54 protein-coding genes and 3 pseudogenes (1 of these 57 running past the window's edge) are annotated in these 57,671 nt (G+C 54.5%); 29 read left to right on the forward strand and 28 right to left on the reverse strand.

Translation table 11 applies throughout. From position 1 onward, the window contains the following. Positions 1-229 (forward strand): hypothetical protein (locus Q1B46_RS15810; protein ID WP_299949415.1); only part of this gene is annotated, 229 nt, incomplete at its 5' end. Between the two features lie 77 nt (positions 230-306). Here Q1B46_RS15810 and Q1B46_RS15815 read toward each other — a convergent pair. Next, the gene (locus tag Q1B46_RS15815) at positions 307-1,224 is read right to left on the reverse strand and encodes an XRE family transcriptional regulator (RefSeq protein ID WP_299949417.1); all 918 of its coding nucleotides are present in this window, start codon (positions 1,222-1,224) and stop codon (positions 307-309) included. A 390-nt stretch (positions 1,225-1,614) separates the two neighbouring features. On the opposite strand from Q1B46_RS15815, the gene Q1B46_RS15820 reads away from it, so the two are divergent. The 3 genes from Q1B46_RS15820 to Q1B46_RS15830 are packed head-to-tail and all read left to right on the forward strand — an operon-like array spanning position 1,615 to position 4,318. Continuing rightward, on the forward strand, positions 1,615-2,646 hold the full coding sequence (locus Q1B46_RS15820) for a CBASS cGAMP-activated phospholipase (protein WP_299949419.1): 1,032 nt from the start codon (positions 1,615-1,617) through the stop codon (positions 2,644-2,646). After that, positions 2,643-3,848 (forward strand): nucleotidyltransferase, encoded by a 1,206-nt coding sequence (locus Q1B46_RS15825; RefSeq protein ID WP_299949420.1) that lies wholly within the window; start codon positions 2,643-2,645, stop codon positions 3,846-3,848. The genes Q1B46_RS15820 and Q1B46_RS15825 overlap by 4 nt, the downstream gene beginning before the upstream one ends. Further along, on the forward strand, positions 3,848-4,318 hold the full coding sequence (locus Q1B46_RS15830; protein ID WP_299949422.1) for a hypothetical protein: 471 nt from the start codon (positions 3,848-3,850) through the stop codon (positions 4,316-4,318). Before Q1B46_RS15825 ends, Q1B46_RS15830 begins: the two co-directional genes overlap by 1 nt. A gap of 152 nt (positions 4,319-4,470) precedes the next feature. Here Q1B46_RS15830 and Q1B46_RS15835 read toward each other — a convergent pair. After that, positions 4,471-4,632 (reverse strand): annotated as a pseudogene (locus Q1B46_RS15835) (antirestriction protein); the annotation flags it as partial. 374 nt (positions 4,633-5,006) lie between these two features. Here Q1B46_RS15835 and Q1B46_RS15840 point away from each other — a divergent pair. Continuing rightward, positions 5,007-6,209 (forward strand): Fic family protein, encoded by a 1,203-nt coding sequence (locus Q1B46_RS15840; RefSeq protein ID WP_299949423.1) that lies wholly within the window; start codon positions 5,007-5,009, stop codon positions 6,207-6,209. A 286-nt stretch (positions 6,210-6,495) separates the two neighbouring features. Here the strand turns inward: Q1B46_RS15840 and repC are convergent, their stop codons facing one another. From repC to Q1B46_RS15860, 4 genes are all read right to left on the reverse strand, one after another. Next, positions 6,496-7,560, reverse strand: coding sequence for a plasmid replication protein RepC (repC, locus tag Q1B46_RS15845; protein WP_299949425.1), 1,065 nt, complete (start codon positions 7,558-7,560; stop codon positions 6,496-6,498). A gap of 218 nt (positions 7,561-7,778) precedes the next feature. After that, positions 7,779-8,747, reverse strand: a complete 969-nt coding sequence (gene repB / locus Q1B46_RS15850; RefSeq protein ID WP_299949427.1) for a plasmid partitioning protein RepB — start codon at positions 8,745-8,747, stop codon at positions 7,779-7,781. Next, positions 8,747-9,946, reverse strand: coding sequence for a plasmid partitioning protein RepA (gene repA / locus Q1B46_RS15855; protein WP_299949429.1), 1,200 nt, complete (start codon positions 9,944-9,946; stop codon positions 8,747-8,749). The genes repB and repA overlap by 1 nt, the downstream gene beginning before the upstream one ends. A 453-nt stretch (positions 9,947-10,399) precedes the next feature. Beyond that, complete coding sequence (locus Q1B46_RS15860) at positions 10,400-10,606, reverse strand: hypothetical protein (RefSeq protein WP_299949431.1); 207 nt, start codon at positions 10,604-10,606, stop codon at positions 10,400-10,402. A 238-nt stretch (positions 10,607-10,844) separates the two neighbouring features. Here Q1B46_RS15860 and Q1B46_RS15865 point away from each other — a divergent pair. Beyond that, a pseudogene (locus tag Q1B46_RS15865) lies at positions 10,845-11,171 on the forward strand (IS110 family transposase); the annotation flags it as partial. 45 nt (positions 11,172-11,216) lie between these two features. Here the strand turns inward: Q1B46_RS15865 and Q1B46_RS15870 are convergent. From Q1B46_RS15870 to Q1B46_RS15880, 3 genes are all read right to left on the reverse strand, one after another. Beyond that, positions 11,217-11,459, reverse strand: a complete 243-nt coding sequence (locus tag Q1B46_RS15870; protein WP_282121184.1) for a hypothetical protein — start codon at positions 11,457-11,459, stop codon at positions 11,217-11,219. A gap of 14 nt (positions 11,460-11,473) precedes the next feature. After that, positions 11,474-11,914 carry a hypothetical protein gene (locus Q1B46_RS15875; protein ID WP_299949432.1) on the reverse strand — a complete coding sequence of 147 codons (441 nt, stop codon included), beginning with the start codon at positions 11,912-11,914 and terminating at the stop codon, positions 11,474-11,476. Positions 11,915-12,827: 913 nt separating this feature from the next. After that, positions 12,828-13,193, reverse strand: coding sequence for a DsrE family protein (locus Q1B46_RS15880; RefSeq protein WP_299949434.1), 366 nt, complete (start codon positions 13,191-13,193; stop codon positions 12,828-12,830). A 127-nt stretch (positions 13,194-13,320) separates the two neighbouring features. Between Q1B46_RS15880 and Q1B46_RS15885 the strand changes: the two genes are divergently transcribed. After that, a complete protein-coding gene (locus Q1B46_RS15885) occupies positions 13,321-13,575 on the forward strand; it encodes a hypothetical protein (RefSeq protein WP_299669719.1) in 255 nt (84 codons plus the stop codon). Positions 13,576-13,636: 61 nt separating this feature from the next. Beyond that, positions 13,637-14,059 carry a hypothetical protein gene (locus Q1B46_RS15890; RefSeq protein ID WP_299669721.1) on the forward strand — a complete coding sequence of 141 codons (423 nt, stop codon included), beginning with the start codon at positions 13,637-13,639 and terminating at the stop codon, positions 14,057-14,059. Between the two features lie 114 nt (positions 14,060-14,173). Here the strand turns inward: Q1B46_RS15890 and Q1B46_RS15895 are convergent, their stop codons facing one another. After that, positions 14,174-14,992: a hypothetical protein gene (locus Q1B46_RS15895; protein WP_299664844.1), complete on the reverse strand. Its 819-nt coding sequence runs from the start codon at positions 14,990-14,992 to the stop codon at positions 14,174-14,176. A 221-nt stretch (positions 14,993-15,213) separates the two neighbouring features. Here Q1B46_RS15895 and Q1B46_RS15900 point away from each other — a divergent pair, with 221 nt between their 5' ends. Genes Q1B46_RS15900 through Q1B46_RS15910 form a run of 3 tightly spaced genes read left to right on the forward strand, consistent with a single transcriptional unit; the run spans position 15,214 to position 19,797 of the window. After that, entirely contained in the window at positions 15,214-18,015 is a 2,802-nt protein-coding gene (locus tag Q1B46_RS15900) for a molybdopterin cofactor-binding domain-containing protein (RefSeq protein WP_299664841.1), read from the forward strand. A gap of 1 nt (position 18,016) precedes the next feature. Further along, on the forward strand, positions 18,017-18,535 hold the full coding sequence (locus Q1B46_RS15905; protein ID WP_299664838.1) for a 2Fe-2S iron-sulfur cluster-binding protein: 519 nt from the start codon (positions 18,017-18,019) through the stop codon (positions 18,533-18,535). A gap of 5 nt (positions 18,536-18,540) precedes the next feature. Continuing rightward, positions 18,541-19,797 carry a cytochrome c gene (locus Q1B46_RS15910; RefSeq protein WP_299664836.1) on the forward strand — a complete coding sequence of 419 codons (1,257 nt, stop codon included), beginning with the start codon at positions 18,541-18,543 and terminating at the stop codon, positions 19,795-19,797. Between the two features lie 301 nt (positions 19,798-20,098). Here Q1B46_RS15910 and Q1B46_RS15915 read toward each other — a convergent pair whose 3' ends face one another. Both Q1B46_RS15915 and Q1B46_RS15920 read right to left on the reverse strand, forming a co-directional pair. After that, entirely contained in the window at positions 20,099-21,082 is a 984-nt protein-coding gene (locus tag Q1B46_RS15915) for a DUF2608 domain-containing protein (protein WP_299664833.1), read from the reverse strand. Positions 21,083-21,229: 147 nt separating this feature from the next. Beyond that, positions 21,230-22,356, reverse strand: a protein-coding gene (locus Q1B46_RS15920) for an IS3 family transposase (protein WP_299949438.1) whose coding sequence is annotated in 2 segments (ribosomal slippage) — positions 21,230-22,095 and positions 22,095-22,356 — 1,128 coding nt in all. Because the reading frame shifts where the segments join, the coding sequence is not laid out codon by codon here. Positions 22,357-22,434: 78 nt separating this feature from the next. On the opposite strand from Q1B46_RS15920, the gene Q1B46_RS15925 reads away from it, so the two are divergent. The 3 genes from Q1B46_RS15925 (at position 22,435) to Q1B46_RS15935 (ending at position 25,099) form a co-directional block, all read left to right on the forward strand. Next, on the forward strand, positions 22,435-23,313 hold the full coding sequence (locus Q1B46_RS15925; protein ID WP_299664827.1) for a heparinase II/III family protein: 879 nt from the start codon (positions 22,435-22,437) through the stop codon (positions 23,311-23,313). Between the two features lie 259 nt (positions 23,314-23,572). Further along, positions 23,573-24,469: a TRAP transporter substrate-binding protein DctP gene (gene dctP / locus Q1B46_RS15930; RefSeq protein ID WP_299664989.1), complete on the forward strand. Its 897-nt coding sequence runs from the start codon at positions 23,573-23,575 to the stop codon at positions 24,467-24,469. 162 nt (positions 24,470-24,631) lie between these two features. After that, on the forward strand, positions 24,632-25,099 hold the full coding sequence (locus tag Q1B46_RS15935) for a hypothetical protein (protein ID WP_299949441.1): 468 nt from the start codon (positions 24,632-24,634) through the stop codon (positions 25,097-25,099). A gap of 8 nt (positions 25,100-25,107) precedes the next feature. Here the strand turns inward: Q1B46_RS15935 and Q1B46_RS22220 are convergent, their stop codons facing one another. Together Q1B46_RS22220 and Q1B46_RS15940 are read right to left on the reverse strand one after the other, a co-directional pair. Continuing rightward, positions 25,108-25,395, reverse strand: a complete 288-nt coding sequence (locus tag Q1B46_RS22220) for a LysR substrate-binding domain-containing protein (protein ID WP_366871592.1) — start codon at positions 25,393-25,395, stop codon at positions 25,108-25,110. 187 nt (positions 25,396-25,582) lie between these two features. Further along, positions 25,583-25,723 (reverse strand): hypothetical protein, encoded by a 141-nt coding sequence (locus tag Q1B46_RS15940; RefSeq protein WP_299664821.1) that lies wholly within the window; start codon positions 25,721-25,723, stop codon positions 25,583-25,585. Positions 25,724-26,031: 308 nt separating this feature from the next. Between Q1B46_RS15940 and Q1B46_RS15945 the strand changes: the two genes are divergently transcribed. The 4 genes and pseudogenes from Q1B46_RS15945 to Q1B46_RS15960 form a co-directional block, all read left to right on the forward strand. Next, a complete protein-coding gene (locus Q1B46_RS15945) occupies positions 26,032-26,409 on the forward strand; it encodes a hypothetical protein (RefSeq protein ID WP_299664819.1) in 378 nt (125 codons plus the stop codon). Positions 26,410-26,607: 198 nt separating this feature from the next. Next, complete coding sequence (locus tag Q1B46_RS15950; protein WP_299949698.1) at positions 26,608-26,964, forward strand: DDE-type integrase/transposase/recombinase; 357 nt, start codon at positions 26,608-26,610, stop codon at positions 26,962-26,964. Then, positions 26,961-28,244 carry an MFS transporter gene (locus tag Q1B46_RS15955; RefSeq protein WP_299664816.1) on the forward strand — a complete coding sequence of 428 codons (1,284 nt, stop codon included), beginning with the start codon at positions 26,961-26,963 and terminating at the stop codon, positions 28,242-28,244. Before Q1B46_RS15950 ends, Q1B46_RS15955 begins: the two co-directional genes overlap by 4 nt. Positions 28,245-28,612: 368 nt before the next feature. Further along, positions 28,613-28,846, forward strand: a pseudogene (locus tag Q1B46_RS15960) (IS6 family transposase); the annotation flags it as partial. Positions 28,847-29,148: 302 nt separating this feature from the next. On the opposite strand, the gene Q1B46_RS15965 reads toward Q1B46_RS15960, so the two are convergent. Continuing rightward, entirely contained in the window at positions 29,149-30,507 is a 1,359-nt protein-coding gene (locus tag Q1B46_RS15965; RefSeq protein ID WP_299949443.1) for an ISKra4 family transposase, read from the reverse strand. 296 nt (positions 30,508-30,803) lie between these two features. After that, positions 30,804-31,790, reverse strand: a complete 987-nt coding sequence (locus tag Q1B46_RS15970; RefSeq protein ID WP_299949445.1) for a GntR family transcriptional regulator — start codon at positions 31,788-31,790, stop codon at positions 30,804-30,806. Positions 31,791-31,972: 182 nt separating this feature from the next. On the opposite strand from Q1B46_RS15970, the gene Q1B46_RS15975 reads away from it, so the two are divergent. From Q1B46_RS15975 to Q1B46_RS16020, 10 genes are all read left to right on the forward strand, one after another. After that, positions 31,973-32,308: a DUF1330 domain-containing protein gene (locus tag Q1B46_RS15975; protein ID WP_299949448.1), complete on the forward strand. Its 336-nt coding sequence runs from the start codon at positions 31,973-31,975 to the stop codon at positions 32,306-32,308. A gap of 24 nt (positions 32,309-32,332) precedes the next feature. Beyond that, on the forward strand, positions 32,333-33,484 hold the full coding sequence (locus tag Q1B46_RS15980; protein ID WP_299949450.1) for a glycerol dehydrogenase: 1,152 nt from the start codon (positions 32,333-32,335) through the stop codon (positions 33,482-33,484). Between the two features lie 128 nt (positions 33,485-33,612). Beyond that, positions 33,613-34,623 (forward strand): sugar ABC transporter substrate-binding protein, encoded by a 1,011-nt coding sequence (locus Q1B46_RS15985; RefSeq protein WP_299949451.1) that lies wholly within the window; start codon positions 33,613-33,615, stop codon positions 34,621-34,623. A gap of 105 nt (positions 34,624-34,728) precedes the next feature. Continuing rightward, entirely contained in the window at positions 34,729-35,742 is a 1,014-nt protein-coding gene (locus Q1B46_RS15990; protein WP_299949453.1) for an ABC transporter permease, read from the forward strand. Positions 35,743-35,754: 12 nt separating this feature from the next. Then, the gene (locus Q1B46_RS15995; protein WP_299949455.1) at positions 35,755-36,723 is read left to right on the forward strand and encodes an ABC transporter permease; all 969 of its coding nucleotides are present in this window, start codon (positions 35,755-35,757) and stop codon (positions 36,721-36,723) included. Then, on the forward strand, positions 36,716-38,245 hold the full coding sequence (locus Q1B46_RS16000; RefSeq protein WP_299949457.1) for a sugar ABC transporter ATP-binding protein: 1,530 nt from the start codon (positions 36,716-36,718) through the stop codon (positions 38,243-38,245). The genes Q1B46_RS15995 and Q1B46_RS16000 overlap by 8 nt, the downstream gene beginning before the upstream one ends. A 31-nt stretch (positions 38,246-38,276) precedes the next feature. After that, the gene (locus Q1B46_RS16005) at positions 38,277-39,302 is read left to right on the forward strand and encodes an aldo/keto reductase (protein WP_299949459.1); all 1,026 of its coding nucleotides are present in this window, start codon (positions 38,277-38,279) and stop codon (positions 39,300-39,302) included. A gap of 33 nt (positions 39,303-39,335) precedes the next feature. Next, positions 39,336-40,232 carry an amidohydrolase family protein gene (locus Q1B46_RS16010; protein WP_299949461.1) on the forward strand — a complete coding sequence of 299 codons (897 nt, stop codon included), beginning with the start codon at positions 39,336-39,338 and terminating at the stop codon, positions 40,230-40,232. Between the two features lie 98 nt (positions 40,233-40,330). Next, a complete protein-coding gene (locus tag Q1B46_RS16015; protein ID WP_299949463.1) occupies positions 40,331-40,861 on the forward strand; it encodes a 2,4'-dihydroxyacetophenone dioxygenase family protein in 531 nt (176 codons plus the stop codon). Positions 40,862-41,008: 147 nt separating this feature from the next. After that, the gene (locus tag Q1B46_RS16020; RefSeq protein WP_299949465.1) at positions 41,009-42,091 is read left to right on the forward strand and encodes a glycerol dehydrogenase; all 1,083 of its coding nucleotides are present in this window, start codon (positions 41,009-41,011) and stop codon (positions 42,089-42,091) included. Positions 42,092-42,890: 799 nt separating this feature from the next. Here the strand turns inward: Q1B46_RS16020 and Q1B46_RS16025 are convergent. The 12 genes from Q1B46_RS16025 to Q1B46_RS16080 form a co-directional block, all read right to left on the reverse strand. Then, positions 42,891-44,438 (reverse strand): AMP-binding protein, encoded by a 1,548-nt coding sequence (locus Q1B46_RS16025; RefSeq protein WP_299949467.1) that lies wholly within the window; start codon positions 44,436-44,438, stop codon positions 42,891-42,893. Positions 44,439-44,516: 78 nt separating this feature from the next. Then, the gene (locus Q1B46_RS16030) at positions 44,517-45,395 is read right to left on the reverse strand and encodes a hypothetical protein (protein ID WP_299949469.1); all 879 of its coding nucleotides are present in this window, start codon (positions 45,393-45,395) and stop codon (positions 44,517-44,519) included. A 344-nt stretch (positions 45,396-45,739) separates the two neighbouring features. Beyond that, complete coding sequence (locus tag Q1B46_RS16035) at positions 45,740-46,048, reverse strand: hypothetical protein (protein ID WP_299949470.1); 309 nt, start codon at positions 46,046-46,048, stop codon at positions 45,740-45,742. A gap of 162 nt (positions 46,049-46,210) precedes the next feature. Next, positions 46,211-47,596 (reverse strand): NAD(P)/FAD-dependent oxidoreductase, encoded by a 1,386-nt coding sequence (locus Q1B46_RS16040; RefSeq protein WP_299949472.1) that lies wholly within the window; start codon positions 47,594-47,596, stop codon positions 46,211-46,213. Between the two features lie 8 nt (positions 47,597-47,604). Beyond that, entirely contained in the window at positions 47,605-48,360 is a 756-nt protein-coding gene (locus tag Q1B46_RS16045) for an SDR family NAD(P)-dependent oxidoreductase (RefSeq protein WP_299949474.1), read from the reverse strand. A gap of 2 nt (positions 48,361-48,362) precedes the next feature. Continuing rightward, positions 48,363-49,313, reverse strand: a complete 951-nt coding sequence (locus Q1B46_RS16050; RefSeq protein WP_299949476.1) for a carbohydrate kinase family protein — start codon at positions 49,311-49,313, stop codon at positions 48,363-48,365. Beyond that, a complete protein-coding gene (locus Q1B46_RS16055; RefSeq protein WP_299949478.1) occupies positions 49,310-49,966 on the reverse strand; it encodes a class II aldolase/adducin family protein in 657 nt (218 codons plus the stop codon). The genes Q1B46_RS16050 and Q1B46_RS16055 overlap by 4 nt, the downstream gene beginning before the upstream one ends. An 11-nt stretch (positions 49,967-49,977) precedes the next feature. Next, positions 49,978-50,862: a MaoC/PaaZ C-terminal domain-containing protein gene (locus Q1B46_RS16060; RefSeq protein WP_299949480.1), complete on the reverse strand. Its 885-nt coding sequence runs from the start codon at positions 50,860-50,862 to the stop codon at positions 49,978-49,980. Next, the gene (locus tag Q1B46_RS16065; protein WP_299949482.1) at positions 50,859-52,022 is read right to left on the reverse strand and encodes a thiolase family protein; all 1,164 of its coding nucleotides are present in this window, start codon (positions 52,020-52,022) and stop codon (positions 50,859-50,861) included. The genes Q1B46_RS16060 and Q1B46_RS16065 overlap by 4 nt, the downstream gene beginning before the upstream one ends. Continuing rightward, positions 52,019-53,947 carry an acetoacetate--CoA ligase gene (locus Q1B46_RS16070; protein WP_299949484.1) on the reverse strand — a complete coding sequence of 643 codons (1,929 nt, stop codon included), beginning with the start codon at positions 53,945-53,947 and terminating at the stop codon, positions 52,019-52,021. The genes Q1B46_RS16065 and Q1B46_RS16070 overlap by 4 nt, the downstream gene beginning before the upstream one ends. A gap of 519 nt (positions 53,948-54,466) precedes the next feature. Continuing rightward, on the reverse strand, positions 54,467-55,357 hold the full coding sequence (locus Q1B46_RS16075) for an alpha/beta hydrolase (protein ID WP_299949486.1): 891 nt from the start codon (positions 55,355-55,357) through the stop codon (positions 54,467-54,469). Then, a complete protein-coding gene (locus Q1B46_RS16080; protein ID WP_299949488.1) occupies positions 55,354-56,940 on the reverse strand; it encodes a sulfatase-like hydrolase/transferase in 1,587 nt (528 codons plus the stop codon). The genes Q1B46_RS16075 and Q1B46_RS16080 overlap by 4 nt, the downstream gene beginning before the upstream one ends. A 225-nt stretch (positions 56,941-57,165) precedes the next feature. Between Q1B46_RS16080 and Q1B46_RS16085 the strand changes: the two genes are divergently transcribed. After that, on the forward strand, positions 57,166-57,671 hold the 5' portion of the coding sequence (locus Q1B46_RS16085) for an ABC transporter substrate-binding protein (RefSeq protein WP_299949490.1). It continues 520 nt past the right edge of the window; 506 of the gene's 1,026 nt are visible here — the first part of the coding sequence; it begins with the start codon at positions 57,166-57,168; its stop codon lies off the right edge, out of view.

Raw genomic sequence — 57,671 nt, forward strand, 5'->3', positions numbered from 1 at the left:
TTGCCAAGGCGCCGGTCACCCAAGCAGTGGACGACTTTTGCTCCGCCCAGTGGTCGACTTTCTCACCGCCGTTGACACTCTGACCGCGTGCGCGAAGATCACCAAGACACGCGGTCAACGCAAGACAATTTATGGCCAAGTCGAAGACATCACTATGCGTCGACATCCTCAGCAATCCTGCTCCATGCCTTATCCGCTGGCGCTGATGCGCAGCGCTAGTGTGGTGTGAGAAAAGCCTCCAGAGTCTCAAGGATTGTGCCAGATACTAACCGGCCCAAAGCGGGCAGCAAGAAGATTTGCATTGCTTCAGCCTTGAAGATCAATCGAACGTTTCTGGTACACACGCCACAGGCCCAAGCGCTTGATCCGGTATTCGGCCAGCTCCATTGAAGTCCCGAATTGGGTTGCAATGTCTTCAGATGACTTCCCTGCCTTTACGAGCTCTCGGACGTCGGCCTCCGGCAAAAGACAAGCAGATGCCAAGAAATAGGCGTCATGTTCTTCTGAGCTATCGTACGTCCTGCCGTAGGCATCGCCTACTTTCGCAATTCTGGTTAATTTGTGCCCGAGCAGAATATGCCAGCACTCCTCAAGGTAAGTCACCCTTTGTCTTTCGATCGAGTGGCTGTCGTTACGAAGTATTGCCCACGTGTCATCAGTAACGTCGCGTGGCACACTCATTGCCGACCATTCGTTCAACGCAGGCCCCAATAGATATTGAGCACAGGCCTCATCAAGAAATTCGGCTCGTGACGCAGCAAAGACTTCAACACCGGAAATCCGAACACTTAGAGCGTCCAACCGATCGCCGCGATTTAGGCTCAGGTCGCTGCGAAACTCGTTGGCCATCTCTTCCATCTCCGGTTTCGAAAGTGATACAGCCAAACCAAGATCAGAGTTTTGCGGATCAAATTGTTCTCCCTCTCTCATTGAGTTGGCAGCTTTGAGCAAACACTCAACAGTCTTGGATGAAACATTCTTGGCTGCCCGAAAATGGACCAGTGCTACGCCATCCATTTGAAGGCTTCTGTCGCCAGCATCCGGGCCAAGCCATTGAAGAATCCGAATCGTAGAGTTGTTGTCGGGCTCACCTTCGCCGCGCAGAATCCGGGCAAGTGATGAAAAACTTACGCCGATCTTCTCCGAAAGCGCCCTTACGCTCAGACCCTCTGCATCTCGTTTGTCCTTTAAAGCTTGGACCAAAGCTTTTTTATCGGTGTTCATATTTTTTTGTGCGCTTCGCACACCTTGACACGGTGCGCTCTCCTCCCGTAGCTTTGCGATTAGCACAGGCTCGCACAAGCGCCAATACTGTCGCACCAAGCAAGCGCAGAAATCGGCCGAATGTGGCCTGCAGGACAAAAGGAGAAACCAGATGTCTGGAAAGGGTGGCGGATACCGAAGCGCCAAATCAGGACAATACGTTTCGGCAAGAGCCGGCAAATCGAACCCGCGAACGACTGTTAAGGAAGCGCCTGGAAAGAGCGGTTCCTCAGGTGAGAGGTACCGCAGTGCCATCACTGGTCGATACGTGACTACTAAACACGGCAAGTCTAGCCCAAACACCACAGTCAAAGAACGGTAGGCAACGCCATGAGCTTGGGGGGCGATAAGTTGAATGACTCTCTAGAATGGACGACCTCCAAACCACGTAGGATCCTCTGCATTGACGGTGGGGGGATCAAAGGCACCTTACCTGCCGCTATTTTGAAAGAGCTTGAGACCGACCTCCAAAATCCGATCGGGGACTACTTCGACCTCATTGCCGGCACTTCGACGGGCGGCATTCTCGCACTCGGGCTCGCTCTTGGAAGATCAGCCGAAGAGCTCCTAACCCTCTATGAAACACGCGGCCCCACGATTTTTGGACAAGAAAATCTGGATCCCGATACCGAAACCTGGCTGACCAAAAGGCTCCGGTCCTTCCGGGACACACGCCGCCATCTCACAGGGCCAAAGCATGACGCAGACGTCCTCGCGAGTGAACTGAAGTCTGTGCTTCAGGACGCCAGAATTGGCGACGCCAAAACCCGTCTCGTCATCCCGGCCTGGGACCCCGATCACCGGAGGCCTTACATCTATAAGACCGCACATCATGAGCGGCTCACAACCGACTTTCGCAAGCCCGCTCTTGATGCTGCGCTCGCAACCGCTGCGGCACCCACTTATTTTAGGCGCCACCGTACGTCAGACGATGTTGGATTGACCGATGGTGGCACCTGGGCAAACAACCCTGTCGCCATCGCTGTCGTCGAAGCCATCACCATCTTAGGCTGGCATCGCGGCGACATTCAGGTTCTCAGTCTCGGTTGCTCTGACGAGGTCTACATGCTCCCAGAGGAACCTGGGCTGGCCCAGCTCAATCTCGGGCTGCTGTCGCTTTACGGTGACGGGCAATCGCACGGTGCGCTTGGCATGGCCAAGCTTCTATTGGACCACCCCTATTCAGGCGAGCGCCTCCATCGGATCTCGCCCGCGGTGCCGGCAGGGTTTTTCTCGCTCGATGACACCACAAAGATCAAAAGCCTGAAGGGCATGGGCATCTCTGCGGCACGCAACGCAAAGCCGCATCTGCGCAAGCTCTTCTTCGAGCAACCCGCCCATCCATTCACACCTATCCACTCGCTGCCGGAGGTGGCCGCATGAACTCTCCCTTTCGTACCCCACGGACAGACGGCGAACTTCGACGCCGTGCTTCGATTTTCATCCTGCTCGAAGAGATCGGGGACATCCTAGACATCACCCTATCGCAGTTCGAGCGCGCAGAGCAAAGCTACAACGCCGTGGGCGATTGGCTTTCAGGATCAACCGATCCGTTGCTCGTTAAAACATTGGTCTACCTTCAGGGCTCCAGCGCGCTTGGCACGGCTGTGAAGCCAATTGGACGCGATGAGTTTGACATTGATCTGATTTGTTTCTGTGCCGCGGTCTCGCTTGGCGTCTCTCCCGGCAGACTTAAGGCAGCCGTCGGCAATCGTCTGCGCGAACACAAAACCTACGCGGGGATCCTCGAAGAGAAAAAGCGCTGCTGGCGTCTCAATTATGCGGGAGACTTCCATCTGGACCTCTCGCCCACCATCGCAAATCCCCATTGCTACAATGGCGGAGAGCTCGTTCCGGACCGCAAGCTTCATGATTGGCATCCGACCAATCCCAAAGCCTACAAGAAGCTCTTTGATGCACGTGCTGCCCTCCAGCCGCGCCTCACCCAGAAGATGGTGGCGATGAAGCGCGATCGAGCCAGCGTAGAACCATTCCCGGCCTATCACTCCGCCAAAGGCGTGTTGCGTCGCGTTGTCCAGCTTCTCAAGCGCCATCGGGACGTCTTCTTTGCGAACAACACGGATGAAATCGCACCAATTTCGGTCATCATTACAACTCTTGCCATGCAGTCTTACGCCTACTGCGTAAAGCGACATGTCTTTGAAGATGCGCTTGACGTTCTCATAGAGACAATCCGGATGATGCCGCATTTCATCGAACACCCGGTCATCGATGGCCGGACAGATTATGCCGTCTGGAACGAGACCACATCCGGCGAGAACTTTGCAGAAGGCTGGAACAAGGATGAGCGTAAACCCAAAGCGTTTGAAGTTTGGCACGCCACCGCTTTGGCAGATTTGGAAACGATTCGTGACGGCGTCGGGCACGATGTGCTGACCCAGAATATGCAGCGGTCCTTTGGAGACAGCGTGACAAAACCCGTTCTCGAAAAGCACCTCGATAACCTGCGCGGCGCTCGCAAGTCCGGAAACCTTCTCGTCGCCCCGGCTCTTGGCCTCACAACGTCCAAAGCCGCGGCGTCGCCATCGTCCGTACCTTCAAACACCTTCTTCGGAGATCAGTGATGCATAGGGGCGGCAAGCAAGAGATGACGCTCTCGCAGCAACTTCTCTTCTTGAAATCAAACCCCGTCGTTGGGGGCTCCGGCGAGGTTAGTCGCCGCAAGCTCACTTGGACCACCCATGTTCAACCGACCCCTCTCGCCCGAGACTACATGGTGCGCCTGACCCTTAAAGAGGGCGAAACACCGGATGTGTTTGTCGACAATCCATCGTTGACCGAGCTCGCAGGCGAACGCGAGATTCCACACGTTTATCTCAACCCCCTTCGGCTTTGCCTATACCTGCCTGGAACAGGAGAATGGCACGGGAGCAAGAGACTTGATCAGACAATAATTCCGTGGACTTATCTCTGGCTTTTCTACTTCGAGGACTGGCTTGCCTCTGATGATTGGAAAGGCGGCGGTAAACATCCTGGCGAAGACGCGGACCCCCAAGGGAACCGCGAAACCAGACGGCGTCTAGCCCGGTTGTGAGCGTTCTCGGAGGTCCGCTTTATCGCAATCGTTCAAAATTTGCTGACACGCAGCGAAAGACCGGTTCCCGCCCTCCCTACGAAAGTTGCGCGTTTCAACAAAGACATAGTTGGGCTCGAAACTGACCTTCTCGTACCAGCGAAAAGGTTCCATCAGGCAGCTTGGGCGCCGCCCCCTGCCCTACCCGCCTCTGACCTTACGATCAGATAATCGCAAGTGCGCTTAGCATCAGCCGCATGCTTGAAGATCTCGTTCTTGTCCGAACGCAGGACTTTGAGCCAGCTGTAGAGGTAGGAGGCATTCATCTCGAGCGTAAGGTCGAGATAGCTGATCAGGGAGACGTTGCCGTCACGAGGCAGCTGCTGCAAGCAACATGCGTAAGACACATGATTTCATGAGTGGCCCTTCGGCAGAAATGACAGACCGGAACCCGGCCCGAACCCGTCAGAAGCACCCCAAGGTCCCTCTTCCGTCAGTCACAAACCCCAAAGGACACTTTCACTTTCCGCGGGCCCATTGGCATCAAACGGGACACTTAGGGTCCAGCACATATACGGATGTCTTTGATTTCGTGGGGCAATTTTGGATCGGCACCCGAGATCGGCAACAAATATCGGCAATTCCTTGCCAGGTCTTTGAAAATATGCATATTTATCAATTGCTTTACGACTACGAAGGATCGGCAAAAATGCTCGAAACCCCAGCCAGGATAGAACCTTGCTTCTTCGAAGAGTATATTCCCACTGAATTGGCAGACCTCTCGGTCGATATCCAGAGAGAAGCCACGCAACTAGGACAAGGGTTGCACCCGGATAGTGCAGCGGAACTTGCCGATCTGGTTCGAGTTATGAATTGCTACTATTCGAACCTCATAGAAGGGCACAATACACGGCCGCGCGACATCGAGCGTGCACTTGCTGGCGCAGAGCTTGAAGAAGAGACCCGGCCCCTCGCACTAGAGGCGCGCGCGCATGTCATTGTTCAGCGCGCCATTGACGAGATGCATCACGAGAGCACCCTGCCCCGGCCTACATCCATTGAGTTTCTGACCTGGGTTCATAAGAGCTTCTACGACGAGATGCCTGATGAGTTTCGGGTGATCGAACATCCCGACGGAACGCAAGAGCCGATCTTTCCAGGGCGTATGCGTCAGGAAGGAGACCGGGAAGTTGCGGTAGGGCGGCACCTACCACCCTCGTCATCGCGTGTTGCATCGTTCATGGATCATTTCGACAAACGGTTTCAGATCGCAGATCGATCCTCCAGCGGACGGATTATCGCGATTGCATCCGCGCATCACCGGCTGAACTACATTCACCCATTCCCGGATGGTAACGGGCGCGTTAGTAGATTGATGTCGCATGCCATGGCTCTGAATGCCGGGATCGGTGGTCAAGGCCTCTGGTCCGTCTCGCGTGGACTTGCGCGCGGATTGACTGACCGAGGCGAATACAAGCGGATGATGGATCTTGCTGACAGTCCGCGGCGCGGAGATCGTGATGGGCGTGGCAACCTGTCAGAGACGGCCTTGAAAAGCTTCAGCGAGTGGTTCCTGAAAGTGACTCTCGACCAGATCACATTCTCTGCAAAGCTGTTCGATCTCGGCGGACTGGATAAGCGCTATCGCCGCCTCGTTCAGGATACGATCGATGACAAGCGTGCACCTGATCTGATTGCAGCCGTCCTGCGACATGGGGCACTGGAACGGGGCGATTCCCAAGTCGTGCTCAAGACATCCGAACGTACCGCGCGCAACACGCTCAGCAAGTTGACCGCCGCGGGGTACCTAACCTCATCTTCTCCCAAGACACCGGTACGGTTAGCTTTCCCATTGGATTACCGGGAACGTCTTTTCCCCAACTTGTTCGGCGATGGTGATCTGCCTGAATAATGATGGCAGGCAAAATAGGTACCAACTTGGCGGGCTCGTTGATTGGATATTGAAGGGTGGGGAGGTTGCACATGTATTTCAATGTCCACCGTGGTGGACACCTAGATGCGCCACCTAAGAAAGTGGGAATAAACAATGAGAACTTCGTCTGGGTTCGTCTTCCATAGATAAGAGCATATGATGTGAAGTTCTGCTGGCCTATGCGAGCTGAAGGTCTTTAGCTCCCGTGATCCTGATATCTCCCGCTTCCACCAAGTGTCCACCGCGGTGGACATTAGTTAGTTTGCTAACTCGTAGCTGAGAGACGTTCGACCAAAACTGCTGGATCAAACTGACTTTGTCGCTGACCCAGAGTTATGCTGTGAAAGTAGGCTCCAAAATCTCTGATGCGTTGGCCGAGCTGGAGCATGATGAAGATTGCGCAGGAAGCTTTCTGGGTCCCGACAGTATTTTTTGCTTTTTCGAATGTCTCTGGGTGAATGCCCATCATTGGGGCGAGCGTTCGAGCATGGTTCTCAATGTCAAACCAGTTTCTAAGCTGGTCAGTGGAGAACGATACCGCTTGATCGCAAACTGATATCAGTTTTTCAGGGCTGAGATTTGTATTGGGGGATTTGCTTTCTAAATCTTTTTTTTCTTTTTTAGACTTAGATTGGTGCCGGACAGCTTGTCCGTCATTGGCGGGCAGTTTCATCGTTTCAGGCGAGTCATCCGGGGTGGGCAGACACTGACATTCCGCATCCGTGTCTGCGAGGAGGACACGATATTCGGTGAGGCTCAGCTTTCTTCTCAGAGCCCTGCGTGTGTCTTGGATAAACGAATTTGTAGGATCGTTTTCTTCCAAATGGGCGAGTTTTGTCAGGATCAGTTTTCGGACAAAAACTTGATCCCGCCGGATGTGCTCCATCTCTTGGGCGATGGCGATGAGTTCGCTTGCGCGTTGCAGTAGGGGGGTAAGAGACAAACCAAAGCTGACGCATTCACCGTCGGACGAACGAACACGGTAGCGTTTGCAGTTCGAGCTGTCATTACGCCTGATGAAACCAAGTTCAATGAAGCGGGTGATGTGCCTACGTAGCGTCCGCTCGTCAATTCCGCCAACTCGCTGGCAGATGGAGGTATTGGATGCAAAGACTGTTTCGCCATGACCTGGTTTCAAAAAACTCAGCATCGCTTGGAGTGTTTGCATGTGGCCGGGACGAAGACCGAACACGCTGCGCGCGTCTCTCAGAGCTCTGAAAATAGTCCAGACGTCGGTTTCAGATGATGATGTTGAATTGGATGGCGCATCGGGTTCAGCGCTTCCGATCGATAGTTTTGTGAATGCCATGGTTTTTTTTACGATGACCATTTGGCCCACACCTTCCCCGTCTCTTCCCTGGATTTCTGAAGGGAAAAGTCAATAAAAGTTGGTCCACCGAATCGGTGACTCTTGACCGGTTTGCTGGAGGTTGCTACATCATAGGTGCTAATCAGATGATGAGGGCTCTCCAGGGGAAACTTTGGGGGGCTCTTTTCTTTTCGGTCTTCGCTTTTCTCCTCTGCTCGAGTTTTGCCTTTTGGCTGGGGTTAGGATCCCGAACCGCTTTCATTCCGCCATTGTTCGAAGAGTTGCAAAAGTGTGACGTCTGCGCGCTCTTCTAGCCACTGGCCGAATTCAGGATTGTCCTTTTTGAGGACCTTGATTGCGATAGTTTTGTCATCGACCGTTAGAGTACCCAAAGAACCGCCGTTCGTATCCTTGATAACCGATGTTTGACCGCGGCTGATTGGCCTTTTTTCTCCACGGGCTTTGCTCGAGCAAGCGGTGTAGACCGCCTGGAACTTCTCGGTGCTCGGGGTGTCGTCGGGTAGGGTGGCGATTACCTTCTTGGCGATGTCCACCAAATCTGTTTTCTCCGAAAAGGCGGCTAGATCACCCCACTGCCGACGCCCGATCCCATGGGCTGGCCCGATGAGATGAACTAACCCATCAGGCAGTTGCTCAATTACTACTCGGTGGTTGGATACACCTTGCCGCGTTAAGCCCAGAGCATCCTGAATGACGCCGGGCTTATACCCAGACTCCTGCATCTCTTTGATAAATAATGATTTCTCAATGAAAGACGGATCAATTCTGAGGTTGTTCTCTTGGCCCTGCGCGATCAACGAGGCGTCGTCATCCAAAGTCCGAACGATTGCCTTGACCGTTCCACCGACCTTGCGGATTGCGGCAAGCCTACGACGGCCATATATGATACGATACCTGTCCGGCTGAGCCGATGGACGCACCATAATCGGAACTTGCTGGCCATGTTTGCGAATGCTCTCTGCCAATTCATCGATACTGGCGTCTTCCAGCACTAGCCGATCGCGCAGACCATCCATATCGATCTGAGCGGGGTCAATATCCCGGATCGAGTTTGCCGTGATCTCGCGCAAAGAGTCGCGCAATCCGCCAACAGACCCAGGCAGCTTTGCCGCTTTTGGTTGGGCGGGGGAGGGGGCCGCGTTTGCTTTCTCGTCCCTTGGTGCCTGATTGAATATTTTCCGTGCCATCAGCGGCGCCCCCAAGCCATTTGGATCGTCTGCTCCAATTCATCAGCGACACCGTTTACGCTTGTCAGGGCTCGATCAATTGTTTTTCTGATGAACTGGCTTGGGTCAACTTCGTAGACGGTTTGTTGGGTCATACCTGCGTCCGAGATCGCTGTCGATTTCAACATCGGCTCTGTCATGACCTGGCCGGCCAGAATTGATCTCAAGTAGCCCGCCATTTGAGTCTGCGGACCGTCGGAAGGTTCGTATCTCGTGATCAGGAACTTAACGAAGTCCCAGGTAACGCGCCGACCAATGGCTTCTTCAACGGCTTTCACTGTTTCTGAAGCAAGCTTTAGAAACTGGCTCATGGAAGCGATATCTAACATACCGGGTACAACCGTTACCAAGAGCCCCGTGGAGGCTGCCAACGCGGTCAGGGTTAGAAAACCCAGTTGCGGCGGACAATCGATCAAGACGATGTCGTACTCTGTTTCGACCTCTTCCAAGGCACGCGCGAGCCGCTCCGCAAAAATGGGCTGCGTCCTCCGTGTGAGGGCGTTTGCTGTCTCGGTCTCGTACTCGGAGAGCATCAACCCGGCTGGCACCATGTCGAGCTTGTGGAAATATGTCTTTTGAATAACAGACGATAGAGGGACTTGCTCCTCATATCTCAGGGCATCATAGATTGTGCCGCCTTCGGCGAACTCGAGCTCGGGTCGGAAGCCAAAGAACGTCGTCAAACTTGCTTGCGGATCGAGATCTAAGACCAACACTCGGTAGCCGCGTAAGGCATACCTTTGCGCAAGATGGATTGTCGCTGTCGTTTTTGAGGAACCGCCTTTGAAATTGACGACCGAGATGACTTGAAGGCGGTCACCCTCGCGTCGTCCAGGGCGATAGGCTTCAGCGTTCTTTCCTGTGCGTACCAAGATGTCACGCAATTCATCAACTTCTTGAGCCGAGTAGAACCTATGACCTCGGTTGTCAGTGTGCACTTCAGGGAAGCTGCCGTCTTTATGCCGATTGCGCAGGTTTGAAGTACTAACGCGCAGAAGACCTGCAACTTCAGTGGAACTGAAGCGTCGTAGGGCTTTTCGTTCCTCAGGCTCGAAGGCAATCTTCATCTGGCGATCCAGAGATTCGGCCAGATTGTCGGCAAATCCTCCGATGTCAGAAGAGCCTATACCTTGCGCGTATCCAACGTTACGTTCATCCATGTACTGCCGCCTACTCATGGCCTTTGCTATGGCTCTTGGTTGTTCTGACGGTATACAGCGTGTCTGACGCCTTTTACCGTCAGTAAGGGAATGCCATGAACATGTGTGTCCCGCAAGAAGAATCTAAATGTAGTGTAAAAGTTATCCACAGCACCAATTGAGTTTGATATGTGGAAACTGACTTAAATCATTGAAGTAAAACGAAATAGTATTAAAAATTTCATATATCTGCTTTTTTAGAGTTTCGTTTGGCTGAGAAGCGAACCCTAGCTAGTACTGAAGCATTTTGATGATCGAGGTGTCGCTATCTACAGGATTCGGTGTGCGGAGGTGTATCGATCCATCGCCACCTTCTTACAAACGTGAATTTGCTTCGTTCGTACCAGCGGTGCCTAACACCAGGCAAGTCTGAACAAGCGACTATTTATTGTCGAGACCGATAGGGCAGGGCGCCTACCTGTCGGCGAAGCCGGGCCAGTCAGTTACAAACCAAACTTTTTTTCCGACAGGGGTGGTAACAAATTCGTCCTTGTGAACGGGTGCCAAACCACGCGGTGCGTTGACCGGCATGCCGCGCACATAAAGATCGGTGAGCGCCTCCTGATCCGTGTCCGAAAGGGCAGGGGCGGCGGCGGGGAGGTATCGGGCAGGGGGCTTCATGTACCCATTCTGCGCGCGTTTCCCAGTGAAATCAATAAAGCATGATAAGCGATACTTATCAGTTGTAATGGTAAGTTTAGAAAGTAACAAATGTAACGAGCAAAAGGGTGAAATATTGCGCGCAATACAGATGGAAGCTCTGCTTGGCAACAGAAATCGCGGGCTCTGAAGGTGTAGACGCCCCCGCTGGCCTCGATGTGCCATTGTCGGTTTGCAAACAACATGATTGGAGGCGTCTATGGAAGAGATTAGCATGATTGGCCTGGATTTGGCGAAGAGCGTTTTCCAGGTGCACGGAGCAGATCACTCGGGTCACCCTATTCTGCGGAAGAAACTGCGCAGAGGTCAGGTCCTTGAGTTTTTTGCCATGCTACCGAGATGCGTGGTTGCGATGGAGGCTTGCTCTAGCGCGCATTACTGGGGCCGCGAGATTGGTCGCCTGGGTCACGATGTCAGGCTCATCCCACCTGCGTATGTGAAACCGTTTGTGAAGCGACAGAAAAACGATGCCGCTGATGCAGAGGCCATCTGTGAGGCTTCGATCCGTCCCACCATGCGTTTTATCTCGGACAACAACGGCAGGCAGCCCTAAAAACAAACAAGGGATCTATCACGACCGGCCGCCAGAGCGGCGACCTTGACTGACGCCTTCCGGCACGGCCGCGCGCCAAGCAGAGGTGGCCTTGCAGCGGGAACAGATGCGTTCGCCAAAACCTTCGCTCCAGAAAGAGGATTTGCAGCGCAAGCAGAACCGTTCCTTGGGCGCATCTGCAAGCGCACGCTTTGGCGGGTCCGAGACGATGAATTCCTTCTTCTTTTGCATCAGTTCCTTGCTTTCCATTGACTCAGGCATTCGCTTCTTCCACTTCATTCAGGTACAAGCGAAGTGGCCTGTTGGCATGGCATCCCTTCATTTTCGGCGTTCTGAATTTCAGAGCTGTCCTGCGAAAAAACTTGCGGGATATCGTCTTTGGGACTTTGGTCAACGAGATCGATATTCTCCCGCGTTGTCCGCGATCCCGAGTAAAGATGCCGCAATTGGGCCTCGGATACCCCGTCGGCCTGCATCACAAGCTGCACCATTGGGTCTGCCAGCATTTCTTCCAGAAAAACATCAGACAGCTCTCTTCCTGAAAGCTTGTCCTTCGCGCGGGCATTGTCGAGATCAATTAATGAAACGGTTAGGGGTACGAGAGTTCTGGTCGGTGCTTCGCTAGGTGGCCTCGCTTCCGTAATTGCGCTGCAAGACCAGAAGGTGCAATCGAGGTTAGGTGGTTTGGTTATGGTTGATGTCGTTCCTGCGCCCAACCCAGATCGAGTTCGCGCTTTCTTGGGGACCACGGCTCCTCAATTGGCAGAGTCATTTCTCGTTGGTGATATCCTCGATAAAGGTGCGCTCCTATCTCAGGCCTCATCTCGAATAGATATCCCGATCTTGTTAGTGCGCGCAGGCCAAGCCGGTCCACTGACTGACGACGACGTGACCAACTTTAGAGAGCATTGCCCGCAACTTACTGTCGAACATGTTGATACCACCGGGCACCTGATAGCCCAAAATGCCCCTACCGCTCTGGCCGATATTCTGTTGCGGTTCGAACAGTCCGCTGCTGTACGAAACTGAAAGGCGTGAGGACCTGCACCTATGGTGCTCGGCTCGAGTTTGCCTGAGGGTGCGTTCAACATCATTTTTGGCCGCGGCTCTGTTGTTGGTCTAAGATTTATCGAAGATCCGCGTAACAATGCGATTTTATTCACAAGCCTAGTGCCGACGGGTCGCTTTGATTGAACGGCATAAGCATCAGTATTCTGGCGATCGGACAATACCCCAACACGGCCGTAGATGCCGTTCCCGCAGCCAAACCCCATTTCAGAGATCCGAAAAACGGATGGAAACTTGCAGCAAAGAGAAGAAGAAAAACAACCCGTACCTGGGTAGGTAAACTGGCGGGGTTGCGATTGCGCAAAAACCAGATCACGACTTGTACACCAGCGAGGACCAGGGCCATTCGGTGGCCAGCCTCAGAACCGCTGATCGCCCCAATTAGTGATATCGAAAGCGTCGCCCAGCACCACCAGTCCAGTGATGTGAAATCAAGATGGCGATGCCATGCTGCAGTCTTCCTATTTGCTGGGCGTTGTCGGCGAACTGTCTCATGTAATAGCCGCTCCGGTGTATCTGGACCAAACCGGCTACTTTTAAGTGACATAGAAGTGTGATCCATCAGAACGAAAGCGTCTCAGCGCCGTCAAGAATGGCACCGTGCAGCTTTCTGGCGCCAACTATTTCAACACCATCAATCAGGTCCGCCTCTTCGTAGCCACGCGATTTCACACAAGGCGGGCACGCCCAGATCTGACCACCACGAGTCTGAAAATCTGCGATCATCTCCGCCAGCGGGTCCAGAGGTCTGACTTCTGTCATAGAGGTTCCGCGGTTGCGTATCAGATCCACACCAGAGCTGGTGAGAAAGAGTGAGACGCCCTGCCCTGACGTTATTCCACCACACGCGATGACCAGCGCGACCGACGAGAGTTCATGATCAATTCCCTTTGTGATCAGGACGACAAGTTGCTTAGCTTTTTCCATTTCAGTTTTCCTTCAGCGCTTGATTGACAGAAATAAAATGTTTACCGTAGTACCTGTGCAAACTATTACTTTGGTATGTTGGTACCATGGTAGTAATCCATGCTTTCGCATATGACAAGAGGAATAAATGGCTGACGAAATCCGCAAAATTGAACGTGTTCAAACAGGCGTCCGCCTGGAGAAGCGCGTTCTAAAGGTCCTTAAGGCCGTCGCATCGAAGCACGACATGAGCATGGGTGAGCTGCTTGAAGGGATCTTGCTGCACAATTTCGAGGGGAAACTGCCGTTCTCCGAAGAAACGCTAACCTTCATCGAGGCAATGCGTATGGCACATGGCCTCGATCTGACAGCAAAAGACAGTCATATCATGAAAGAAGATTGACCGCCTTAGAGGACACGGGCGACCCAAGGCCATTTATCGCAACACATTGCGAGGACCGGAAATGCACAGTTCACCTTCTGTAGCCGACATAGAATTCAAAGACCGTTTTGAAACAGGCCGCGTTCCGCTGTCCGAGTTCAGTCATCGGGAACATCTACAATTGGCGTTTGTCTATCTTTGTGAGACTGGCGGGGATAACGCGCATGAAAGAATGCAAAATTCGCTCAAAGACTTCCTCCAAGCCAACAATGTTCCCGATGGAAAATACCACGAGACCCTTACGCAGTCGTGGCTTCGAGCCGTTAAGTATTTCATGAGCCGGTCGCAAGGCGCCGTATCTTTCGAAGACTTTATTGCAGCGGATGATCGCCTGCTCGACACCAATATTATGCTTACACACTACCGGCGCGAGACGTTGTTTTCAGAAAAGGCGCGCTCAGAATATGTCGCTCCGGACCTTCAGCCGATACCGATGGTGGCATAGTTCATCAAGTATCATATGATTTGGCTGGTTACTTTCTTATCAAGAATTTCGATTTCAGCATCCGGTGAGTAGGAGTGCGCTGATTACGCACTCCTTGCAATTGCTGGACGTAGTTCATTGCCGCTTCAACATCCGTTTCGCGGCGGCTTCCATGCTTTCATAGCTGTCGCCTGACACTGACACGGCCACTTTCTGGATCTTGCCACCTGTAAACTCCCCCGGGGTGTTGTAGAGCTGGCTAACGGCGTCGCCGCTGTCATATCCGATGCACAACCCATCCCCAGACAGCGTGAACTTGCCAGATTGCGTGCGCATATCGCCTGAGGCCACCTCCTGATCATCGATGTAAAGCTTCATCGAGCCCAGAACCTCGCCGTTATCGCCTGTGCCACTCGCATCGAACTCCATTCCCAACGTATACACGCCCGGTCCCAGCTCAAGGTTTGATTCAAATGTCTGCTCGGGTTGGATGCCCAGGAAGTTATAGACGTAGTAAAGCTTCTTGTCCTTAACCAACAGAGAATGGCCACCAAACCGCGAGCCATGGGCAAAAATTACGCCGCTCGCGTCTTCATCCTCAATCTCAACATTGGCAAGGATCTTATAATCCCGTCCACGTACATTGACGGCTACACCTTCCGGCACACAGGTCGTGTTCGGATAGTAGACATAGGTGTCGCGCGGAGGTTCGGCAGTTGGACGCTCGATTCCGAGGATTTCAACTGCGCTTCGGTCATCAAGGGGCAGTACATTGTTCTTTGCGGCCTCATCAAACCAAACCTGGATCAGCTCTTGCAGCTTTTCAGGCTCCTGTTCGGCGAGGTTGTTTGCTTCAGAACGGTCCACATCGACGTGGTAAAGCTCCCAAGCATCCTTGTCGAAATTGCTTGTCCCGGTCAGTGGCGCATGAACGGCGACGGCTTTCCTTGACATTTGCGGTAGGGCAATGAGTATCTAGTTTTGTGACAATGCCCTCGGGTCTGTGTCGCTTGCTTCCCATCGTGAACCACACTCTGTTCTCCTAAACACAATGGTGCAACACTTCAGAGGGGAAGGATTACGATTGTCTATCCATGGCGATCAGGCAATTGTTTACTTCAAAACGCTGCAGTTACGCTTATGGTGATGCTTAGGCAACCAAGGGTAGATCGACAATGTCTCAGTCAGTTCAACTCTGGACCCGCAGAAGGCTGTTGATCGCTGGTGGCGCGCTGGGTGCGATCGAATTTCTGAAACCCGGCCTTGTGTCGGCGTTCACAGCGGACAATATTTCGCCGGTGGCGCCGGGTTGGGCCAACCCCAAAAACACGGACATCAACTACCGCGTGGATGGGTATGCCAAGGTGACCGGTGCCAAGATCTATGCCAGCGATGTCCGCGGCACCGATCTGGGTGGCTGGCCCAACGACATGAGCTATGCCACGCTGGTTCTATCACCGCAGGCTGAAAAAACCTATCTGGGTCTGAACTTGCCCGCTTTGGGCGATGACCTACAGCCTGACCGGGTCATCACTGCGGATGATCTTGATGCGGCGGCTTTGGCGGCGACCGGCTTCTTTGACACTGATTTGTTCTGCAAACCGGGAACTGTGCCTCTGTATCTGGGTCAGCCGGTGGCGATGTTGTTCTACGATGATCTTGCCACGCTGCACCGCGCGCAGCAGGTGTTGATCGGCAATTCCACGATTTTCAAACTGGGCGACGCTCAGCCTCCCGCCGATGAAACGCCCTATGGCGCCTATCGGTTTACCCGCGTTGCGGGTGACAGCCCATTGGGGCCGGATGTCTATTCACCTCTGCTGGATGGCTGGGTCGGGCCGCGCAGATTTCGCGTAACGGAAGCGCCGGTTTGGGGCAAACCGGATGCAACGGGCACCGCGCCCGAGCAAGCAAGCTATTACGGCGATCAAATCCGCACCGAAATGAAGGCCGGGAAATCCGGCAAGGTCTATGCGCAAAGCTTTCAAACCCAGTCCATAGATCATGTTTTCATGGAGCCCGAGGCCGGGCTGGCGACATATGACGCCAACAAGGGAAAACTGTCCCTGATGCTGGGCGTGCAGTCGCCGCAGGCCATTTTGACCGCTGTTGGCAACCTGGTGAAGTCGGCCAAACCCCCAAAACAGGTGGGTGAGATCGATGGCCATTTCGCCTCGTTGGGCGGTGGGTTTGGCGGCAAGGATCATACGATCATGCCCTTGTATATCGCGCTTGCTGGGTTGTACTCGCCCGGGCGCACCGTCCGACTGGCTTTGAACCGATACCAGCAATTCCAGCTTGGGCTAAAACGTCACGCATTCCAGATCGACAACCAATTGGCTGTGGATCCCGAGACCGGTCAGTTCAACGCCTATGCGTGCGATCTGACGTGCAACGGCGGCGGCCGGGCCAATTTCTCGACCGTTGTTGCCCATGTGGGCGCGACGAATGCGTCTTCTATTTACTACGTTCCAAAAAGCGACGTGACCGCGACGGCGAGCAAGTCAATCGCAGTACCCGCCGGGTCAATGCGCGGGTTCGGAACGTTGCAGACGATGACCGCGATGGAATGTCTGGTGGATGAAATCGCGGTTGATCTGGGCAAAGATCCGTTCGATTTGCGCCGTCAGAACGTCTTGCAAACCGGGTATCTCAACCTGACAGGTAACGCGGCTAGCGGTGCATCACGCTCGGCCGAAGTGCTGGACCGAATGGAACAAGGTGCTCTTTGGCAGAACCGTGCGCAGGACAAGGCCGATTACGAAGCCGCCAATCCCGGCAAGACGTATGGTATTGGTGTGGCCTGCGTGATGAAGGATTACGGCGGCGGCGGTGATGCAACGCGCGCGTCAGTAAGCCTGTCACCGGACGGGAAAATCACGCTGCACAGCGACGGTGTCGAGATGGGAACCGGTCTTTCGACCGCCTCGGCGCGACGGGTTGGCGACTATTTGGGCCGAAACGCGGATGTGGTCGAAATGTTCGTTCAGGGAGCGTGGGATGCGCTGCGTCTGGAAACCTCGGGCAATGCCTGGGCAATCACGCAGGCGGATCAGGACAAAGGAGCGCAAAATCCGCGCTGGGTGCCGCTGATCGCCTCACCCACCGGTGCCTCAGTTGGCGCCAGCGTCAACAGCCACGGTCCGGCGCAGGCGGCCTATGTCATCATGCGGTATGGTCTTTACCCCGCAGCCCGGTCGATCTGGGGTGAGGGTCCCCTGGGTGGCGAAGCCGGGGCAGAATTCGTCACCTTCGACAAGATGCGCTGGGTTGATGGCAAGCTGACGGGCGTCGGGATGGAACCGCTGACGCTGGAACAACTGGCCGCGCGTGCCCATCGGGATGGGCTGGTCACCGGCGCCATGGTCCATGGCTTTAACCGGTGGTCCTGGACCACCGCCATCTTTCCGATTGGCGGAGAGTCTCTGACACTTGCCATCGACGCTTTGGCCATTCAGCAAGGCAGCGATGAATGGTCTTTGATTGACCGGACCGAGGTCAATTTCCCCTCTGCACAGTTCGAAAAGGTCGGGGTGAACTATTATGCGACGTGCGGCGCTGTAGTTGGCCTTGGCGTCGACAAGGTCAGTGGCGAGGTTGACGTTCAGGCCGTGTATCAGGTGCTGGAATGCGGCCGCCCGATCGTGCCGGACCTGGTGTCCGGAATAGCGCAGGGTGGGATCGCCATGGGCATTGGTTATGCGTTGCACGAAGACCTTCCTTTGTACCAAGAAGGACCCGGTGACGGCACCTGGAACCTGAACCGATACCACGTGCCGAAATCCTTGAATGTGCCTGTTTGGAAGACAATCGTCGACGTGTTGGACCCGCTCAGCGAGACCGACCCGCCCAAAGGGATGGGAGAGGTCGTGATGATACCCGTTGTGCCGGCCATTCTGAACGGCATTCACGACGCCGTCGGCGCAAGAATAAATTCTCTCCCTGCCACACCTGACAAAATCAGAAAGGCGCTCTGATATGGCCAAACTGAAAATGACAGTGAACGGCAAGGCGGTGGGTCCGCATGATGTGCCCGATGACCTGCCGATGGTGGTCTATCTGAACGATATTCTGGGTCTGACCGGGACAAAGTTCAGTTGCGGTATCGGCGTTTGTCGCGCCTGTGTCGTCATGGTCGAAGAGCCGGACGGGTCGATCACCACACGGCGCACATGCATCGCAGGTGCTACGTCGTTTGCCGACAGCAAGGTAACCACGGTCGAAGGGCATGCCACTCACGGCCAATTGTCGGCGGTACAGCAGGCTTACGTGGATAATTTCGCCTTTCAATGCGGCTATTGCACCTCTGGTTTTGTCAACGCTGGAACCGCGCTTGTGGAACAGCTTCGCGAGAACCCCGTCGACAAAAGCCAGGTCGAACAGGCGGTACAGACAGGGTTGGGCGATCATATCTGCCGGTGCAGCGGGTACGTGCGCTACTTTGAGGCGATGCGCGATCTGATCCTGTCCGACACCACTCTGACCAAAGAGGGTTAGACACCATGCGCCTTTTGAAATCTCTGATCATATTGGCCTTGGCTGGCGGGTTGGGATATCTGGCCTTTGCCTTTATCTGGGGTTTTCCATCTGTCGAGCAACGCCCGATTACCACCGATCAGGCCACGATCGACAGGGGCGAATATCTTACGGCTTTGGGCGATTGCACGTCTTGTCATACAGCCGAAGACGGCGCGTCATTTGCCGGCGGACGGTTTCTTGAAACACCCTTTGGGGGTGGGCTCTATTCGGCCAATATTACGCCGTCGTCGCAGGGGATCGCGGGCATGACGTCGGCAGAGTTCTATCAGGTTCTGGCGTTTGGGGCCGACACTGTCTGGCGGCCTATATATCCGGCGATGCCCTACACCTCGTACCATGTGGTCACCCGCGACGACAGCGATGCCATCTTTGCTTATCTCATGAGCCTTGATCCGGTTCACGCCGAGGTGCCCGCGAACACCTTGCCTTTCCCGTATAACATTCGTCTGTCGCTGTTTGGCTGGAACCTGCTTTTTGCAGACAGATCTGCATTCTCACCCGACCCCAAGCGCAGCGACAGCTGGAACCGTGGCGCCTATCTGGTCACCGGGCTTGGCCATTGCGGTGAATGTCATACGCCCCGAAATGCACTGGGTGCCATGGAACCGCTTGAAAGACTGATCGGTGCGAAACTGACGGGTTTTGAAGCCCCTGATATCACCGCAAATGGACTGACCGAGCGCGGCTGGACCCATAAAAACCTCGTCACTTATTTCGCAACCGGAACGGGGCCTCAGGGAACAACGTTTGGTGAGATGCATCTGGCGATCAAAAACTCTCTGAGCAAAGCAAACCCGGAAGATCAATCCGCCATGGCAAGCTATCTGCTGAATCTGGATGCTGCCCCATCTGACGTCCAGGAAACCGTCGAGCAGGAAACACCGCCCGCATTCAAGGCGTATGACGCCAGCGCGGGCCGGTCCCTGTACCTCAGCAATTGTTCCTTGTGCCATGGGCGCGACGGTCGGGGCGTGCCTTCGGTCATGCCGGCTTTGGCCGGAAACAGCACAGTCGCGCAGAACGATGCCGTAAACCTTGTACTGGTCGTTGCCTGGGGTCTGGACGCAAGCACGGATTATGGGCCAATGCCCTCATTTGCGGATCGCCTGAGTGACACCGAGATCAGCGATCTGGTTAATTACCTTCGCCAAAGTTTTTCCAACCTCGATTTGCCGCTATTGCAAGCGGCGGATGTTCGGGGAACTCTGAATCAAAACTGATGCAAAAATAGTCCTCTACGACATCCGGCAAGCGGCAAAATCCTATATCGAACTAGGAATGAGACGGCCCATTCCTGAACTTGTACCGACCTGCAAAGTGCTGCGGTTCGGCCTGTCATAAGTCTGGAAGGTCGCGCGAATTCGCTCTCGTAGGAGGTATCCAGATAGTCCCATCAAGAACACGGCGGTGATTGATCGAGTTGTTCGCCGCCTGTCATTCCTGACCGAACTCATAACAACCTTGGGAATTGGTGGGTTTTATCCAACAGCATTTTTGGCGATGCTCCATCCGCAATCGAGCTCATTCCAGTTTTGCGGGCTTTAACAGTGTTTTACCTAGAATGTGTCGAAGCGCTTTCCATCGCGACGTTGCCATCGTTTGGTATTTGTTCATCGGGCCGTTTTCACTGGGTGCTGAAAAACGTTCTTTGTGATCGGTCAGGTGCGTAAAGTGAAAGGCGGCCATGTCGTATGGGGTGTTTGCGACCGAAAATGCGTTATGGACGTCGATGACATTTTTTTCTGTGTCATCGACAAAGATAATTTTTGATATGTTCTCTACCTCCGAATGGCGTAGGAAACACTTTAGCATCTCGCCTTTGTTTTGGCCTGTGGTGTACAAAATCCCGTTTCTGTAGGCGACGGGCATGCTCGCATTGCAAAATGCCTTTGTTTCGGTTCCTGCCATGCTGCTCTCGCCGCTGGCCCGCCACGTGGGCGCATGTCCGTCTATGAGGTCCAGCATATTGTCGGCAATTTCGCCTGAGGGCATATCCAGCCCACGCAACTGTGCTTGTGTGGCTGAAACGCCGCCAGCATCTCTTGACGTCAGCACCATAAGACTTGCGCCAAGACTTGCAAAATTAATCAAAGCCGTCGGACTCGAACTGTCGGCAAGAACCATCTGGTTCAGGTCGAACAAAAGGTCTCCAATAGCAAAAACGGCGTCATCGCTGGCGGCGACTTGCCCCGGCAGAAGCTCGCTGTGACCCTCACTATTGAATTGATTCACAAGTTCAATCTGCCAGTCAATCCATGAGGGTCCGCCCAAGTACTGGCATTCTGCCGGCGAGGTTGGGTTCGGGCAGGCCATCATGGTCAAAGTGTCATCATCATCCATGACAATCAGTGTATCTGAAAGGTCTTTGACGGCCCTTCTTTCAGTCACTTCGCTGTAGATGTCAGAGAAATTATAGGCATTCTTTAGGACGGACTCGGCATGCACGTCTGAAGCCGATTGGAGGCACAGGAGGAAGATGACAAATCCGGTGGTCGAACGGATCACGATCAGAGCCTTTCTTTTGTTAGTGGTCTGCACAATCCTATGCAGAGAAAACGCGCAGTGATTGTTCACACACCTCGAATGGAAAGCAACAGACGTAGTGAGATATGAAACCTTGAGCAGCCTCATCTGACTGGTCCAAGTTGATTGTTAGTGCATCATCGGCCTGTGATCCATCGGGATGATGGTTTCGGGCGCTGGCGGGCGATAGCCCAATGCACTGTGGGGGCATTTTGTGTTGTAGTGTCTCCTCCATTGTTCGATCAGAATTTGAGCTTCGCGCAGGCTGTAGAAGATCTCACCGTTGAGCAACTCATCCCTGAACCTACCATTGAAGCTTTCACAGTATCCGTTCTCCCACGGGCTGCCAGGTTCGATGTAAGCCGTCTTGGCGCCAACGGCGGCGATCCAGTCTCGGACAGCCTGGGCGACAAATTCCGGCCCATTGTCAGAACGTATGAAACTCGGCGCGCCGCGTAGTATGAACAGGTCTGTCAGGACGTCGATTACATCGGTCGAGTTCAGCTTCCGCTCGACCCTGATTGCCAAACATTCCCGACTGCACTCATCGAGGATGTTCAGCGTCCGGAAGGCTTTGCCGTCGTCGGTTCGACAATGAACGAAGTCATACGACCAAACATGGTTGCGATATTCTGGCCGTAACCGAACGCATGAGCCGTCATTTAGCCATAACCTCCCTTTCTTTGGTTGTTTCATTGGCACTTTCAGCCCCTCTCGCCGCCAGAGTCGTTCTACCCGCCCATCACTGACCGACCATCCAGCCTCTCTCAGCAGCGCAGCGATCCTGCGATAGCCATATCGGCCGTATTGACGGGTCAGCTCGATCATGTCGGCCACCAGCCGGTCTTCGTCTGCGCGACCTTGTGGGACGCGCCGTTGCGTGGACCGGTGTTGTCCAAGCACGCGACAGGCGCGTCTCTCGGAAACGTTCAGCTGGTTGCGTACATGGTTAATACAAGCACGACGACGAGCGGGGCTCAGTAGTTTCCCTTTGTGGCTTCCGTCAGGATCAGTTTGTCCAGCGTCAGATCAGAAACCGCACGTCGCAATCGCTCGTTCTCTTTCTGAAGCCGTTTCAGTTCCTTCAACTGATCTATGCCCATTCCGCCGTACTTTTTTCTCCAGCGGTAATAGGTTTGTTCAACAACTCCGACCTGTCTGATCGCATCAAGACGGGGCATGCCTTGCCCCATCAGAACTTCAACCTGCCGAAACTTTGAGACAATCTCTTCGGGCTTCGGTCTCTTGTTTGCCATTCGTGTTCCTCCGTTTCCTAAACATAACGGTGGACCAGTTCAGTCGGGGAGGCTCAGCGCAAGGCGGTGCCACCGGGGGTGACGCTCCCGGCACTGAACCTGATCTGGCGGCGGGACGAAGGGGTGAGCCCGGCGGTGCGGGAACCCACCGCGCTCTGGTTTGGCGGACGTGGCATTGTGGCCATGCGCAGCGCTTGGACTGATCCAGAGGCGACCTATCTGGGGTTCAAGGCAGGCCCCAACCGCAGCCATCACAACAATCTCGACGCGGGCACCTTCGTGATTGACGCGAAGGGCGTGCGGTGGGCGGTAGATCTGGGTCTCGGCAATTACGACCTGCCTGGCTATTTCACCTCGAATCGGTTCGACTATTACCGCACCGCCACAATTGGACAGAACACGCTCAGCTTCGGTGCGGCCAATCAGAACCCGACCGGGCGTGCGCATATCGAGGATTTCGCGCAGGTTCCGGGCTTTGACTTCGCCATTGCCGGTCTCTCGGATACCTATGACCTGCCGCGCCATAGCGTGCAGCGCGGGATTGCACTAGTTGGCGGCGAGGCGGTGCTGATTCAGGACGAGATCACGGGTGATTTGACCGGGCCCATGGCCTGGACCATGCACACCATGGCGCAGGTTGATCTGCAGGGCGATACGGCAGTGCTGACGCAGGACGGGCAACAGATGACGGCGGTCATCCTGTCACCGCCAGAGGCGCAATTCGACCTGCGCTCAGCCAACCCCTGCGACACGCCCTATAACGCAGACTGTTCCAAGCAGAACCCGAATACCGGGATACAGCGGCTGATGATCGCGCTTGACTTGGAATCGCAAGCCGACCGCCACCGCATTACTGTGGCGATTGCCGGCAGCGCCAAAGATGTGGCGCAGCTGGTGCCGGAGATCCGTCCACTTTATCAATGGCGTCTCGCCTCGGCGCTGCCACGCGCCGATTGAGGAGCCTCAGGGATGCGCGTCTTTGCCAGCCCCAGATTGCGTCTTTCGTTGAGCGTGCGCCGCTAATTGTCGAGTTTATCCTCGCAGTTTTGATCGCAAACCTCTCGGAGAAAGCACAACTTTCCCCTTGCGCGCGATCCCGAATTTTCGTTCCTTAAAATCTACTTCAGATTGAAAGGGGCAATTTATGCTCAAGCACTTATTGATACTCTCGCTCTGTCTGATTTTCTCCGCAACTGGCTCAATCGCTCAGCAAGGCATGATATTGTATTCTGAGACGCCGGAAACGCATCGGAAGTCAGAATTGCTGGCCGCGCTGGCAGTCGAAATCAGGGAACTCACGGACGGGCGTGTCATGGCAGATGCTGTCAGTGCAGAGAGCGGCCTGTTTGCAGGAGAACAAGAGGCCATCGCCGCCATGATTGAGGGCGACGTACAAATGATATGGCCGACTGTCGGACGACTTGAGCAATATGCGCCGGAATTCGGCTTGTTAACGTTGCCTTATAGCGTCGAGACACTTTCGCTTCGCGATGACGAAGCACAAACCGAGTTGAGCGCCGCTCTGACCGCCTTACTAAAAGACAGCGACATTGCGGTTCTTGGTCTCGCTCCGAGCAGCCACACACTTATTGTCAGCAAATCACCGATTTCAAGTGCACAGGACCTGGCAGGCAAAACGGTTCGCGTTCCGGGATCACCGATGCTACTGGACTATGTTTCCGAGCTTGGCGCAACTGGTGTCAATCTCCCGGCACCCGATCTCCCAACCATGATGGCGGAGGAGCGTGTCGATGTCGTGATGACCTCTTTCGGGGGCTGGAAGATACTTGGACCTGAGAACGGGCGTTATGTTCTGATGGACCCTGGGATGCGCATTGGGCTTTATGGGATAATCGTGAACAAAAGCTGGCTGGACAGCCTTGACGCCGATGATCGCGCTGCAATTAGCTCCGCCACCAAGAAAACGATTGCACTCCGTTGGTCTGAGCTTGCTGAGGAAATGGCTGCCATAAAAGAAGCAATGGCGGCTGCGGGAACGACACTTACTGAAATTACGGAGGAGAACGCAGCACCATTCAAGTCGGCAGCAGATACCGTTCGAAACAAGTACGTGTCACAATCGCCGGATTTCGCTGCTGAGTTCTTTCAGTGATGCTCTCGTTGGAAGTGGTGACCTATGAGGCCTTGAAGTGCACCCAGGCAGGGCCACGCAGGCGCAAAGCTGATTGGCATGCCTGCGGCCGACCTAATCCGGAGCGACAGGTATTTGTGGTGGGTAACAACACTGCGTTTTGCGAGAGGAGCAAATAGCCAGATGATCACTTTTTCGAAAACTACTGCTGTTGCGGCGGCCCTACTTGCGCAAGTTGCAACCGGGCATGCCTACGCGGCCGAAGATATCGTTGGCGACTGGGCTTGTGTCGAGCAAGGGTCTGCTGACTCCGAGGGTTTGCTGGGTGCCGGGTATCAGTTGGGCTTTGGTGTGAGTGAACAGCAAGGTCCAGTGTTCAAGGGCTATGTAGAATGGGATGAACCTCGCAGCGAAGTCTCGGATTCACAGATGGCCTCACGACAGATATTCAAAGAGGCGGATGGTATCGTCACATTTCGGGTGCCGATATTTGGTGCTTTCGCACTTGAGCCGGGGCAGTTCTTTTTTGTCGAAGAAGGGGATCCCGGTCACCATATCGGCAAGGTGCTGGATCAATCCACGATCGAGTTCGTTTATCTGGAATCGGGAGCAAACCCTTTGGTCGCCGTGCGGCGGTGTTCGCGCCGGTAGGACCAGTCTCATACATCAACTCCCTGCCGCTGTCGCGTTTGGGTGATGGCGGGCAGGCACTCGTCAAAAAGCAGATGGTATTGCGCGCTTCTGGAAGATCCTTTGATCCATGCGAATGAAATCGCGCGGGTCAAAGAACACCCGTCGATTTCTCTCAGCACAACTTCCCCTCTCTCGGGAATCTCTGATCTCGCATAAAACTCAGGGAATAGTGACACGCCCATCTCAATGGAAACCAGTCGGCGAAGGGCGTCGATCAGTCTTTCGACGGCAGCCTGGTCTGTCCGCGGGGACAAGGTACCGGTCGTTGTCGTACAGGATCGACTGTGGAGCGGCCCTGAAAAACCTTGCGATACAAATCCACGGAAAAGATCCTCCCGCCCCCCCTCCGTTACGAAAAGAAGGGCTAAGATGGACGACTTTTACGCCGCCCGCAGCAGGGTCATCCCGCCGATACCGTGGTCGACTTTCTCACCGCCGTTCTCAAGACACCGCGTCCTCGCCAAACCAGACCGTTACGTCACCACGCTGGCGGAGCGCCTCGTTGTTTCCGGCCCAGTTCGTCACACGGTACTTTGCCATCGCAACATTATCCCGCTGCGACGCATTGAATTTGAAAGGCATCCCAGCATCCCGCAGTCAATTCGAAGGACCAGCTACGCATTGGAAACGATTTGTGCAACACGCTCCCCCATTGAATGCCTTTTTGCGGATCTTGGTTTTCTCAAGTCAGGTTCACTTGCATCATCGTCGGAAGACCGACAACAACGCAACAGTCCCGCCAAAAAGAGATCAGACATATCACTGCTCTGTTTTTGGTGCCGTAAATCAAGCTCTTCGGCGGAAATCAAAGGGGCCTGAGCCTAACAGTGAGTTGCGAAATTCACTGGAGAAGTATAGCTGTTTTTGCACAAGAAAAAAGGAGACACTAAATGCATACGAACTTTGGTATTGTCAGTTTTGCAGCCATCTCAGTTCTTTTTTCCGGCGGCGCACACGCACAAGACAATCGCCATCAGCATCCCGGTCAACACGCGGCGGAAGTAGTTGCCCATGATGAATTCAAGGATCAGCTGCATGAGGCTTATCTGAACTACGAAGGCGCGCTTGTCGAGCTTTGCCAGCTGTCCGTTATGGCAATGCATGATCACGCATCTACGCATCACGGCAGTGTGCAGGAGTCAACCCATGACGTTAACATGGCAATTGCGAACTGCGTGAACTCGCATCTCGGCGACCACAACGACGTTATCCAAGAGATCCACACAGCGATCCATGATGAGCTCCACGCCATTGACGATTCGCAATGATTGCATCCATGCCTTCTTCGAGGGATGCCGTTGGGAAAGCGGACGGTGTCAACGCCGGGGCAAAGATGTACCAGTTGGCCGGACTAAAAGTGTGCCATGTGACGACATGAGTAAACTGGTCATAGAACGCACCGGTCAGCATTTAGGGTCAGAAATTATTGATTTCTACCGTTTTGCGACCGTTTTGCACGGATCGGAATTGACAAAATCAGGAGCAACGCGGCCGGTATCAAGGAATTGAATAAGCTTTTCAAGCGGTTGGCCATACCCACTAGAATCGACACCGTTAGATCAAAGTACCTGAACAACATATTCGAGCAGGACCACCGGTTCATCAAGAGGCTTGCGAGGCCAATGCTCGGATTCAAAAACTGCATCTCAGCTGCCACGACACTTGCGGAGATCGAAACGGCCAACATAATCCGTAAGTGGAAGTTGGGATTTTCGACAAGTGGATTCCGTAACTTTGCAGAGTTCGCCGAACAACTACACCTAATCAGAGCGCTAGCTTTGAACCACCCCAAAGCTAGCGACAGATCCTACATACTCATATGAAACCCACAGAAGCAGTTGAAAACAGAAGCGATGTTCAGCGGAGGAACTATGCCCTGATTTTTTTGTCAGGAGCATTGGCAGCCATGGGCGGACAACTTGTGAACCCACGGCTCGTCCTGCCCTTTCTATACCTTGCACTTGGCGCACCCACTTTCCTGGCTGGATTGCTTTTGCCACTGGTAACGGGTGCGCGCTTGATCGCCGAGATATTTGTCTCGCCGTTCATCAATAAAGCGACTCGCGCAAAACTTGCTGTCTATGTGCCTAATTTGATGACTGGGCTTGTTCTGGCTGTCGTCGCGCTATTTGCCACAAATCTACCGGTAACAATGGTCGTCTTGTTGTTTCTTTTGACAGCGATCACCATGGGTTTTTGCCAGGGGATCACAAGTTTGGGCACGAGCCAGATTTATGGCTTATCCGTGCCCAATACAAAGCGAAACCGGATGGTATTTGCGCAGGCAACAGTTTCTGGCCTACTTGCAATTGTCGTTGTCTGGGTCACCAAGGATCTGCTGGTTTCCGACCAACCAATTCAACGCCACATAGTTGTGATGTGGTGTGGAGTACTCGCAATGATTATCGCGGGGATCAGTTTTGTCGGAGTGAAGATATTTGAAGATGAACAGTCGCAAGCGCCAGAAGAGCGGGCAAAGCCAAAGCCCATTTCCGAGTTAACAACAGGCTTCAAAACAGGTATGGCCCACCCTTGGTTTAGAAAGTTCGTATTTGCGCGCTTGTTGTTTGTTTCAGTCGAGTTGGCCATGCCTTTTTACACAATCCATGCCGCGACATACCATATAGGAACGAAGAACTCGCTCAGCTATTTTGTTATCGCCGCTAGCGCAGGGATGGTAGTCGGATCGATTCTATGGGGTAGGTTGAGCGAACGCTGCGGCGTAAAACCTGTAATGTGGATGGGCTGCATGACATCCGCCCTATCAGCCATCTTGGCATTGGTTTTTGCCTGGAGCGGCCTGGCGCATAACGTTTGGCTGTATGCTTTTGTGATTTTTTTGCTTTCTTTGGGGGGCAACGGTGTAGTCTATGGGCGTTATCTCTTTGTTATTGAATGCTCTACGTCTCTCGAGCGCCCCTACTTAGTGGCATTTGGCGACGTCAGTGCTGGGTTGGTAGGTGTTGCGTTTGCCGCCATTCTGGGTGCGGTGGCTCACCATAGCGACCCGATTGTGCCAATAGCGGTTCTGGTCGTGCTGAACTTAGCTGCGATGCTTTTTGCCTTCTACTTGCCCGGGTCGGTATCAAAGGAGCATGAATAGCGTTCGTGAAGCCGAAGAATTGGATACGGGTCAAAGGCGGTGTTGTCATGGTTGTGATGGAATGGACATCCCCTGACCTCTCATCTGGTAGGTTTTGGAGATGGAAACCATCAGGAGGTTAGCAAAATGGCGGACTTGAAGCTTGTCGGCATAGATTTGGCGAAGAATGTGTTTCACACTTCATGGGTGCAGTGCCACAGGAGAAGTGGTTTTTCGCATACAGCTGAGACGCAACAACCTTCTATCTTTGGTTGCTGAACTGCCAGCGTGCACCATTGCGGGATGTGTCGCAAACTATGAGGTCCAATTGACGAACATGCGTGATCTGACGTTTGTTCCTGTCGAATAGATTTTGAACAGGTTTCAACATGATCTCAATGAAAGGCTGCCATTTCCCCAAGGATGTGGTTTTGTACGCTGTGTACTTCTATCTGCGGTACACGGTGTCATATCGGGATTTGGAAGAGATCATGGCTGAGCGCGGTGTTCAGGTTGACCATGCTGCTCTCAACAGTTGGGTTGTAAAATTCTCACCAATGGTCGCCGCCCGAGCGCAATCGAAGAAACGTCCAACACAGAAGTCCTGGAAGATGGATGAGACTCTGAGTAATTGAGCGTCAGCTCTCTTGCCCGGTGCATATTGGCACCGGAACAACGATAGTAGAGCAAAATGAAACAGTGTTTTGTTGGACTGGATGTTTCGAAAGCTGAAACGTCGATTTGTATATGTGATGACAATGGAGCTACCGTGCTTGCGGCGAAGAAAGTGACGGAGCCTGACGTGATCTGTCGGGCGCTGTCACTGTACCCTAATTGATCGGAATCTCGTCTGAAATTCTCCAACGATATCAATAGGGTTTTGTACCTTTATTCTTCATGCTGGGGAGTGGAAAGAAACTGGGGATCAAGCCGCGCGAAGCTGCCCTTCGCCAAGCCTTCCGTCCAAGACCGCTGCTCTGACCGTTGCCACTCGGTGTGCACCTTGCGGTGACCAGCGCATTCGGCGTTTCTTGCCCATACGAGCATTGGCGACGTCATTAACCAAGCCTTCTGCTCGAGAAGTCGAGACAGGCTTGCCGTTGCGTCGCCGATGACCATAGTCGACCAATGCCGCGCGATTGTATTGCAGATAGGTTTGCAGCTCCATTGTACGCGAAACTGCCGAAAACACTGCGTCGTTCGTTCTGCCAAAAGTTTGGCTTCGCACGTGCAGGCCAATTCTGAACAGCTCTTCAATGGCATCAAGCGCACGAGCCGTTTGGCCATGCCATATGCACCAGCGCAAGTTTTGTACTAGCTTCTTGACCGCGAGACCCTCAGGGTCCTCAAACAAAGAAAACAGGGTTTGGAACGTCGTTTCCACATGTCTGATGCGTATTGAAATATGCCACCAGTCCAGGATGTGATTGATCTCCGCACCGGTAGCGTCGCGCACCAGCCGTGGCAATGCGGGGTCACCATCGGACAAAACCGTAACTGCGGTGCCATCACGCCATCCGGCGGCTTCCAGATTTCTTCGCAAATAATCGCGCGGATTGTCCGCACCGATCACACTCAGACCAAATCGGCGTTTCTCGCGTCCCTTGCTCTCGATGGAGCCAACAATGAGTTCAAAGTTTCGCCGCTGATATTCCGGTCTCGACCGCACATAAGCGCTATCCAGAAACATTGTAATATCAGGTGACTTTGGGCGTTGGTCGGTCTCGGAGGCCGCAGAACGTTCGTCGCTCACAAGGTTGTCAGCGGTGGTCGCGAGTCGATTGCGGATCGTCACATGGTTCTGCTTGGTGCAGGGCGTCAATTCATTCAGAAGCCTCGCAGCTTCCCGAAAACTGTGGCGCGCTCCCAGTTCTGCCTGCAATCGCCGAAGCTCTGGCGTGGCGTTGTCCGGCAAAAGGCGAGTTAGAGGAGAGTGCGCGACTTTCAACATTGGAAGTCCCGGCGGCTCACACATGCATATCCGAACCCGGGGTGCTTCGATGGTTACCCGACCGAAAAGCGTGTCGATCCGGCGTTGGCGGCGATCATGAACCGGCAGATATGTTCCGCAGAATCGACAGACACGAGCGATTTCGCTGATCTCTTCGACCTGATCCTGCAGTAACGCACGCTGAATTTCTTTCAGCACCGATTTCGCCTCGGCCAGACACAGTCCAAGGTCTTCGTTCGACGCATCCACCGTTCGGCGTTCCAGAGTATTAATTTCGTGCGATCGCGTCTCGCCCCAGCTAAATTCGGTCTCTAACTTGATCCTGAATTTCATCTCTATGCCTCCTGAAAAAACAGCGAAACTCTAGATCAGAAACTTCCGGTATCCCCACATTCTTTCCACTCCCCAGTGACAGACGCTTCGAGCCCAAAGTGCTGGATGCTGCGCTATGTATGAACGGCCAATTCAAGAGATATTCGACCTTAGCAAAAAACGAATTTTCGCGTTGATGGACCGCTCGACACGCCCCAAGGCTTCACTGAATCAATCGGTGTAAGTGTGTATGTCACTGCGCCAACACATGTCCCAAGGCACCACAACCGAACTGACTTGAAAATCCAGAACGTGCATTAGGAATGAATGAATGGCAGGTTCGGCGGCCCAAGCGCTTCTTTTGCAAGTTTTACGCGTGTAAGAAGCTTTGGCAAAGCCGCTTTGATATGCGCATCGGATTGTGTGATGACTGTCGGTCCATCACTGGTGGCGAGCGCATTTACAATCTTCAAATGCTCATCGAAAAAGGGTTCGTCTTTGGGCAGTTTCACCTCGTTGCCAAGAACATAGCGACTTGCAAGATGTACGCAGCGCGATCTGCGTAACGCCTCAATAACCTCTTTGTTCGGGCTATTTTCCACGCAGTGGATGTGCAAATCCTCTTCCATTTTGTAGAGGTCGCTTGAAGATACGTTTGGGTAGTTTTTTGCAGCGTGCCGCAGATCAGCCAGCATTCCATCGATGTGGTCCGCAGATAACCTGTCGATTGATGAGGCAAGGGCGTGGGGTTCCAGATAGGTCCTCAACTCGTAAAGAGACGTGATGCGTTCTTCGTTCAGAGCGACGGTCTTCCAGCGGGACCGCTCATCGCGCAGCGCCAAACCGTTCGCTTGGGCTGTCAGCAGAACTTCGTGCATTATCGTTCGCCCAACCCCATAGTGGGTCGCGGCATCAGCTTCGCTAAACCCGATTATTCCCCGGATGGCGCAGCGTACAAGATCTGGTTCCACGATTTCATAGAGTTTGTCCGACGGTCTTACTTTGAGGGCGCCAGTTTCATCCGGCTTCAGGCCTAGCGTTGCGGAGGTGATTGGACGACGATCCAGCTCTGCCCCAACTGGTCCAATCATGAATCCCCGGCCGTTGTATCGAACCAGATGGCCTTCTGCATGAAGGGTGGCAAGCGCAGCTTTGATAGGACTGCGGCTGGCCCCAATCAATTCAGCCACGGTGGATTCTACAATGACCCGGCCCGGGTTCAACATACCATTTTCAATAGATTTTCTAAGAACGGCGAGTGTTTTCACCGTTAGGTTTTCGCTCTTGTTTTCTGAATTCGGCATCGCGTCAACCTCGCTCGGGCACAGGGAACGATCTTATGCATATTGTCTGTTTTTACAATTCCGACACCCCACGAGCAAGAAATGGTCTTTGTTGACAAAGTCCAAAAAAGCATCGTAATGATTGTCGAAGAGACGATTCGAACCCCACTTTTTGGGGGAGTTCAAGGAGCGTGGAAAATAGCATGCCGGATACGGTTTATACCATTGTATTCTATGAAGAGATTACCGACCTGCGGGCATTTGAAGCTTACGCCGAACTTGCCGCTCCGGCCGTCATCAATGCAGGCGCACGTTATTTGGCACGGGGTTTTCCAGTGATGACACGCGAAGCTGGCAAATATGCTCGGGTGACGCTTCTTGAGTGGAAATCGTTGGCAGATGCAGAGGCTCTTTATTCAGACCCGGCCTATATTGCTGCGTTTGAAAATCTTGCGGGAACTGTCAGGCGGGACATCCGCATCGTTTCAGAAGTGAATGCTGACGAATTAGTGGCCCACGCCGGAATTAGCGCAAAATGAATACATGGCGGATGGAATAGCACAATGCTGAAAACAATGGGTTTTCCTTCGCGCTACGTTCAGGGACCTGGGGCCTTGGCCGAGGTTGGTGCGTTCCTCCGCGATCTGAACTTCGAAAGACCGGTCATACTGTGCGATGAAACGGTTCGAACAGAGGTGGTGCCTTCATTGGCGCAGAGCCTTGAAAGTTCCGGTTTTCCCGTCAGCCTTTTGGATTTTCCTGGCGAAATCAATCAGGATACGCTGGCGTCCTGTCGGGACGATATCGGTCGCCATCGGGCCGACGTGGTTCTGGGCCTGGGCGGCGGTAAAGCCATAGATGCGGCCAAGGCAGCAGCAGCCCACGAAGGCGTACCGATCGTTGTTGTACCAACAGTCGCGTCCAATGACGCTCCGACCAGTCGGTTGATCGTGATCAACGATCACGATGCTCGGCCAGTGAAAATCGAGTTTTTGAAACTGAACCCCATGGCCATTTTTGTCGACACGGACGTGATCGTCAAAGCGCCGCCTCGGTTCTTTGCAGCTGGAATTGGCGATGCCATCAGCAAAAGCCTAGAGGCGCACCAATGTAACCGGTCCAATGGTCAAAACTTTTTTGGCACGCCACCAACGACGACGGCCTTGATGATGTCGGACCAATGTTACGAGGTCATTTTACGGAACGCAGTCGTCGCGTATCAATCGGTTTGCGATCGGCAGGTTAGTGCAGAAGTCGAAGAACTACTCGAAGCGACTGTTTTGCTGAGCGGTATCGGTTTCGAAAGCGGCGGGTTGTCACTGGCGCATGCCCTCCTCAGGGGGATTACAGCGGTTCCGACGATCAGCAAAATGCTTCACGGAGAGATGGTCGCATTTGGCGCTCTCATCCAGATGGTCGTCGAAGACCGCTCACCAACCGAGATCGAGCAGCTTTTGTACGTTCTGATCCAAGTTCAATTGCCGGTCACATTCGAACAGCTTGGCAGCGATGGCACTCTTTCCAACGAAGATATTGGCCGGATAGTCGATGCCACATTGGCCCATTCATACGCTAAGAACATGCACCCCCAACTGACCCCGGAAGCACTGTCACATGCGTTGCTGCAGGCCGATGCTCTGGGGCGAGAGTTCATCTGCGATGTAGGCAAAAAGACGACTACCAAGCCGGGAATCGACGTGCCTTTGAGTCGATGAGGGAATGGGGTCCGATCGAGAGACTTCGAAAAGGAGCAAGATTGATTGCCTGATCGACCCCAAAGCTTGGCAGAAGCCTGAGCGAATTGACGATACGATCTGAGACAACAACCCTAGGGAGGATAGAAATGTTCAAATACGTTACCACCGCAGCGTTGAGTGCGGTTTTGGCGACTGCGGCCATGGCCGATGGCTCAAAGGTGGGGTTGGTCCCGGGTGGACCGCATCCGTTCTTCGCCGATTGGGAGCCCGGTGGCTTGGCCGCACAGAAAGATTTTGGCCTTGAAGCCGGCGACTTTAAAGTTCCGCAGAAATGGGAGCTGAACCTGCAAAATGACTTGCTGCTCAGCATGGTCGTTCAGGGTTATGACGCCTTTGTCGTTCATCCGGGCGATCCCGTTGGCAGCGCGCCGACGCTAAATGAGATCGTTGGAACAGGTTCCCCGGTTGTGATCGCATCGGCGTGCTTGAAGGATCCATCGGATGTTGCGTTCTGCATTGCCACTGAAGCCCGCGACTCTGCCTATCGGGGCACCAAAAAGTTGATCGAATCGATGGGTGATGGACCCAAGAAGATTGTCCATTTTGCCGGTTGGTTGGTCGAGCCCAATACCCAACTGCGCATCGAAGGCGTCGAGCGGGCCGTTGCAGAACACGATAGTGTCGAGATCTTTCAGGTGATCGCCGATATTGACGCGCCCGAACCTGCTGAAGAGAAGATAAGTGCCTACATGGCCGCGTACGGATCTGAGACGGATGGGATCATTACAACCGGGTGGGTTCCAACAGTGGTGGCTGCCAATGCACTGCGCAAGGATGGCAGCAAGCGGATAAAGATGGTCGGCATTGATCATGATCCGGTAGTCGTTCAGGCGATCAAGGATGGGTATGTCGTTGGCTCCATGCTACAGAACCCGTATGGGCAGTCGTATATTGCGGCATTCGCGGCAGATCGCCTGCGGAGTGGGTGTTCCGTAAAAGATGATGCGCCTTTCACAGCGCATCCTTTGACCGCCCGATTCATCGATTCCGGCGCGCCTTACTTACATGCCGGCAACGTTGAGGACCGCGCCGCAGTCGACGAGGCAATGACCAAAGAATTGTTGTCCACGTTCGAAGAGACTTATCTCGATTGCTGATGGGCGGCAGTCGAACACGCGCTGTCGTAAACCTGGGTGCGTGACATCAAAAACGTGGAGGCGGCGTACGATCGCCTCCATGTTAGCAAGAGACTGGATACTAGCGTGTTTGCAACGTCGGAAAAATATCGTGAATTTGGTCGGGAAGGGGCTACCGACTGGCTGAAACGGATCGCGCTCAGCAATGAGTTCGGACTGTTTGCATTGATCGTTGTCGCCGTGCTCGTTTTCTCCAGTCTCGCAAGCGGGTTCTTATCAAATTTCAACCTGTATCTTTTGGGACGGATTATCGCGGTTAATACGATGATCGGCTTTTCGATGATGGTGGTATTAGTCACTGGTGGACTGAATCTTGCGGTCGGCGCTATCGGGGTTTGTGTCGCTATGACTTGCGGGTGGCTTATCGAAGACATCGGCCTGCCGTGGTATATTGCTATCGCTCTGGCAATCGTTGTCGGGGCGGGTTTGGGCGCCATCAATGGTCTCTTGGTCGTTTGGTCAGGGCTTCACAGCTTTATCATCACCCTTGCAACGATGAGTATCTTTTTCGGCGGGATGATCTTTTTGACTCGGGCCGAGTCGTTTCGGGAAATGCCAGGTGTATTTACTGATTTCAGCCGGCTAAAGTTTTTCGGATCCGTGTCCGCAATGTTGATCCCAACATGCATTGTAGCGGTACTTTTGGGGATCTTGTACCGTCTGACGCGCACGGGCAAGGAAATGCTAGCTGCCGGTGCCCAACCAGCTGCGGCTGAACAATCGGGATTACGGGTCAAAAAATTGTTTGTTCTGTGCCACGTGTTGTCCGGCGCGGTTGCGGGGTGCGCGGGCCTCATGCTGCTGGCGCGCAACGGCGCGGCTATTCCAGCAATGGCGGGCAATCTTGGACAGGACTGGTTGCTAATTGCGTTCCTGGGTCCGGTCCTGGGAGGGGCGGTGCTCTTAGGAGGGTATGTCTCAGTTTTGGGCGCTTTTCTCGGAGCAACCTTAGTGTCCGTCCTGTCAAACGGTCTTCTTTTGATCCAGGTGGGTGAATTCTGGGTACAAGCGTGCCTGGGGCTGATGCTTTTGCTGGCGGTTGTTTTGGACAAGGTCCGCCGCCTGTTTGTCGAAAACTAGAGGGGTAGCGATTTGTCTTCGCTTCTGAAAAATGACTGGGCAGGATTGGCTATGGTTTGCATCATCGCCACCATCATCATCAGTCTCAAAAGCCCGGCATTCTTCTCTGCGCTTAATGGGCAGGTGCTTTTAGAGGCAATCTCGATCAATATCTTGATCGCCTTGTCGCAAATGGTGATTATCGGGGTCGGGCAGATGAACCTATCGGTCGGCGCTATTGGCGGGTTCGCGGCAATCAGTTTCGCCGGAATGATGGAAGTCTGGGGTATTTCCGCGCCCGTGGCTGCCGGATTGGCCATCGCAATTGGCGTCTTGGCCGGAAGCCTGAACGGCATTTTCATCGTTTGGACAGGTGTTTCGGCCTTTGTCGTGACACTAGCAACTTTGGCGATATTTAAGGGCCTGAATCTCGCGATAACCGAAGCCCAGCCGTTCTATAATATTCCAGCGGAGGTCGGAGCTTTTGGAAATACCACGTTCTTTGGACCTTTGCCTTGGATCCTCATCCCGGCATTGACGATTGTCGTCTGCGTCAATTTTATGTTTAACCGAATGCCCTTGGGGCGAAAGCTGTTGGCGGTCGGCGCCAATTCACACGCGGCAAAACTGTCCGGCATCAATGTCTCCCACGTTATTATTGTGGCGCATTGCATCTCGGGGTTTCTGGCTGCAACAGCAGGTATCGCGCTGGTTGCCCGTCTGCAATTGGGCCAACCGACGATTGGTGACGACTGGCTAATCATGTCCTTTGCCGCGCCCGTCATAGGCGGAGCGATCCTGGCCGGTGGTCATGTCAGCACCGTTGCAACCGTGTTTGGCGTGATAATTGTCGCGCTGATTACGCAGGGCTTGGTGTTGTTCAAAGTCGACCCGTATCTGGTTCAGGTGGTTTTGGGAGCGCTTATTCTCGCCGCTGTCGGCTTTAACCGTTGGAAAGACATTCAGACCGCCAAAACAAAGCCGGGGATGCACAGTGGCTGATCTCAGTTTCGAAGTCCAAGCCGTGAGCAAGTACTTTCCCGGAGTCAAGGCGCTCGATTCTGTATCCATTACGCTGGAGCCCGGCAAAACTCATGCATTGTTGGGCGAGAACGGCGCTGGCAAATCAACACTGATAAAGATCATCACCGGTGTCTATGCACCGGATGAGGGTGCTTTGCATGTCGGCAGAGCACCGGTCAGATTTGCGAGCCCCCGGGATGCAATCATGGCGGGTGTTGCGGTTGTCCATCAGGAACGAAACCTGATCCCTCGCTTTTCAATTGCTGAGAATATCATGCTCGAGCATCTGAGTGATCAGGTACTTCGACCATTGAACTTTGCTGCGATTAACGAAGCTGCGCGTCCTTGGATTGAAAAACTTGGCATCAATGCAGACCCATCAACGCCGGTGATGGAATTGAGCGTGGCCCAGATGCAGATGGTTGAGATCGCAAAAGCCCTGTCGCTTCAGTCCAGTGTCTTGCTCTTGGATGAACCGACAGCCGCGTTGACGCCGCATGAAACGGTCGCGCTGTTCAATGTCTTGCGCGACGTGCGTGACAAGGGGGTCTGTGTCCTTTTTGTTAGTCACAAACTCGAAGAAGTGCAGGAGATTTGCGACAGCGTCACAGTTCTGCGGGACGGTCAAAATGCGTGCGAAAACCTCAGCATGAACGGGTTAACCCGCCAGGACCTAGTGCGTATGATGATAGGCCGCACCGAGCTAATTGCCGGATATCGGCCGCGCGACATTGACCGACGGGAAAACGCGCTGGAACTGTTGGATTTTAGCTCGTCTGCCGGACATCACGGCATTAACTTGGCCGTCGCGTCTGGTGAAATATTGGGACTGTACGGTTTGGTCGGGTCAGGGCGTTCGGAACTCGCAAAAGCGATTATCGGGTTGCTTCCAACCGACGGCGGAGACATAAGACGCGACGGCCAACGCGTTACGATTGCGAGCCCTGCAGAAGCCATTCACAAAGAACGGATCGGCTATGTGAGCGAAGACCGCAAACACGAAGGGCTGATCCTGCAGCATTCAGTCCTGGATAATGCCGGTATTACTGTGTGGCGGCGTGCCGTAAACCGATTTGGCTTCTTGACCCAGAACTCTGTTCGCCGCCTCGTAGAACCCTACCTGAAAAAGCTTCAAGTTAAGACGCCCTCGCTACGTCAGACAATCGGAAAGCTGTCCGGAGGTAACCAGCAAAAGGTTGCGTTTGCCAAATGGATGGCGGCCAATTGTGATGTCTTGATTATCGACGAGCCAACAGTTGGTATCGACATCAAGAGCAAAACCGATTTGCATGATTTGATCAGAGACCTCGCGTCCTCCGGTACGGCGATCATTTTGATCACAAGCGACATGCCTGAGATGATTCAACTCGCCGATCGGATCGCTGTCATGACTGATTTCGTCGTATCCGGAGAGTTGGGAAATGACGGAGATTATTCTTCCATGAGCAAGCAGATCATCGACCTCATTCATATCGAAGAAACAAGACTGGTCGGCGAATAGTCGGTCAAATCGCACAATTGGGAACCTCACTTTGGAACATCGTGACGTAGGACAGACAGGGCTAAAAATCTCCGAAGTTGGTTTAGGCACGGCATCAATCGCTGGTCTTTACCGGGCCTGTAGCCGCTCGGATGCCATGGACGTGCTTGAGACGGCATGGCGTTCAGGAATTCGATACTTTGATACCGCTCCGTTCTATGGTTTCGGATTGGCCGAGCGCAGACTGGGTGACTATCTCAGGGAAAAACCCGCGTCGGAATGGGTGCTGTCCACCAAGGTCGGACGGGTCTTGGAGCCCACAAAGGACGCTGTGCCGTCCTTTGGATTTGTCGACGCGCTGCCTTTCAAGTTTCACTATGACTACGGGTATGATGGGATCATGCGATCCATCGAACAGAGCTTTGCCAGGCTCGGGCTTAGCAAGATCGACATTGCCTATGTGCATGATATCGGAAGTTTCACGCATGGCGGAGACCTAACGGATCTGCACTTGCGTCAACTCTTGGATGGCGGGTTACGTGCGCTGGAAGAACTCAAAACTGCTGGTGTGATCAAGGGCTATGGCCTCGGCGTCAACGAGATCGATATTTGCAACGCTGTTATGGATCACGCGCGTCTAGACTACATTCTGCTTGCGGGACGCTACACATTGCTTGACCGCACAGCGCAGGTTGGTTTTCTTCCAAGATGTCAGGCGGCGGGCACGTCAGTCGTTGTCGGTGGTGTATTCAATTCGGGTATTCTCGCGACCGGACCTGTTGCCGATGCGTATTTCGACTATGCACCGGCGTCGCCCGAAATCCTGAACAAAGTCAGTGCAATGCAGGATCTCGCTTTTGCGGCCAACAGATCGTTGGCGGAAGCGGCCCTGCAGTTTCCACTGAACCATCCGGCTGTACGCGGCATTCTGATCGGTACGGCAAAGGGCGATAGTCTCATTCGGAACCTTGAGCTTTTGTCCAACAGGATGGCGCGCGACGAGTTCGAGCCGTTCGAGGACCATACGATCAAGCAATCATTAACCGGTGACGCCGCAGGGCTGTTCAACGTTGATTAATTCCGAGTCAAACGCCTTGTGGTGGAGAGATTTATGAATAGACGCGAAATTATCGACCCGCATCATCATCTTTGGGATTTAGCCAATCCCTATCCTTGGTTGCAGAATCCTATGGGCGTGGGCGTTGGCGGCGATTTGAATGCAATCGCTCAGAACTACCTACTTTCGGATTATCTGCGGGACTGTTCCAGCTATGATCTTCGCGGCGCTGTACATGTAGAAGCAGATTACGAACGCAGCCGTGCCGAAGAAGAAACGACTTGGGTTCAATCGATCCTTAATGGCAGTGAAATAGCGACCGGACTGGTCGTTTATGCCCCCCTGCAGAACAGCAATGTTGGGGCTCTTCTGGACACACATTTGTCCAATAGTGCGCACGTCAAAGGGGTACGCCAAATACTCTGCTGGCACCAGAAACCACAATTTTGTTTTGTCGATGACCCAAGTTTAATGGACTCTGCTGCCTGGCGACGTGGTTTGAACGAACTGGCAAAACGAAATTTGTCATTTGATCTGATGGTGTATCAGCAGCAACTCAATCAAGCGCATAACGTTATCGCGGCGCATCCCGACGTTTTCTTTGTAATCAATCACACCGCAATGCCGGAGGATCGCTCGACTGCCGGTTTTGCTCAATGGCGGGACGACCTGAAACGCGTCTCCAACCTGCCGAATGTCGCGATCAAAATCTCTGGTTTGGGACAAACCGATTGGGCGTGGACCGAAGCCAGTCTCAGACCTTACGTGCTGGAAGCAATTGAGATTTTTGGCCCAAAGCGCGCCATGTTTGCCAGCAACTTCCCTGTGGACAAAGCGTATAGCTCTTTTGATCGTCTTTATGGCGCGTTTGAAAGCATAACAAAAGACTTTGGTCGCGACGAACAACAGAACTTATTTCATGATACCGCTAAGAATATTTATCGACTGTAGGCTCACGAAGATGAGCGGCAACATCCGGCCATAGGTTAACCAGTTCTCTAGGAATAGATTCCGGAGTAGAGGCCCCTTGACAACTTTGGAGGTAAAAAATGTCAGAAACAGTGGAAGTCGAAGACACAAGCAGAATGCCTTATCAACTCCCCTTTCCAAGTGATGCGCTTGATGAAATTGTCATTCCACAGGCGATTGCTACGGATGAACGGATTTGGGTGCCCCAAGCCGAGAATGTGAGCTTTAGGCCACTTTGCCTAAACAGGTCGCAGGGGTACTGGATGAATTTGTTGCGCGTAAGAAAGTCGGGTGTCCTGTCTCGTCACCGGCATCCGCAGGCTGTCCACGGTTGGGTATTGAAGGGGCGGTGGAAATATCTTGAACACGACTGGACCGCAGAAGAAGGCAGCTATGTCTACGAGCCCCCTGGCGAAACACATACTCTGGTGGTGCCGGAAGACGTCGAAGAGATGATCACATTTTTTCAGGTGAACGGCATAATGTCCTATGTTGATCCCTGGGGGCAGCCCACTGGGTACGAAGACGTTTTCTCCAAAATTGACATGTGTAGAAAGCACTATCACGAGGTCGGCTTGGGAGCGGAATTCGTCGACCAGTTCATTCGCTGATGCAATCGTTCTGAAATACGATCGCGATACTTATGACAAACAAAGAAGGTTGAGCGCCTGCATCTAAGATCCCGGATTTGGGAGTCGGCTATTGCAAGCGTTTCTGCGGGTGCAGTTGGTCTGAACTCCAAAAGAAGAGGAAATCAAATGAAAACGTCCGTCTTTCCATCTCGCTATGTTCAAGGCCCCGGTGCACTGATGCGCTTTTCCGAAGAGGCCGGTCGATTTGGTACGCGAGCGCTCGCACTTGTCGATGCGAACTTGCCTGAGAATGTGCTCGACGGACTGGGCATGACGGGGGGGTGCACCGTAACAACACAAATCGTCAATCCGGCCTGTACACCTGCCGCAGTTGAAGACGCGACTGAGACAATTTGCCAGTCGGGCGCGGACATTGTTGCCGGGCTTGGCGGTGGAAAAGTGATCGATCTAGGCCGCGCAGCAGCGGATGTATTGCGGATACCATTCGTTTCCGTTCCCACTGTTGCAGCATCTGATGCGCCATGCTCTGCTCTCGCAGTGATCTATGACGAAGAGGACAGGGTTCTCAAAGACCATTTTGTCTGGCGTAACCCAGATCTTGTGCTTGTGGATAGCGATGTGATTTGTGCTGCCCCCGCAAGGTTCTTCTCCGCCGGTATAGGGGACGCTCTAGCGACTTTTTACGAATGCGACGCCTGTATCAATTCCGGTGCCGGCAATTTATGTGGTGGCACGGGCACGCAGCTTGCCTATTCGGCTGCGCGACTGTGCTTGGAAATCATCACAGAGTTCGGCGAGCAGGCTGTCGAGGATTGCAGAAACAACATAGTTACCGATGCATTTGAACGGGTTCTGGAAGCAAATATTCTTCTGTCAGGAATTGGGTTCGAAAGCGGTGGCGTGGGTGCCGCGCACGCGTTTCACAACGGCATCTCAGAGCTGCATGAAGTTCACCATATGCTTCATGGAGAGAAGGTCGCGTTTGGTGTTATGGCTGAGTTAACGTTGAACGATTATTCTGACAAAGACATTGAGAAAGTTGCTCGGTTCAACATGTCGGTGGGTTTACCCGTTAGTCTGGACGAGCTTGGGATTACTTCGGTCGACGCTTCAATTCCGACGATTGCGACCCGCGCAATCCGACCGGGCGAGATCATCCACAATGAACCAATGACCGTAACTCAGGATCTGGCTGAAGCAGCCTTACGGCGCGCGCAGGCAATTGGGAGGTCTCAGCTGCAGGCCTAAATTGGTGTCAAAATTGGAGCTTGACCTGAGATAGGCGGTCGGCATGGCTTCTCTGGTTGAAATCAACCAACCCGTTTGACTGTTCCAAAGCTAGACCTGGGACCATTCCAGTTGCTGACTTGATCGCCCTTCAGTGCCTATCCCAGTGTTCTGTGAAACACCCGCTCTTTGTCAATACGCCACCACAGAATGCGAACCTTGAAAGGATTAAAGCTAACGGCAGAAATGTCCGCAGAGCGGTGAATTGCCACTTCAAGTCTCGCCGCGCGTTGTATCAATGATCGGTTTTTCCGCCGCTGCGCAGCGTAATGAACCACGCAGATGCAGCGAGCTTTGTGCTGCGAGCGCGCCCCGCGAAATTCGGAGACTTCCGGTGTGGACTCTCGCCTGCCCTTCTCTTCACGCTGTACTAAGGTCCGGTTCGGCCACAAAGGAAAATTCCACTGCCAAAAAGGAAAATCATTGGTGCGCGTATCGTTTTGCTGGCAAGCCCCTCAAAGATGTTCCTTTAGAGCTACTGAATTCCCAATGAAATTAGGCGGATAGTTTTCGGTTGCCGCGCCTGGGTTTCCTTTCTCGCAGCATCGTCTTGGTTTCGTCCAGAGACCGGTGCATCCGGCGTCTGGATAGAGCCCGGTCATTAGCTGAAGGCTCGGGATTTGCCCAGACCACAATAACCGACATTCGATCGCTGATCAGAGATCGACACTGTGCGGACTTTGCCGGCGTTGGAAGTCTCTCTTGCAACGGCCGCTCTGCGCGCGTTCCGGTAGGAGTCATGGTGTCTTGCGGCCGTTGCTCAAGTTTTGTCGCGCAGCAAGCGGCGCAGGATCTTCCCAGACGGCGACTTTGGAATCTCATCGACAAACCTTATCGCATGCAACTGCTTGTAGCTGGCCAAGGACGTACGCATATGGGCGTGAACGTCCTCTTCGGTCAAGTCGGGCGTTGCGCGTACGATAAACGCGACCGGTACTTCGCCCGCCTCATCGTCAGGCTCGCCGATCACTGCTGCCTCTTGCACCCCAGAATGGGCAACCATCGTTGCCTCGAGTTCGGCAGGTGCCACCTGGAAGCCTTTGAACTTTATCAGCTCTTTCAGGCGATCGACAATGAACATGAAACCATCCGCGTCGATGGAAGCTACGTCTCCCGTCTTGAGCCAGCCGTCCGGCGTCAGCGTGTCTTTGGTGGCTTCAGGATTGTTCAGATATGCCTGCATGACCTGAGGGCCGCGAATCCACATTTCGCCCGCCTCTCCGGCGGGGAGGTCCTCACCAGTATCTGGGTTGACGATCCGGCATTCCGTATTGGGCAAGGCCAGCCCGGACGAGCCCGCGCGCGGTTCTGAAACGGGAGTGGCATGTGACACCGGAGCCAATTCGGTCATCCCGAAGCCTTGCAGCATCGCGCATCCCAGCCGATCCGAAACCGCATCGGACAACTCTGCGCCCATAGGGGCCGCGCCGGAGAATACCTGATCAATGCTGCTCAGATCGAACTCATCGACCATAGGGTGTTTGGCCAGGGCCAGCGCCACTGGCGGGACAACCCACATGCGACGGGCCTTATAGTCTTGGCTGATCCTCAGAAACAGTTCGAGATCGAAGCGCGGCATCGTGACGAACGCGCCGCCACAGGCGAGGTGCATGTTCATAATCACGTTCATTCCGTAGATATGGAAAAACGGCAGGAAAGCCGCCGCGGTTTCACCAGTTTCAAACAGCGCCCCGGTCGCGGTCTGATCTATGTTCATCACCAGATTGCGATGCGACAGGAGCACGCCTTTCGGCAGGCCCGTGGTCCCAGAGGAATAGGGCACGACGACGTTGTGGGTATTCAGGTCAACCGGCACCTGCTCCTCGAGGGCAGTGCCATAGAGGACTGACAAAGGGGCGACCCCCACAGCCTCGCCGATCACGTAGAGCGAGACATCGGGCAGGTCTGCGACCGCTTCTTTTGCCGTAGGGAGGAAGTCCGCGAAAACGACCAGGACCGAGGCTCCGGAATCCGTGATCTGGTGTTTAACTTCCGACGCCGTATAGGTCGGGTTGAGTGTGGTGATCGTGCCGCCTGCCCAAGCCACCCCGTGGAAAACGATGCAGTATTCCGGGGAGTTCGCGGCCATGATGGCAATCGTCGTGCCGGTGCTCAGCCCCCGTTCAACAAGCCCGCCAGCAAGACGTTTGATGTGGTCCATCAGCGCTTGAGCGGTTAAGGCCCGGCCATCGGTCCCATCGGTCACAACCGTGTCCGAAAGGCGGGTTTCAAGGCTGCGAAAGACCCGTTGCGTTACGGTTTCGTGTGTATCCGGCAGGTCGGGATAGCGGCTGCGATAAATTGTCATGATGCACTTTCAAGTCGTGTTGGACGCAACTAAAGGACGTTCGCGCGAGGAGCCGGCGGACTGGGTTCGCAGGGTTGTTTATTCGGCAGGAGTGTGGATCGTAGCACCACTGCGGGCACGGGTGTCGACATAGCGCCGGATCCCTTCTGCGATCAGGATGCCAAGCGGGGCAGAGCCCCAGATGCAGGTCAGGATTGCAGCGGATTCATATCCACGCAAGGTCGGGTCAAGAACCAGCAGCATTGCCCGGAAAAGCCAGAAGCTGCCCCACATCGACCCGGCAAATCGCCACATCCAGATGCGGTGGCGGGCCGCGTCTCCGCCCCGGATCGCGAACACGCCCATCGATGCTGTGCTAAAAACGAAGGCCCCCATGGAATAAAAGCCAAGCTGAGCCCAACCCCCGCCATATTCGGTGACAGAGCCATGCTGGGACGCCAGCCAAACGGCGCAGATCACGCCGATCGTCATGAAGGCAAAGGTGATATGCCCGAGCAGTTTGTGCGAAATCCCGGCAAAGCTCGCCCCCGGTCGCGCCATTTGCGCATGCAGAAGCAGAAATGCGAGCGTGTTGAACGTCAGATGAACGTAGAGCAACCAAGAGCGGAACTCTGAACCTGAGGCAAAGCGTTCGTGAAAGGCCACCCCCCAAGAGGAGTGCCAGGCATACCGCTCACCCCAAACGGTGCAGGCATCCGCCGCACCCACGCAAGGTGCCATGCCGCCCGGCATATCGACGTCAAGAAAGAGATTGTTGACCACATCATAGATGCCGATGAAAAAGGCGATGCCCGCAGGCGCGCCTTCGATTAGGTAACGGCCGTTTAGATAGACCGCGAGTGCTAATCCAAACAAGATGACCATTTGGAAGGACCGGGTTTGCAGGGCACGTATAAAAAGGGCTGCCCATATGAACAGGCTGACGTAGACTGTAACAACGCCGATTGGAATTGCCATAGTGTCCTCCCAAACATGTCAGAGCAAGTTTAATGGTCTGTAACCGTTTTTGGCAATGGTGGAACGTGATTGAGGTCGCGCGCAAAGTGCTTGTATCGAAAGTGCTCCATGAGCGTTGAGGGGGCTGATTTACATTTCCAGCAAATACACTAGGAGCTGCTAAACCAAGTTGCCAAATAGACAATAGGATCGATACAAAAAGCGCTTTGAGTTCTTCAGTGGGCCATCAATGATCGTTTCACTTAAAGAAGCAGACGGTGATGCTTGACGCAGCATCAGTAAGATTGGGTTCTCTCGTTGAATCTGCCGCGCTAAGGACAAACGTCAGCTTTGCTGAAAAGTCTTTAGAGTGTCAAATCGCCCGATACCGCAAACGACGCCATATGGCCCGTGTGCATCTTCTCTAGCGCAACCACCAGCTCTTTCAGGTGCTCGGCACAGGTGCTTTGCAGCGTGACGGTGTCTGGCCAGCGATCGGTGAGAATGTCCTTCTCGTGACACGGATTACAGATATCAATCGTGCGCCCAGAAAGGGATACCGTTTCAATCTCGGAAATCATGAACTTCGCCATCCGGATGACCATTTCGGTCAATGGCTTTTTCGGCTTAGCCGAAGTACCGGCGTAGTAGGAAAGAAGAGCTGAGGGTGGCATGTGGCCCGCAACGTTCGCGTAGGTTCATGGAAATGCAGTTGCGCTGTCATGTTGCTCGATCAATTTGTTTCGCAACATATTTTTGCGACAGATATGATGAGGCAGAGGGCGGGTTGCGCAATGGGCTTTCTTTGTACCTCGTCAGAGGAACTTTCTCAAAAATCACTCACGATTCGGTCCAAGACGGTCTGGTCCGACAGTTCTGAACAAGGCGCCGGTCACAATATAGGGATCAAGGTCGGAAATTGCTTGCTGGCCTTTCCCAAATCCCGGGTCCGTACCGCAAAGCCGTGCAAAGCGAAGCGCCATTTCGGCCTGTATGTGCGGTTTCTGATGATGACCCTTTTCGGCACAATTTCCAATGCCCTTAATCATGTCGGCCTTGGGCCGTGGTCGTTCCCCAGACCAAGTATATGCCAAAAAGCGGGCTTGTTGCTCAAGTGGGGTAAAATAGCTGCCCGCTTGTTCCCATAGGCCCAGAAGGGCGAGGCCAGGAATATCCGGATGAAACGTGAATTCGTCCAGCTCAATCCCTGCCTCGGTCAGCTTTAGCGTGGTCTTCAGATCATCAGACAGGAAGGGAAGATCAAGACGAAATCCGGTGCCTGCTACAATGCCATCTACCTCAATTGGTTGGGCGTCTAGAAAGTGCAGGCACTGGCCGTCAATCCTGTCGGGCCAAGGGTAGGGATTTACGCGCCCCTCGGCGACAAGGTTGAGATAATGCTGCGATCCGGTAGCGCCAGCCTTGGCAAAATCGCTGTGCGGCTTTGGCGTTCCGTAACGGCTTGGATCACCTGCATGCTCCAGGATTTTGGCCTCGCTGTCGCGCAATAGAGCTTCCGGATCGTCGAGGGCGAGGCGCCCCCGCCGGTAGGTAAAAAGCCTGTGTTCGATTGGAGTGCCAAGGAACATCTTGGGGTTCACATATCGTTGGCGGCGCTGGCAAAGATGTACCGAAGCTGCGCCCAGCATTGCCAGATCAGAGGCGATTTCAAGGGCCGAGATGGATCCTCCCAGGACAGCCACACGTTTGTCGCAGTACGCCATCGGATCCTTGTAGTTGAACGAATGCGCTATCCCCAGGCTGCCTGAAAAATCAATGTCGCCCCGAATATGTGGAATACTCGGCGCGTTGAACCGGCCTGTGGCGATCACAACCCTTGGTGCGCTGTCCGAGATTATGGTATCATTGGTCTTTAGGGTCAGGGCCCAATCGTCGCCCGCTTTTTCCAGGTGAACCAGACGGGTGTTGAAGGTAATCCGTTCCCTTATCGCAAACTGGGTTGCGAAATCTTCAAGATACTGCCCGACAGCTGTGTTGTGCGGGAAATGCGGCGTGTTTATGGGGAAATCGAGATCAGAGAAACATGTTACTTCGCGCACGGTATTCGAAACCATCTGCGGCCAGATACCCGAATTCGGATTGGTCCAGGACCATTGCCCCCCAAGCGCGCTGTGCGCCTCGTAAATCCGGGGCTGAAAGTTCCGCGATGTCAACCACCGCGCAGCAGCAAGGCCTGCTGGCCCGGCCCCGATGATGATCACATCTTGCGTCAATGAAAGTAGAGACCACCGCAGACGTTCAGCGACTGTCCTGTGACAAACCCGCTCAACTCTGATGCAAAGAAGACAGCGGGGCCGACAATATCTTCCGGCTCACCAAGCCGCCGCAACGCAGTCGTACCCGCCCAATAGTCTCGGTCTTCCTGCTTTTGAAGATTGTTCTGGCCCATCTCGGTCATGATGATCCCGGGGCAAAGCGCATTCACATAGATGCCCTGGTCGCCCAATTCCTGCGCGAAAACGCGGGTCAGGGTAATCGCCGTGGCCTTGGTCGCAGCATAATGGCCCTGTTGCGCGATCCCCTGTCGGCCTGCAAGCGATGCAATGTTCACAATCCGTCCCGCCTGCCGTGCTTTCATCTGGGGTAGGACCGCGTTCGTGCAAAGCAGGATGCCCTTTGCGTTCACGTCGAAATGCAGATCCCAGGTCTTTTCATCCAGTTCATCGAGGCGGCTCAGGACCAGGACACCGGCATTGTTGACCAACACATCAATCTGCCCCATCTGTTCGGTCGCTTCGGCAACGACAGCCTCAACCCGCGATTTGTCGGTCACATCAATGGGAATGGTCATGCCCTCACGCCCTGACACCCGCACCTGTTCGGCAACCTTTGCAAGTGCATCACCTTCCCGCTCAAGGTCGGTCAAAACGATATCGGCGCCCGCAGCGGCCATTCCCTTGGCAAGCGCTGCACCGATGCCGCGTGATGCGCCAGTAATCATCACCGTTTTGTCTTTCAAATACATGTTCAATACTCCTTCAGTGGCCAGGCCCTCATATTCGCAACTGTGGTGTCAAAATCCCGGAGGATGCCCTGACTACCCAACCCCTGGGCAACATGCGCCGCGACTGCGTTGGCGAAACCCGCTGTTTCGCGCAGGGACCAGCCTTTGGAGACGCCGGTGATCACGCCCGCCGTAAAGCTGTCACCGCATCCGGTCGTGTCGATAACGTCGATCTGATGGGCGGGCAGTTGAAAGGGCTTTCCTTCATCAGGGTCGACCCAGACGCCGTCGCCTTCCAAAGTGATCAGTGCGTTCTTCACGCCGCGGGCCTTGAACCAGGTCGCCACTTCGCCGGGGGTGCCGCCGCCCGCCATGCTACGCGCCTCTTCGATGGAAGGAACGAAATAATCGATATAGGGCAACAAGGGTTCCACAAGCCGGATGGTTTGATCGTTGGCAAGGATTAGATCAAAGACGGTTGTGCAGCCCCGCTCTTTGGCGCGCTTCAAAAGCGCAAGTGACGGCGCACCGTCAAACCCGGCCAGCAACCCGGTGCCGCCCAGATGGACGACCCGCGCGTCGCACGCCGCCTCAAGTTCTTCGTCGTCGAGAGTGAAGGTGTTTGAGGTCCCGGGCACAAAGAAAGCCGATCGCGCCCCACATGGTGCAATTGGCAGCATCGACATCGGAGATTGCGCCGCTGCGTTCCGGCTGATCAGGCTGGTGTCGATGCCGATACCTTGCATGGTCGCCGTTAGCCAATCCCCCATGGCATCCCGGCCCAGTTCGGTCGCTACCCTGACCTTCAGGCCAAGCAAAGCACAGTCATAGGCTGTGGCCCCGGCGGTTCCTGCAACTGTCATCGTCATTTGATCCACGAAGGTTGCGCCGCCGCGAGGGGGCATGGCATCAGCATGGGCGCAAAGCGTGTCCAGCACGACGAAACCGACGGCGCTCAGGTCGTATTGGGTCATTTTGTGTCCTCGTCTGAAAGCCCGTAGTCGGCAATCTTGTCGATCACATCCTGAATTTGCCGGTTGCTCAGCAAAGGCGGATCGCCCAGCATCAACGCGCCATGGTACTGGCGTGCCAGCGTTTCCAGTTCCTCGGCCCTCCAGTACGCCTGCGCGATGTCCCGGCCAAGCGCGATAGAGCCGTGGTGCTCCAGAAGGCAGGCGTGTCGATCCTCAAGTGCTGTGACGGCGTGATCTGACAGGTCTTGACTGCCGTAGATGGCATAGGGTGCGCAGCGTACGTTTGGCCCGCCAAAAATCGCCATCATATAGTGAACAGACGGGATTTCACGCCCGTGGATCGCAAGCACAGTGCAATAGGTCGGATGCGCATGCACAATTGCATTGACTTCCGGACGCGCGACAAAGACGTCGCGATGAAACCGCCATTCCGACGATGGCGCAATCGGTCCCTCGGCCCGTCCGTCTAAGTGGACAGAGGCGATCTTGTCAGGTGTCAGGTCGCTGTAGGGGATCGAGGTGGGCGAGATCAGCATACCATCGTCATGCCGGATCGAAATATTGCCCGAGGTGCCCTGGTTCAGGCCTGAGCTGTTCATCAGCAGGCAATGGTCGATGATGGCCTGTCGCTTTTTGAGGGTTGGGTCATCCATGCCAGACGTGTTTACAGCCCTTCCAGCGCCATAGTGTATGTGGTTGCTTCGCCTTCGACGCAGGGGTCACCGGCGCTGTCGACGATGCGGACCTTGAGTTTGCAAATGGGCTTGTCGTCGCGGACAGTTTCGATTTCGACGCGGGCGGTCAGGTCTTCACCGACGCCCACGGCTTTGAGGAAGTTGAGGTTGGTGTTCAGAAAAACCGTGCCTGGGCCTGGCAGATCTTCGGCGACGCAGGCATTCAGCATCCCTGTGGTCACACCGCCCTGCACGATCAACTTGCCGAAGGGCGTTTTCTTGGCCAGCGCTTCGTCATAATGGACCGGATTGCGGTCGCCGGTCATTTCGGTGAAGGCGTGAATGTCTTCCATTCGAGTGGTGCGTTTGCGTTCAATGGCGTCGCCAATTTTTGGCTTGCCATTCACGACACCGGCCCAGCCGTCCTTGCCTTGATCTGCCATGTCTTTGGCCTCCTCCTCGGTGAAATTATGGAAACAGGGCAGCACCCGACCGCCGATGTTGAAGGGCACAAAGTGCAGCGTCGCGCCGATCTGCGGCACCTGATCGCACAATATCGTGGACAACAGTGTCGGGCCTTCCTCAAGTGTGACCAGCCCCACTACATAGGGGGTGGCAGGGATCCAGCCTTCGTTGCCGGGTTTCCAGACCTCGCTGAAACTTTTCAGCCGCGCCACGCCGCTGACCGTCACCCAATCCAGCGCATCCGACCAGCAAACCGGGCAGCGGCCACGTGGATAGAAAACACGGGTGCCGCAGGTGCCGCACTTCTGCGTGGTCAGTACACCCGTTTCGGCACTGGCCCAGAAGGGTTTGGTCAAAGGGATTATGGTGGGGCCCGGAACAGAAATGCCGGCCAGTTTTTCGATATTCATCCCTCAACCCCCAAGACCAGAGCCACTGCTTCGCTCATCGTTGCGCCATTGCCGGTGATCAGCGCGGACATACAGTTTCGGATTTGTCTGTTTGGCGTGTCGCCACGCAACTGACGAACCGCCTCAACCACATGGGTCATGCCGCCTGCGAGGTCAGGTTGGCCAAAACCCAATTGACCGCCGTGGGTGTTTATCGGTTGGTGTGCGTCCGGTCCCATACCGCCATTGTCGTTCAGCCAGTCCCCGAATTCGCCAGGCGCGCAAAGCCCGGCGTCTTCGATCGTTGCAGCGACCATGATCGTGTAGCAGTCGTAGAGCGAGAGAAAGTCAATGTCTCGGGCCTCCATCCCGGCCTGATGTAAAGCGCGCGCAATCGAGGGCTTTAACGGCCCCGATGTCAGGTCGGGGGCCTGACTGACCGCGCGGTGCGTGATTTTCTCGCCCGCGCCCCAAAGTTCGACCGGTTTGTGCGGGCCTTTGGCAGCACGCTCGGCTGTGGTGACGATGACCGCATCTCCACCTGCCACCGGCATCACGATTTCGAACAAATGCAGGGGCGAGGCGACCACAGGAGAGGCCAGTACCTCGTCGACACTGGCGGGTTTGCCATAGAATATCGCATCCGGGTTCAACTGGGCATTCGCCCGTGACCCGGCGGCGATGGCGGCGTAATCCTCGGGCCTGCAATCAAAGGCCGCCATATGGGCCTGCATCAGCAGGGCATAGGACGGGTTGGCCCCCGAGGCCCCAAAGGGCACATCGAACTCGCGGATCGGGTTGCGGTTCTTAGCGAACGGCGGATCTTCGTTGCGGTGGTTGCCAAGGACACAAAGAACGGTTTCGCATTGGCCCGCGGCAATGGCCCCCGCCGCACGCCAGATCATGCCGGGGCCTGAGGCGCCGCCTAAATCTATGACATTCGACATGGTGGGCTGCATCCCAAAGTACTCGGCCACTGTGGCGGGGACATGCTGGGGCGTTTCGCCGACCTGAGGCCCGACCAGCAAACCGTCGATCTCGGCAGGGGACAGCCCTGCGTCTTCGGCTGCGAGGGCCGAAACCTCGATCAAAAGTTCCATGGTCGAAACTTCGTCGGTCCGCCGCTGGGGTTTCAATTCGCCAATACCACAGATAGCGCAGCGCGGGGCCAGATGCTTCATAGGGCGTCCTCGCGCCTGAGAGCGCTAAATTCTTTCAGGCACTCGGGGTTGGCCAGCGAGCCAAGGTTCCGGACCGTGCCGCCGTTGACGGTTGTTCGCGCAGCACCTTCGACCCGTTTGCCATTGATAGTATAGGGTACGGCGCTGACCAGGTGGATACGCGCGGGTACATGGCGGGGCGATGCCTGGGTACGGATATCTCCCCGGATGCGCCGGATCAGATCGGGCGTGATCGCGGCACCGTTCACCGGCTGAATGGCCAGTACAACCTCCTCGTCGCCGTCACGGTCGGCGCCAAAGGCCAGAAAGTCCTGCACTTCGGAATAGGTTTCGCAAACCGCATAGATTTCCGAAATGCCGATCCGCACGCCACCGGGCTTTAGCGTGTTATCCGAGCGGCCATGTACATAGCCGCCGCCGGTATGCGTCATCTCGGCCACGTCGCCGTGGGTCCAAACCTCGGGCCGGTCGCCGAAATAAGTGTCGCGGTAGCGTTGATCACCGCCATCGCCCCAAAAGGTCAGGGGCATCGAGGGGAAGGGTTCGGTGCAGACCAGATCGCCGCGTTGTCCGATCACCGGCACGCCCCGATCATCCAGAACCGCCACAGCATGGCCCAGCGCCGGAACTGTCAATTGCCCGCGCCGGACCGGATGGATTGGTGATCCTATCAAGAACGAGCCCAAAATTTCCGTTCCTCCCGAGATCGAGGCGAACATCATGTCTGTCTTGACCGCCTGATAGACCCAGTCGAACTGATGCGGCAAACAGGGGGCGCCGCAGACAAGAAGGGCACGCAGTGCCTCCAACTTGTGGTGGTGTTTGGGATGAAACGCTTCAGCCGCGAGTGTCGACAGATACTTTGGACTGACCCCCAGATGCGTGACCTGTGCCCTGCCGGCCAGTGTCCACAAGCGGGCACAGTCCAGACCCTCGCCAGTTTTCAGGATCGGGGCCCCATCGTATAAAACGACCGCCGCTCCTGCCGCAAGCGCCGAGATATTCCAGTGATACATCATCCAGGCAGTGTTGGTGTACCAGATCACGCGATCCCCGGCGCGGACATCGCCGTGCAGGACATGCTCTTTCAAATGTTGGAGCAGCACTCCCCCTGCCCGATGGACAATGGCTTTCGGTGCACCCGTTGTCCCGGAGGTGTAAAGCACATAGGCCGGATGGTCGAAGGCTAAACGGGCATAGGTCAAACGCGCATCGGAACCGAAATCTTCCTGACGGACGCTTTCGGTCATGTGCCCCCCCGACGACACGACAAGTTCAATCGACGACACGGCGCGGCGCACTTTGGCCAGACGGTCTGAGATATCGTGATCCTTGCCGCCATAGCGGTAATTTGGTGAGGCAAACAACACTTTTGGGGCCACCTGACCGATCCGGTCTATGATCGCCGCCGCGCCGAAATCCGGGCTGCAGGATGTCCAGACAGCACCCACAGCCAGACTGGCCAGCGTTGCGACAAGCGCGTCAAGCGTATTGCCCTGAATGCCCGCGACACGGTCTCCAGGTGTGACGCCCGCAGCCAAAAGTCCTTTTGCCACTCGCGCCACCTTCTGGCGAAGCGCGCGACGGGTCACCTCTGCGTAGTGCCCGGCCTCATCCGCCGTACAGACAGCAATATCGCTGTCCGCACCGCGCTCAATCAGGTTTTCCGCTAGATTGAGACGCGCTTCGGGAAAAAACCGCGCCCCAGTCATCGGCGCCGCTTCGTTGCTCACGAATTTCGTCTGACCTGGCTCGCCCAGCACTTCGCAAAAGTCCCAGACCGATGACCAGAAGGCCCTCTTGTCGCTGACCGACCAACGATGCAAATCATCATACCGCCCGGCATCAAACCCACAGGCCTCCGCAAACCACGCCAGTGACGTGGAGGACGCATCGGTTGGGGTCCAAAGTATATCTTCGCTCACGGCAGGTGCCTTGTCGTTTGGGGCATCAAGGGAATGATCGGGCTGGCGGCATGGCTATTTGTGCGGGCAGAAATGGGTGTCATGTCGGGCTCATCGAAAGCGCACTTTGTAGTCCAGCGGTGCGTGATGGCTTATTTATGATTATGATCAGAATACTGTCAATAAGAAATACAATATTTATTATGGGATTCAGTGCCTAAATTATGGACATAATCATATGGTTCAGACTAAGCGCATCCAGACCCGTCATCATGGTGACGGTGCAGCGCGGTCATCCCTGTTGGTGTGCTGTAATTTCTAAGTTTTCCTTCGTTTGACCAAGGGGGTCGCGACAATCGTGAGCATCTTGTCCCATAGGACACAAAACCTAGGGCGCATAGTTTGCCCTGATACATCAATGCTTCTCAAGGTAAGACGCCCGTTTAACTGAGTTCGTCTTGGGGTTGTCGATAGTGGATCGCCTACCCAGAGCGCGAGGCAGGTAGGTGCAGTTCACAGGCTGGGCATCCGCTCAGCGTGCTAAATTACACTTTCGAGAAACATGCAGCAGCGTGCAATGGCCGCGTCAGCTTCTGGAAGGTTGCCGGCAAAGAACTGAAAGTCGTGAAACATCCCGGGCACAAGTTCGAACCGCACATCTGCACCTTGGGTCGCGGCTTTGTCAGACAGGCGATGCCCATCATCGCGTAGTATATCGTTTTCGCTTGCTTGCACGTAGATCGGCGGCAGTCCCGCTAGCGAACCGTGAAGTGGCGAGGCAATTGGGTCTTTGTCATCGACGCCTGCCAAATAGTGGTTTGCTCTGATGGCCAACCGTTCCTCTGAAACCACAACATCTCGCGCAGCAACCGTTTGCACGGATGGCGACGAAAGTGACAGATCCAGCCAAGGTGCCAGCAAAACTGCGGCCAGTGGCAACTTTTCCTTCATGTCGCGGAGTTTCATGCAGGCAGACAGCGCCAGTCCGCCACCCGCTGAGTCGCCGACGATCACCGTGCGGCCCTCGTTATGTCGCTCGATGACATCTAACATCACAGCCACACATTGATCGACGGCCGTGGGAAAAGGGTGTTCCGGTGCCAGCCCGTAGTTGGGGATCACGACAGAGGCTTTGCAGGCCGCCGCAAAATGGCCGGCAAACCGGTGATGCGAATGAGCGGAGCCAACACAAAAACCGCCGCCATGCAAAAAGACGATGTCGTAGTCGGCCTGCTTGTCTGGCGGGTTCGCTACAATCGATGGGATACCTGCAATCACCTGAGGGTCAAAACGCACATCTGATGGGATGCCGGTCATTTCGACCATTTTTTCGGTATTTAGCCGTTGTTGCAGGATATCGTCAGGCCCGAGACCATCGTTGTCCCGTTGGAACTGCAATTCAAGCGCTTTGGCCTCTGGACTAAGCGTCATGATCTTTGCCTGGGATTTTCTGATGCACCTTCACCGCGACCATCACTGCGCCGCAACGGCGATATCGTATCAAGGCCAAGGCGCTCGAATTGTTCGCCAGGACATCCTTCCTCGGCCATGCGGGCGCACAAAAGCCCCAGCAATCGTCCACGCTGCTCGGGATGGCTGTGCCAAAGATTTTTCTTTTGGCCTGGATCGTCCACTCGGTTGAATAGGAAATCCTCGTGGGTTCTGGGATCAATTTTGATCGGCGTTTTCCACATCGGATAAGGAACTGTGCTATCAAACTGATCCTGATCCACCGGCGGAGGGGGGGCTTTGCCCATGCGCCCATCCACAGGGTTGTCGACGATCAATGGCGTCGAAATCATGGTCGAATATGTATAAAGTGGCTTGCCGTCGACCGGCGCTTTGAACAATGTCCATTCGCCGTCTGTGATGCAAATGCCCTGACCAAAAGTTCCATAGGTCAAGTCCGCACGTGCCTCTTTGCCGCCGTCCAACACCGAAAGGAAGCTTTGCGAGTGCCGGGTGTTTTCGGGCGCCTTGCCACCTGAGGCCTCAACCAAAGTCGCAAATAGGTCAACGTTCTGGACCAAAGCGCTAACGCGCCGCCCGTCCCCTTTTGACTTTGGGTGCCAGACGATCAGCGGGATATTCGCATGGCTGTCATAGTGGGGGAATTGTTTACCGAAACAGCCGCGTTCGCCCAAGTCGTGACCGTGATCTGTGGTGAACACGACCATGGTATCTTCCCAAAGGTTCAGAGCAGACAACTTGTCAAAGAACTTGCCCAACCAGATGTCGACCATGGTGGTTTTACCGTAATACTGCGCCTTAAGGAAAGCCAGCTCTTCGGGTGTGGTTTGTGCGAAAAAGGCGTCCTGATCGGCATAAACCTGATAGGGAGGCCAGATGTTATAGTCGTCCGCCGTCCCTTCCAGATCGCCAGTGTACATATTGTCGTAGGGTGGCGGGACGTGGAACGGTTCATGCACGTCAAAGCTTTCGACCTGCAAAAAGAACGGGCTACGGTCTGCGTATTTGTCAAGCCATTCATTGGCCGCGGTAAACGTTTTGGCCGGAAAGAAATCGCACTCGTCCTTGAATTCTTTCACGTTTTCCCAGTACTGGCGCATGTGATAGGTCGAGCGGAATTCGCTCATCTTGTCGACCCATTTGGGGACATCGCCGTTAGTGGGCAGTTCGTAATAATCGGTCTCATGGCCCCGGATCATGTTCAATGACATGAAGGATTCCATATAGCCGTTCGCGGTTTCTTCCCAATAGTGATAGTGATCCGTCACCATTGCGGTGTTGTAGCCCTGCTTCTGGATTTCCTGTGGCAGGCGTGGATCGAATATCTCCAAAGGCCCCCAGGGACGCCACAAAAACTCCTTGCGCCCGGAAAACAGCTCTCGGCGGGCCGGCATACAGGGCAGGCTGGAGATGAAATAGTTGTCAAATACGTGGGATTTGGCGGCAAAATCTGTCAGGGCTGGGGTCTTGCATTCAGTTTGGTCGTTGTAGATGCGCAAGGCTTCTTTGTTTAAACTATCGACCAGGATAAGAATAATGTTCATTGTTTTCCTCGCTATAGCCGTCCTGATCGCATTGCCCGCTTTTGCCGCTGGTTTCGGGCGGACATCACTTCTGTCTTGATTATAATCAGAAACAAGTCAAGCAAGGTAATGTTAGAAAACTCGAATTGACGTGATCTTATTTTAGTTATAACCAGAAAATACAAAAGTGAATCGGGCCGCACCGTATCGGCGGGTGCCGCGATGATACAATTCGGGAGGAAGACTATGGCAAACTCAAAAACAAGCTACATGAGCCGGCGCTCAGTCCTGCGTGCAGGCGCGGCGGCTTTGGCGGCTCCAACGTTCTTTGTTGGCAAAGCTCATGCGGCGAACGAAAAACTCAAGGTTGGCTTGTTGCCCGGTTTCGCATTTGGGCTTTACTGGGTCATTCAAGAAGAGGGCTTCGCCCCGGGCGTCGAGATGGAATACGACATCTTCCCGTCTGGCCCACCGGCCATCGAGGCCATGGTCGGCGAATCCGTCGAAGTCATCACAGTTGGTTCGGTGCCGCCGCTTATCGCAATGTCACGCAAGATTGCAGATTTCCGCGAGATTTCGATTGTAACGGACGCAGGCCCCTTGTTTACCATTGTCGGCAAACCCGGAATAAACGGGCTTGCGGATCTTGAAGGCAAGCGGGTTGGTGTGACGACCGGCTCGAACTTTGACTACTTCCTTGACACAGCCCTTGAGCTTGCAGGCCTGAAGGGTCTGGAGATGCAGCGTGTCAA

The sequence above is a fragment of the uncultured Ruegeria sp. genome, from assembly GCF_947500045.1.
GTDB lineage: Bacteria > Pseudomonadota > Alphaproteobacteria > Rhodobacterales > Rhodobacteraceae > Ruegeria.

Coding starts and splice junctions, on each gene's coding strand:
- Q1B46_RS15890 (WP_299669721.1), top strand. CDS start 13,637: ATGCACAGTTCACCTTCTGTAGCCGACATAGAATTCAAAGACCGTTTT.
- Q1B46_RS15860 (WP_299949431.1), bottom strand. CDS start 10,606: ATGAAGCCCCCTGCCCGATACCTCCCCGCCGCCGCCCCTGCCCTTTCG.
- Q1B46_RS16030 (WP_299949469.1), bottom strand. CDS start 45,395: ATGGCAATTCCAATCGGCGTTGTTACAGTCTACGTCAGCCTGTTCATA.
- Q1B46_RS16010 (WP_299949461.1), top strand. CDS start 39,336: ATGAATAGACGCGAAATTATCGACCCGCATCATCATCTTTGGGATTTA.
- Q1B46_RS15985 (WP_299949451.1), top strand. CDS start 33,613: ATGTTCAAATACGTTACCACCGCAGCGTTGAGTGCGGTTTTGGCGACT.
- Q1B46_RS16045 (WP_299949474.1), bottom strand. CDS start 48,360: ATGTATTTGAAAGACAAAACGGTGATGATTACTGGCGCATCACGCGGC.
- Q1B46_RS16035 (WP_299949470.1), bottom strand. CDS start 46,048: ATGCCACCCTCAGCTCTTCTTTCCTACTACGCCGGTACTTCGGCTAAG.
- Q1B46_RS16015 (WP_299949463.1), top strand. CDS start 40,331: ATGTCAGAAACAGTGGAAGTCGAAGACACAAGCAGAATGCCTTATCAA.
- Q1B46_RS15980 (WP_299949450.1), top strand. CDS start 32,333: ATGCTGAAAACAATGGGTTTTCCTTCGCGCTACGTTCAGGGACCTGGG.
- repC (WP_299949425.1), bottom strand. CDS start 7,560: ATGGTCATCGTAAAAAAAACCATGGCATTCACAAAACTATCGATCGGA.
- Q1B46_RS16050 (WP_299949476.1), bottom strand. CDS start 49,313: ATGACCCAATACGACCTGAGCGCCGTCGGTTTCGTCGTGCTGGACACG.
- Q1B46_RS16065 (WP_299949482.1), bottom strand. CDS start 52,022: ATGAAGCATCTGGCCCCGCGCTGCGCTATCTGTGGTATTGGCGAATTG.
- Q1B46_RS15940 (WP_299664821.1), bottom strand. CDS start 25,723: ATGCCTTTCAAATTCAATGCGTCGCAGCGGGATAATGTTGCGATGGCA.
- Q1B46_RS15910 (WP_299664836.1), top strand. CDS start 18,541: ATGCGCCTTTTGAAATCTCTGATCATATTGGCCTTGGCTGGCGGGTTG.
- Q1B46_RS15880 (WP_299949434.1), bottom strand. CDS start 13,193: ATGGAAAAAGCTAAGCAACTTGTCGTCCTGATCACAAAGGGAATTGAT.
- Q1B46_RS15945 (WP_299664819.1), top strand. CDS start 26,032: ATGCATACGAACTTTGGTATTGTCAGTTTTGCAGCCATCTCAGTTCTT.
- Q1B46_RS16055 (WP_299949478.1), bottom strand. CDS start 49,966: ATGGATGACCCAACCCTCAAAAAGCGACAGGCCATCATCGACCATTGC.
- Q1B46_RS15870 (WP_282121184.1), bottom strand. CDS start 11,459: ATGCCTGAGTCAATGGAAAGCAAGGAACTGATGCAAAAGAAGAAGGAA.
- dctP (WP_299664989.1), top strand. CDS start 23,573: ATGATATTGTATTCTGAGACGCCGGAAACGCATCGGAAGTCAGAATTG.
- Q1B46_RS15840 (WP_299949423.1), top strand. CDS start 5,007: ATGCTCGAAACCCCAGCCAGGATAGAACCTTGCTTCTTCGAAGAGTAT.
- repB (WP_299949427.1), bottom strand. CDS start 8,747: ATGGCACGGAAAATATTCAATCAGGCACCAAGGGACGAGAAAGCAAAC.
- Q1B46_RS15970 (WP_299949445.1), bottom strand. CDS start 31,790: ATGCCGAATTCAGAAAACAAGAGCGAAAACCTAACGGTGAAAACACTC.
- Q1B46_RS15905 (WP_299664838.1), top strand. CDS start 18,017: ATGGCCAAACTGAAAATGACAGTGAACGGCAAGGCGGTGGGTCCGCAT.
- Q1B46_RS15825 (WP_299949420.1), top strand. CDS start 2,643: ATGAACTCTCCCTTTCGTACCCCACGGACAGACGGCGAACTTCGACGC.
- Q1B46_RS15885 (WP_299669719.1), top strand. CDS start 13,321: ATGGCTGACGAAATCCGCAAAATTGAACGTGTTCAAACAGGCGTCCGC.
- Q1B46_RS15895 (WP_299664844.1), bottom strand. CDS start 14,992: ATGTCAAGGAAAGCCGTCGCCGTTCATGCGCCACTGACCGGGACAAGC.
- Q1B46_RS16075 (WP_299949486.1), bottom strand. CDS start 55,357: ATGACGCTTAGTCCAGAGGCCAAAGCGCTTGAATTGCAGTTCCAACGG.
- Q1B46_RS16020 (WP_299949465.1), top strand. CDS start 41,009: ATGAAAACGTCCGTCTTTCCATCTCGCTATGTTCAAGGCCCCGGTGCA.
- Q1B46_RS15975 (WP_299949448.1), top strand. CDS start 31,973: ATGCCGGATACGGTTTATACCATTGTATTCTATGAAGAGATTACCGAC.
- Q1B46_RS15815 (WP_299949417.1), bottom strand. CDS start 1,224: ATGAACACCGATAAAAAAGCTTTGGTCCAAGCTTTAAAGGACAAACGA.
- Q1B46_RS15965 (WP_299949443.1), bottom strand. CDS start 30,507: ATGAAATTCAGGATCAAGTTAGAGACCGAATTTAGCTGGGGCGAGACG.
- Q1B46_RS15830 (WP_299949422.1), top strand. CDS start 3,848: ATGCATAGGGGCGGCAAGCAAGAGATGACGCTCTCGCAGCAACTTCTC.
- Q1B46_RS16060 (WP_299949480.1), bottom strand. CDS start 50,862: ATGAATATCGAAAAACTGGCCGGCATTTCTGTTCCGGGCCCCACCATA.
- Q1B46_RS16025 (WP_299949467.1), bottom strand. CDS start 44,438: ATGACAATTTATCGCAGCCGCTATCCCGACCTGCCGGATACACACGAA.
- Q1B46_RS16080 (WP_299949488.1), bottom strand. CDS start 56,940: ATGAACATTATTCTTATCCTGGTCGATAGTTTAAACAAAGAAGCCTTG.
- Q1B46_RS15900 (WP_299664841.1), top strand. CDS start 15,214: ATGTCTCAGTCAGTTCAACTCTGGACCCGCAGAAGGCTGTTGATCGCT.
- Q1B46_RS15935 (WP_299949441.1), top strand. CDS start 24,632: ATGATCACTTTTTCGAAAACTACTGCTGTTGCGGCGGCCCTACTTGCG.
- Q1B46_RS15955 (WP_299664816.1), top strand. CDS start 26,961: ATGAAACCCACAGAAGCAGTTGAAAACAGAAGCGATGTTCAGCGGAGG.
- repA (WP_299949429.1), bottom strand. CDS start 9,946: ATGGATGAACGTAACGTTGGATACGCGCAAGGTATAGGCTCTTCTGAC.